Genomic DNA, 47,181 nt, shown 5'->3' on the forward strand with positions numbered 1-47,181 from the left:
GCGCGCGCTCCTCGAACGCGACGCGCGGCCGGGCGACGCCGTCGCGCTCGCGCCCGCCTGGGCCGAGCGGGCGCGCGAGGTCATCCCGCCCGCCCTCCCGGTGCTCGCCCGCACCGGCCGCGGCGAGGACCTCCCGGGCGTCCGGCGCGTGTGGCTCCTGTCGCTGCCCGGGGCGCCCGGCTACGACTGGCAGACCGAGCTCGGCCTCATCTCGCGCGCGGCCCGCTCCACCGCGGCCCAGCGGCTCGGCGCGCTCGAGGTGACCCGACACGAGCTCGCCTCGCCCACCCTGCCGCTCGCGTTCCTGCCGGACCGCCTCGCCCAGGCCGAGGTGTCGCTGGGCAACGCCCCGTGCGCCGCGGAAGGGAACGCGTTCTCCTGCGCGGCGACCCCTGCGTTAAGCGTCGAGCGCACGGTGCGCGAGGTGGACGGCGTCCCCCGCCCCTGCCTCTCGGCCACGATCGACGCGCCGCCCGGCGCCCCGCTCGCGCTGCGGTTCCCCGGGATCCCCATCGGCCACGCCCTCCGCGGGCACGCGGGCGCAGCCGGCGGAGGGAGCCGCGCCCTCGGGGCGCCGCTCCGGGTTGCCGTGCAGGTCGACGGCGAGGAGGTGGGCGCGGCCGAGATCTCGGGGGTGGGGTTCGCGCCCTTCGAGCTGAGCACCGGTCACCTCGCCGGCGGTCTGCACGATGTGACGCTCTTCCTCACCTCGGCGGGCGCCCCGGGCACCCTGTGCCTCGACGCGGAGACGCTCCCGTGATCCCGGCGCGCCGCCTCGCCAGGCCCGGCCCGCGAGCGGGCGCCGTCCTCGCCGCGGTCGCGACCGCCGCAGTGCTCGGCCTGCTCGCGGGGGCCCCGGGGATCTCGCGCGACGAGGCGCGCGTGCTCGGCGCCGCCGAGCGCGTCGCCGGGGCCGCGCCGCTGCCTCGGGCCGAGGCCACGGCGCCGTCGCCTCCGCTCGCGCGCGAGGCGGCCGGGCTCGCCCACGGGCTCTTCTCGCGGCTCGGCGCGTCCCACCTGCGGGCGTTCCGGCTCGGGACGGTGGCCTTCGCGGTCGTGCTCTCCGCGCTCCTCGCCCTCGCCGGTAACGCCCTCGCGGGCGCGGCCGGCGCGGTGCTCGCACCGCTCCTCTTCTGGCTCGCGCCGCGCCACCTCCACGCAGGCCTCGTCGCCACGCCCGACCTCGCGGCGGCGGCCCTCTGGCTCGCGACGGCATGGGCGTACCGGCGCGCGGACCGCGCGGCGGGCAGCGCCGAGCGGCGCGGAGCGGCGGCAGCCTCCGGGATCCTCTTCGGCGCGGCGCTCACCGCGCGCACGGACGCGTGGATCCTCCTCGCCGCGCTCGCGCTGCACGCGGTCGCCGCGCCCCGGGTCACGCCGCGCCCGGGGCCGCCGGTCGCCCTCGACGCGTCCCCTCCGCGGCGAGGCGGTCCACTCGCGCTCGCCGCGATGGTGCTCCTCGGCCCGGCGATCCTCGTCCTGGCCTGGCCCTGGCTGCGGGCGGACCTGCACGGGCGGCTCGCCGCCGCGTTCGCGCCGGGCGGCGCGGTGGACGGCGGCTGGCACCTCGCCGACGCTCCCGCTGCGGGCCTCCACGCGCTCCTCGTCACCGCGCTCACCGTGCCCGCCGCGATCCTCTGGGCCTTTGCGGGCGGGGCCCTCCATGCGACGGCGGAGGCCGTCCGCGGCGGGGCCCCAGACGCGCGCGGGGGCGGGTCTGCCGCGCGGGACGCGCTCCTGCTCTTGCTCTGCGCGGTCGCGCCGTTTGCGGCCGCCGCGGCCGGGCTCGCTCCGGGCGCGCCCGGCGTCCGCCCCTTCCTGCCGGCGATGCCGTTCCTCGCGCTGCTCGGCGCGCGCACGCTCGTCGCGGTCGCTGCAGCGGCGTGGCCGTCGCGCCGCGCGCCGCTCCTCGCGGCGCTCTCGGTGCTCGTCCTGTGGCCGGCGCTCCGCCAGGCGGTCCACGCGTTCCCGTCGGGCGCGTCCGCCTGGAACGAGCTCGCGGGCGGCGCACCCGGCGCCGCGTCACGCGGCCTCCGCCGTCAGGACGGCGGCGAGGCGGCGGCCTCCGTGCTCGAGCCGCTCAACGCCCGGGCCCGGCCCGGCGCGCGCGTCTGGTGGCCGAGCACCGCGCCGGAGGCCGTGGAGGCGTGGGTGCGGGACGGGCGGCTACGGCCGGATCTGCGCCGGGCCGACGGCCCCGAGGACGCAGACGTCGCCGTCGTCGCGCTCGACGGCGCGAGCCGCGACGACGAGTACCGGGCCTGGGCGGCGTTCCGGACGGCGCGTCCGGCCGCCGGCGCCTACCTCGACGAGGTCCCGCTCGCGCTCGTGTACGCGCGCAGCGGCGCGTGGCAGTGACGGCTCGCGCCGCTCACGCGGCGTGATACGTCTCCGCCTCGTCCGGCAGCGGCACGCGGGGGCGGACGACGATGACGGGGCACGGCGCCTCGCGCGCCACGCGCGCGGCGACCGACCCGAGGCGGCGCCCGCCCGGCGCGCTCCGCCCGCGCGCACCCAGCACGAGGAGCCCGCTGCCCCGCCGCGCGAGCCGCAGGACCTCCGTCGCAGGATCGCCCGCCACCACCTCCGTTCGAACCGGCGCGCCGACCCTCCGCTCCGCCTCGGCGCTCCAGACCCCCATGTCGCGGTGCAGGTCCACGGAGGCCATCGCGAACGCCTCCGGCTGCACCTCCCCCTCGGGGACCGGATGAACGTGGATGAGCGTCAGCTCGGCGCCGCTCCAGCGCGCGAGCTCGGCCGCCTCGACGAGCGCGAGCAGCGAGGCCTCGGAGAAGTCGATGGCGCAGCAGATGCGAGCAGCCATCGTCGTCACCTCCCTCCGCCCGGGCCGCCGCGCGCCGGCGTCCGGGCCTACGCGTAGATCTCCGCTTCAGCGGCGATGTCCCGCGCGTCACCGGGGACTCTCGCGCGCGCGACGAGCACGGGACAGGGCGCCTCGCGAAGCACGCGCTCCGCGACGGAGCCGAGGATGAACCGGCGAATCCCGGTGCGGCCGTGCGTGCCGAGCACGAGCAGATCCGGCCCGTGCTCGCGAGCCCAGCGGACGACCTCTCCCGCCGGGTCTCCGACCAGGGCCGCCGCTCCCACCGCCCGCCCGAGGAGCTTCTCCGCGTCCACGCGCCAGCCGGCGAGGGTGCGCTCCATCTCGTCGGCCGACATCCGCGCGATCTCGGCCGGAGAGACGATCACGTCGGCCGGGTTCGCGGGCGGCGGCACGTGCACGTGGACCAGCACGAGCTCCGCGCCGGTGCGGCGCGCCTGCTCCACGGCCTCGTCCAGCGCGAGGCGCGACGGGTCCGAGAAGTCCACCGCGCAGCCGATCTTCTTCCACTCGCTCATCGCCTGCCTCCTCCTCGCCTGCCTGGCGGGGTCGGCCACGACGACCCGATGGGATCGTACGCCTCCCGCGCGGACCCACGCGCGCCGCGTCGGGTCGCCCCGGTGGCAGGGACGGGCTACCCGCGGCGCGCAGCGCCGCACGCTCGCGCCGAAGCTGCGAAGCTGCGCCGCGGCGCACCCGAGCGCGCGCCGAGTCGCGCAGGTCGGAGCAGAGGAGCGGATGGCGGCGCAGGCGCGCTCGCAGCCACCCGCGCCGCCCTCGCGCTCGGTCCACACCGGAGGAGCGCTCGCCAGGCAGGCGGGCGGCGCGCACGCGCGAAGGCGCGCGACCCCCAGCGGGCGGACCCAACGTCCGGCATTGCCGGACTTCCATGGTGGCGGGAGGCTCGCAGACGTCGAGGCTCACGAGGCGGGAGGTCGCGGTGAAGCTCACGCTCAGCGTCATCGAGGCGGACCTCGGATCGGTCGGAGGCCACCTCGCACCGCCGTCGCCGGAGCTCGTCGACCCGGCGGAGCGCCACGTGCGCGAGGCTCGCAGCGAGCTCGTCGAGGACGTCCACGTGGCGCGCTCCGGCGAAGGCTTCGCGTTCCTCTCCCGGGCGGGGGCCTGAATGCCCACCGCCCCCCTGTCCGCGACGTCCCTCCGGCCGCGCGGCCTCGCGCGCGAGATGGCGTTCGAGACCACCGCCGAGCTCGAGGATCTGGAGGGACCGCTCGGGCAGGCCCGCGCGACCGAGGCGCTGCGCCTCGCCGTCTCGGTGGGCGGCGAGGGCTACAACGCCTACGTGATGGGCCCGCCCGGCGCGGGGAAGCGCACGTTCGTGATGCGCATGCTCGGGCGCGCCGCGCTCGACGCGCCCACCCCCTCGGACTGGTGCTACCTGAACGGCTTCGCCGACCCGCGCCGGCCCCGGCGCGTCGAGCTGCCGCCCGGGCGCGGGCGCGAGCTGCGCGCCGATCTGGATCGCCTGGTCGCGGAGCTCCGCGACGCCCTGCCCTCCGCGTTCGAGAGCCGCGACTACCACGCCCGCGTCCAGATCCTCGAGAAGGAGCGGGACGAGGCGCGAGAGGCGCCGATCGACGAGATCCGGCGGCGCGCCGAGGAGCGCGGCATCGCGCTGCTGCACGGGCCGATCGGGTTCGCGTTCGCGCCCGCGAACAAGGGCGAGATAATCGGGCCGGACGCGTTCCAGACCTTGCCCGAGGAGGTGCAGGAGCGCCTGCGGCGCGACATCGGGGAGCTGCAGAACCAGCTCGCCGAGGTGCTCCGGACGATGCCGGACCTCGAGCGCCGGCACCGCGAGCGCGTGAAGGAGGTGAACGACGACGTGACGGTCCGCGCGGCCGGTGCGCTCCTCCACGAGCTCCGGCGCCGCTACGCGGACGTGCCGGCGGTCCTCGAGCACCTCGACGCCGTCCAGGTGGACCTCGTCGAGCGGGTGCACGAGCTGTTCGCGGCCCTCGACGGCGCGGCCGAGCTCCCGGCCGCCCTGCGCAAGCTCCTCGCGGACACGCCCGTGCTCCGGCGGTACGTCGCGAACCTCCTCGTGGAGCACGCCGCGCACGGCGGCGCCCCCGTCGTCCACGAGGACCTCCCATCGCTCTCGAACCTCTCGGGGCACGTGGAGCACCACGTGCACATGGGCACGCTCGTCACCGACTTCACGCTCGTGCGGGCCGGCGCGCTCCACCGCGCGAACGGCGGCTACCTCGTGCTCGACGCCCGCAAGCTCCTCGTGCAGCCGTTCGCGTGGGACGCGCTCAAGCGCGCGATCCGGGCGCGCGAGATCCGGATCGACCCGGCAGAGCGGCTGCTCGGCGTGATGGGCACCTCGACGCTCGAGCCCGAGCCGATCCCGCTGCACGTGAAGATCGTGCTCCTCGGCGATCGCGTGCTCTACCAGCTCCTCTCGCTCCTCGACCCGGAGTTCTCGCAGCTCTTCAAGGTCGAGGTGGACTTCGAGGACGAGCTCCCCCGCACGCCCGAGCTCGACCGCGACTTCGCGCGGCTCGTCGCGACGATCGGCCGGCGCGAGCGGCTGCCGCCGTTCGACCGCGGCGCGGTCGAGCGGGTCCTGCAAGAGGCGACGCGCCGCGCGGGCGACTCGACCCGGATCACCGCCGACGCCGGCGCGATCCACGACCTCGTGACCGAGGCGGCGCACGCCGCAGCCGGCGAGGGTCGCGCCACCGTGACGGCCCGCGACGTGCGCGCCGCGATAGACGCGCAGGAGCGCCGCGCCGGGCGCCTCCGCGATCGCGTGGACGAGGAGATCCGCCGCGGAACGCTCCTCGTCGAGACCGCCGGCGCGCGCGTCGGGCAGGTGAACGGCCTCTCCGTCATGATGACGGGCCGGCGCGCCTTCGGTCGCCCGAGCCGGATCACGGCGCGGATGCGCCTCGGGCGGGGCGAGGTGGTGGACATCGAGCGCGAGGTCGAGCTGGGCGGGCCGATCCACTCGAAGGGCGTGCTCATCCTGGCGGGATTCCTGGGCGGGCGCTATTGCAGCGCGGCGCCGCTCGCGCTCGCGGCCACGCTCGTGTTCGAGCAGTCGTACGGAGGCGTCGAGGGCGACAGCGCCTCCTCGGCGGAGCTGTACGCGCTGCTCTCGGCCATCTCGGGCGTCCCGCTGCGCCAGTCGCTCGCGGTCACCGGCTCCGTGGACCAGATCGGCAACGTCCAGGCGGTCGGGGGCGTCACCGAGAAGGTCGAGGGCTTCTTCGAGGTGTGCCGTGCACGCGGGCTCCGCGGCGACGAGGGCGTCCTCGTGCCCGCCTCGAACGTGCCGCACCTCGTCCTCCGCGACGAGGTCCTCGCCGCCATCCAGGAGGGAAGCTTCCGGGTGTACCCCGTCGCCACGATCGACCAGGGCATCGAGCTCCTCTCGGGCCTGCCGGCCGGCGCCCCGGACGCGAGCGGCGCGTTCCCGCACGATTCGTTCAACGGCCGCGTCGCCGCCCGGCTCGCCGAGCTCGCGGCCGCGGCGCGCGCATTCGCCGCGGGGGGCGATCGAGACGGCCAGGGCGGCCGCCCCCGCTGAGCTCCCGGAGCGGCCACGCGCCGCGCGTTCCGCGACCTGGCGCGGGCCGCCGCGCCCGCGTGTGGCTGCGACGCACCGCCCGATGGCGTGCGCGCGGCCAGACGCCCAGGCTCTTCCGGAGGTCCGGCGAACGCGCGGACCGCGCGCGGCGCGGGGCCTCGGAGGCTCGCCATGTTCGACAAGGTCACCGGGCGCAGACGGTTCGCGACGCTGGTCGGCGCCGTCGCGGGTACGGCGGTCCTCGGCGGAGGCGCGAGCGCCGCCGCGGCGGTGAAGCACGCCACGGCCGACGCGCACCGCAAGCTCGCCACGGTCCCCTGGCCCTACGTCACGCTCGCCCCGGACCGCGTCGCCTCGCGCGCGTTCTCCGCGTACGCGCGGGGCCACTGCATGTTCGGCGCGTTCGACGCGCTCGTGGGCTCGGTGGCGGACGCGCTGGGCGATCCCTACGCGAGCTTCCCGTTCGACGTCATGAAGTACGGCGCCGGCGGGGTGAACGGCTGGGCGACGATCTGCGGCGCGCTGAACGGATCGGCGGCCGCGTTCGAGCTGCTCTCGAAGGAGCCGGGCCCGCTCGTGGACGCCCTGTTCGCCTGGTACGAGCGCGAGCCGCTGCCCGATCTCGTGCTCACGGCCGCTGCGCATCCGAACGTGCAGTCCATCGCGGGCTCGCCGCTCTGCCACACCTCCGTGTCCCGATGGTGCGAGGCCTCAGGGAAGAGGTCGTTCAGCGACGAGCGGAAGGAGCGTTGCGGGATCCTGACCGCGAGCGTCGCGCGCCGCGCGGCGGAGCTGCTCAACGCGCAGGCGGCGAAGCGACCGCTGCCGGTGACCTCCGCCGCCGCGGGCGCGGGCTGCGCCAGGTGTCACGAGAAGGACGGCTCCCTCGAGGACACCCGCTCGAAGATGGACTGCGAGGGGTGTCACTTCCACCTCGGCGGGGAGCACCCGGCGCTCTGACGCTCCCCCGCCTGCGCCCCCCGACCGACGGACGCGACGGGTCCGGGGGAGACGTGCTAGACCTCGTCGCTCCTGGAGAGGGTGCCGTGAGGATCCTGGCCTTCGCGATGGGACACGCGATCCGCGCCGACGACGGCGCCGGGCTCGCCGTTGCGCACGGGCTCGACGCGCTCGTGCCCGGCCTCGAGGTGCTCGAGGTGCCGGAGCTCCGCCCCGAGCACGCGGAGGCCGTCGCGACGGTCGACGGCGTGCTCTTCCTCGACGCGTCCGTGGCCGGCACGCCGGGCGACGTGCGCGCCGCCCGGCTCGTCCCGCGACCCGCCCGGGAGGCGATTCTCCACTCCCTCACGCCGGAGGAGATCCTGGGCCTCGCCCGCGCGCTCTTCGGCCACGCGCCGCCCGGCGCGCTCGTCACCATCGCCGGCCGGGACTTCGCGTTCGGCGAGGCGCTGTCGCCCGAGGTGGAGGCCGCCCTGCCGCTCGCGCGCGAGAAGGCGCGCGAGATGGCCGCCGGGTTCTAGGCGCTCACGTGAGCTGCGCATCCGCTGGCGCCGGGAGCGGCGCGGGCGTCTCGATGGCGCGGCCGTCCGCGGCGCGCCAGCCGTCGTCGCGGCGCTCGAACACGCGCCGCTGGACCGAACGGAAGGCGGCGCCGTCGAAGCTCCGCACCGACAGGACGATCCGCGGGCCGTCCACCTCGAGCCAGTTGTAGGAGTTGGGCTCGTCGCGCAGGCGGACCGAGGTGGCGGTCCCGGCGTGGAACGCGAGGATGGACCGCGCGAGCCGCTCCACGGGGTGCTCGACCTCGCCGTTCGCGAGCCGGTGCAGGTGACCGGTGAGGAGGACCTCGAGGTGGCACTCCGCGAGGGCGCGGAGCGCCCGGCCGCTCCGGCCGGCGACGCGCAGGCGCGGGCGGTCCGCCGTCGGGGCGAACGGGTGATGGGCCACGAGCACGTGCATCCGACCTGCGCCCTCCCCGCAGAAGCGGCGGCGGAGGTCCTCGATCTGCGCGACCGAGATCCGCCCCTCCTTCCACGTGAGCGACCGCGCCGTGGAGACCCCCGCCACGTAGAGCTCGTCGTCGGCGTACACCGGCGAGAGGTCCGGAGTGACGATGCGCGTGTACCGGCCGAGGGGCGAGAGGAAGCGGCGCGCGACGTCGTAGAGCGGCACGTCGTGATTCCCGGGCACCACCACCCGCGGCGCGGGGATCCGGTCGAGGAAGGCGCGCGCGGCCCGGAACTGGCCGGAGCGCGCGCGCTGGGTGAGGTCGCCGCTCACCGCGACGACCGTCGGGCGGAGCTCGGCGAGATCGGCGACGAGCGCCTCTACGACGCGCGCCTCCTCGCGCCCGAAGTGGAAGTCGGAGAGGTGGGCGATCGTCTTCACGGAGCGAGGACAGTGAGCGCGCCGGGCCGGATGCGGTAGCGGATGGGCGGCCGCTGCGAGATCACCTCGCCGTCCACCGAGACGGCGAGCCGCCGGTGGTGCGACTCGATCGCGACGCTCGCGACCTCGAGCGCCTCGACGTCGCGCCCCGGATCGACCCGGCCCACGAGGGCGCGAGCGCCGAGCCGGAGCAGGCCGAGGCGAGTGGGCGCGGTCGCCACGTACACGCCGAGCGTCCCCCGATCGAGCGCGGCGCGCCGCTGCGTCGCGACGAGCGCCGTGTCGTAGCGGTTGTTGCCGACGAAGACGAACGTCGTGCGGCGCGGGCCCGCGCCGCCGTCCCACCGGATGCGCACGGACAGGGGGCGCAGCCTCACGAGCACGCGCAGCGCCGCCCACGCCATCGCCAGCCACTTGCCGATCCACTTCCCGAGGCGGCGCCGCGTGCGCTCGCGCTCGCGGACGGCGTGCGGGTAGATCCCGATCGACGAGTTGTTCACGAAGACCCGCCCGTTCACCTCGGCGACGTCCACGCGCCGCTGCGCGCCCGACGCGATCACCCGCGCGGCCTCCTCGAGGTCCGCCGGGAGCCCGAGATCCTTGGCGAAGTGGTTCAGGGTGCCGAGCGGCAGGACTCCGAGCGGCTTCGGCGTACCGGCGAGCCCGCCCGCCACCGCGCTCACGGTGCCGTCCCCGCCCGCGGCCACCACCGCATCCACCTCTGCGTCGCTGGCGGCGGCACGGGCGGTCGCGCCGATGTCGCCCTCCGCCGCGACGACCCGTGCGTCGACGCCCGCGGCGGCGAGGGCCGCGCGCACCCGGCCGGCCACGTCCTCCGTCCCGGCGCCTCCGGCGCGCGCGTTGAGGATGACGAGGCAGCGACGCGCCGGCGAGCGGGCCGCCGCCAGCCCCGCGGGCGCTCGCACCCCCGCGCCGGGCACCTGTGCTCTGGACGTCACGATCAAAGCTAGCGCGTCACGCGCCGCGAGGCGGGCCGCCACGGGCGCCGACCCGCGCCGTCAGCGCACGGCGCGCCCGAGCGCGAGCAGGAGCTGCGCGCGCGCGCTGGAGACCGACTGCTCGGCCTGGACTCGCTGCGCCGCCGCGGAGGTCGCAGCCACCTGCGCGTCGCCGAGCTCGATGATGCTCCCCGCGCCGGCCTGGTAGCGTCCCTCGGCGAGCCTGAGTCGCTCGCGCGCGTTCACGAGCGCCTCGCCGGCCGCGTCGAGGGCGGCGCGCGCCGCCTGCACCGCCGCGCGCGCCTGCTCGACCTCGACGCGGACCTGCTGGCGGAGCGCGTCGGTCTGCGCCTCGGTCGCGGCCAGGTTCGCCTCGGCCTCGCGCGTCTGCGCCCGGGTGAGGCCCCCCTGGAAGATGGACCACCCGAGCGTCACGGTGGCGTTCCAGCCCCGGTCGAGCTCGTTGACCGCGGGCCCCACGCCGGTCACGGCGGCGCCCGCGGACAGCGTGGGGAGCCAGCCGGCCCGCGCCGCATCGCGCGACAGCACGTCCGAGCGCGCCTGGCTCCCCAGGGCCGCGAGCTCCGGCCGCGCCGCGAGCGCCTCGGCGAGCAGTGGATCGACGGGCCCCTCCTCACCGGGCACGGGCGAAAGCGCGCCGTCGCCGAGGTCGAAGTCGGCGGCGCGATCGACCCCCATCGCCTGGACGAGCTGCGCTCGGGTCACGACGTAGTCGTTCCCGGCGCGGATGAGCGCCACCTGGGCGTTGGCGCGATCCGCGCGGGCCTGGGCGAGGTCGATCGCCGGGCGTGTGCCGACCTCGACGAACGCCTCCACCTGCCGGAGGTGAGCCTCCTGGTTGGCGAGCGAGTCCTGGGAGACCTGGACCAGATCGCGGGCGGCTCGCGCGGCGAACCAGGCGGTCCGGACCTGCGCCACGATCTGCTGCTCCGTCGCGCGCGCCGTCGCCCGCTGCGCCTCGGCGCTCGCCCCCGCGGATCGCCAGCGCTCGAGCTGCTGCACGTCGACGAGCGCCTGGCGAGCGGAGGCGCCGGCGCTCCAGGTCGTCGTGCTCGTCGAGAGGCCCAGCCCGCTCGTCGAGGAGGTGCCGCCGACGGCCGAGCGCGTGCTGCCGCCGCGCCGCCCGACCTGCCCCTCGAGATCGACCTGCGGCAGGAGCGGCGCGCGCGCCTGATCCGTGCGCGCGCCGGCGGCCTCCGTCGTGGCCAGCGCCTGCCGCAGCCGCGGCTGGTGCTCGAGCGCGGCGCGCACCGCTCCGTCGAGCGAGATCACGTCGCGCGGCGCCGCTGCCGCGCCGGGAGCGCCGGATGGCGCCTGGGCGGGGGCCGCCTGCGCCTCGAGGGGCGCCTCCTGAGCGCTCGCAGGAGGAGCCAGGGTGGCCGCGACGAGCGCGAGGAGCGGGGCGAGGGCGGCGGGTCTCATTCGAACCTCAGCGCCTGGATGGGATCGAGCCGCGACGCGCGGAACGCCGGATAGAGCCCGAACCCGACGCCGACGAGCCCGCTGAACGCCACCGCCACGACCACGATGTCGGCGCGGAAGAGCACCGGCCAGCCGAAGCTGACCGCGAGCCGCCACGCCACGACGAGCCCCAGCACGACGCCGATGACGCCGCCGGCGATGGACAGCGTGAGCGCCTCGGCGAGGAACTGCAGGAGGATGTCGCGGGCGCGCGCGCCGACCGCCATCCGCACGCCGATCTCGCGTGTCCGCTCGGTGACCGACACGAGCATGATGTTCATGATCCCGATCCCGCCGACGAGGAGCGACACCGCCGCGATCGCCGCGAGGAGCGTCGTGAGCGTGCGCGCCCCCTCCTGCTGCGCGCTCGCCGCCTCCGCGAGGTTGCGGATGGAGAAGTCGTCGTCCGCCCCGGGCTGCAGGCGGTGACGGTCGCGCAGCAGCGCCCGGATCTGGGACTCCGCGCGCACCGTGTCGGCCTGGCTCGCCGCGCCGATGAACACCACCCCCGAGACGACGTTCTTGAGCCCGCCCTGGATCTTCGCCTGGTAGGTGGAGGACGGCAGGAACACCGCGTCGTCGAGGTCCTGCCCGCCCGGCGACTGCCCCTTCGCCTCGAGCACCCCGACCACCTGGAACGGAACGTTCTTCACGCGGACCTGCTGGCCGACCGGATCGGCCCCCGGCCCGAACAGCCGGTCGGCGACGGTCTTCCCGAGCACGAGCACCTTGGTGCCCGCGTCGACGTCCGAGGCGGTGAAGAGCTGCCCGCGCACGGCCGACCAGTTCCGGATGACGAAGTAGTCCGGGGTCGTGCCGTTCACGGCGGTGGTCCAGTTGAGGTCCTCGGAGATGACGGAGGCGACGGAGCGGAGGATGGGCGCCGCCCCGCGCACCGCCGGGACCTCGGTCTGGATCGCGCGGACGTCGTCCCAGGTGATCGTGGGCAGGCTGCCGAACCCGCCGAACGCGCCGCCGGAGGTCGAGGCGCCCGGGAGGATGATGAGCATGTTCGAGCCCATCGCCTCGAAGGTCTTCTGCACCCGCGCGTTCGCGCCGTCGCCGATGGCGACCATCGCGATGACCGCGGACACGCCGATGACCACGCCGAGCGTGGTCAGGAACGAGCGCATCTTCGAGCGCCGCAGCGCCCGCAGCGCGACCCGGATCGTCTGCAGGAGGTTCACGGCCCCACCCTCCCCTCCACCGCCTCGTGCGGGCCCGGCGGCGGCGGCACCGCCGGGCGCGGAGTGCGCCGCTCGTCGGAGCGGACGCGCCCGTCGCGCATGACGAGCACGCGCGCGGCGTACTCCGCGATGTCGTGCTCGTGCGTGACGAGCACCACGGTGATCCCGCCGCGCCCGAGCTCCTGCAGGAGCGCCATCACCTCCACGCTCGTGCGGGAGTCGAGGTTTCCGGTGGGCTCGTCGGCGAGCAGCACGCGCGGACGGTTGACGAGCGCGCGGGCGATGGCGACGCGCTGCTGCTGCCCGCCCGAGAGCTGGTTCGGCAGGTGGTCCGCGCGGTCGGAGAGCCCCACGCGCGCGAGCGCCTCCTTCGCGCGCGCGTGCCGCTCGGCGGTCGAGATGCCGGCGTAGAGGAGCGGCAGCTCGACGTTCTCGAGCGCGCTCGTGCGCGCGAGCAGGTTGAAGTTCTGGAACACGAAGCCGAGCGTGCGGTTGCGGATGGCGGCGAGCGCGTCGTTCGGGAGACGCGAGACGTCCTGGCCCTCTAGCAGGTAGCGACCGCGCGTCGGACGATCCAGGCAGCCGAGGAGGTTCATGAGCGTCGACTTGCCCGAGCCGGAGGCCCCCATCACCGCCACGAACTCGCCCTCCTCGACGGTGAGCGTCACGCCCTGCAGCGCGTGCACCTCGACGTCCCCCATCACGTAGGTCCGGGCGACGTCCTCGATCCGGATGAGCGAAGGTCCCGCCACGCGCGCTCCTAGAACGGCCCGCGCCGGCCGCCGCCCGGGAACCCGCCGCCCGGCGCGCCCCCGCTGCGCGCCGCCTGCGCTTCCGTCACCACCGCGTCGCCCGGCTGGACCTCGCCCTTCACGAGCTCGGTCAGCGATCCGTCGGAGACGCCGAGCACCACCGGCACCTGCACCGGACGCCCGGCACGCACGACCCAGACGCTCCGATCGCCGGCGCGCCCGCTGCCGCGCCCAGCGCCCGCGCCGCGGGTGCCGTTCGCGCCCTGCCCGGCCGCGCCGGCCGGGGTCGCCGCCCTGGCGTCCCCGCGCGCGGCGCCTCCGCTCGCCCCCTCGGCCTGGCCGAACCCCGGTGGCGCCCGGAAGCGGAGCGCCGCGTTGGGGATGCGGACCACGTCGTCCTTCTCCGCGTAGACGAAGGTCACCGTCGCCGTCATGCCCGGCTTGAGCTTCAGGTCGCCGTTCGGCACGTCCACGACCGCGTCGTAGGTGACGACGTTCTGCACCGTCTGCGGCGCGTTCCGGACCTGCCGCACCGCCCCGGAGAAGGCCTCGCCCGGATAGGCGTCCACGGTGAACGTCGCGGTCATGCCCGCTCGCAGGCGCCCCACGTCGGCCTCGGCGACGTTCGTGTCCACCTGCATCTTCGCGAGGTCCTCGGCGATGACGAAGAGCGTCGGCGCCTGGAGCGAGGCGGCGACGGTCTGGCCGACGTCCACGTTGCGCGAGATGACCACACCGTCGGTGGGCGAGGCGATCTGCGTGTAGGCGAGGTTCACCTCCGCCTGGTGGAGCGCCGCGCGCGTCTGCGCGAGCGTGCCCTGCGCGGCCTGCACGCCAGCGCGGGCGCCGTCGGCGTTGGCGCGGGCGGTGTCGAGGTCCGCCCCCGCGATGAGGTTCTTCGCGGCGAGCGCCTCCGACCGCCGGAGCTGGCGCTCCGCGTCCGCGGCCTGCGCCCGCGCCTTCGCGAGGTTCCCCTCCGCCGCGACGGTGTTCGCGCGCGCCTGCTCGACCGCCGCCTGGAAGAGCTGCGGGTCGATGCGCGCGATGACCTGGCCCTTCTTCACCGGCGTGTTGAAGTCGGCGAACAGCGCCGCGACGCGGCCCGAGACCTGGCTCCCGACCTGGACGGTGACGAGCGCCGAAAGCGTTCCGGTGGCGGTGACCTTGGCCACGATGCGGCCGCGGTCCACCCGCGCCGTCTCGAGCTTGGGCTCGGCGTCCGCGGCCCCCGCTCTCCAGCGCCAGATCCCGCCCGCGGCGACGAGGACCGCGAGCGCGGCGGCGATGAGGATGAGGGTCTTGCGGCTCATTTCTGCTCCCTGGAGCCGGCCCCCGACGCCGCCCCGGAACGTGAACCCGCGACGCCCCGGAACGTTACGCCGCTCGTGCGCGAGGCACGCGGGCGCGGCCTCGGCCGCTTGGGGCCGCGGCGCGGCGACGCCACCCCTGCGGCCGTCCGGACGGCCGCCCGGCCTTCGAGTACAGGTGAGAGACGCTAGTCACCCGCGAGGCTAGTCACCTGCGAGCAGGCGCGGCCACCAGCGGAAGGCGCACCCGTCCGCCGCGGACTGCTGCACCACCGTGCCGTCCCAGCCCTGGTCCACGCTGCCGGTGACGCAACTCGAGCCGTCCTCGTGGAGCGTGACCCGCCCGCACAGGCGCCCGGTGGGCGACACGAGATCGATGCGCTGCGTGCAGTCCGGAGCGCTCCGACCGGCGGGCTCGAGCGCCGCGTAGCCGCGGTTCCCGCGCGTGAACCGGAACGTCCAGCCGGTGCGAGAGGCGAGCCACGCGGGCGGGTCCTCGCGTGCGAAGGAGAGGTGCGCGAGGCGCAGGGTGTACGCGCCGTTCTCGACGAGCACGAGCGAGCCGTCGAGGAGCGGCCGGAAATATCGAGGCTCCTCCCGGCCCGACAGCCAGCGCATGGCCTCGATGCCGTCGTCGGACACGGAGGTGGTCCCGTCGGGCGCGACCCACTGCAAGAAGGCTCCGGCGTTGTACGACCAGGTGAGCGCCTCGCCGCGGTTCGACACGCCGCCGGCGATGAGGTTCATGCGCCCGTCGCCTCCGCGCGACACCCAGTCGCCCGAGGCGGAGACGCGTGTCAGGTTGGTCCAGAAGCTCGGGTTGCTCCAGAACTCCCGCCACTCGACGAAGAGGGCTCCTCCGCCGGCGGGGTCCTGCTGCAGATCCCACCGGGCGGCAGCGACCCATTCGTCGTGGTACGTGACCTCGACCGTCCGGAGCAGGAGTCCCGAGGGTGAGAACGTCAGCACGGCGACGCCCTCGATCCCGCTCTGCTGCCTCGGGATCGTCACCGCCCCCTGCCAGCCTGAAGGCTGGGTGTAGAGCGGCCACGCGCTGAACGCCGAGCGCGGCGTGCCGTCCGCGGTGAACGCCCGCCACGCGCCGTTGCCGGCGCCGTCGCGCGCGCCGAGCGCGACCGCGCCGGTGCCGTCGGAGGTGCCTGTGAAGCAGGCGAAGCCGGCGGGCGGCACGAGCGTCGCGCGAACCGGCTCCGGCGCGGACGCGGGCACGAGGCCCTCGCATTCGGCGGCCGAGTCGAGCCGCTCGAACGTGACGGTGGGGGTTGGCGTCGGCGTCGGCGTCGGCGTCGGCGTGGGGGTGGGGGTGGGCTCCGGCGTGGGCGTCGGAGTCGGCTCCGGGGTCGGCGTCGGAGTCGGGGTGGGCTCCGGGGTCGGCGTCGGCTCGGGGGTCGTCGTGGGGCTCTTGTCGCCCCCGGACCCGCACGCCGCGCACAGCACGAGCAGGACGGCGAAGACGCGCAGCAGCATGTGCCACCTCCTCGCTGCGCAGAAGTCTCGCGCGTTCGCGTGAAGCCGTCACGCGGCGAGCGCTCGCAACGGCTACGTCCTCTCGACGGCGCTGCGCCGGCCGGGTTCACCCTGAGGCGAGTCGAATCTTGCACGCTGCGTGCACCCCTTCGGCGGCCTCCGGCGAGGACCCACGCCGCCGTGACGCCGCAGCTCGTGCGTGCCGCGAGCGCCGGGGAGCGGGCGCACCCCGACCCCCGGAGCGCCCACGCCTGCGCTCGTCCGGGCGCTCGAGCGAGCTCGCCCGCCGGGCGCCAGCCGCGTCGCCGCGCCTCGCCGGGATGGCGTGACTAGCCTCTGGCGAAGGCGCGGCCCTCTCCTCCACCCGCGCCCGCAAAGGAGGCACTCATGGCATCGGCGATGCCGGTGATCTCGAGCTGCGAGGTGTCGAGCTGCTTCTACAACGCAGGCAAGATGTGCCACGCGCCCGCCATCAACGTCGGGAGCGACCACGCCGCCTGCGATGCGTTCATGGCGGACGGAAAGGGGCGCCACAGCGCCCGCAAGGACGTCGGGACCGTGGGCGCCTGCCACATCGAGGAGTGCCGCTTCAACGACGCGATGACGTGCGCCGCGTCGGCGATCGTGGTGCTGGGCCACAGCGGGCACGCGGACTGCGGCACCTACCAGCACCGCTGAGCGGCGCCCTGCCGGGTCCTCCCGGACGCAAGCGCCCGGACGTGCCACCGAGCCGTCGTCCGCTTCCGTGCTAGGATGCCGCCGCCGCTTGACTAAAGCGGCGGCGGTCTTATGAAAAGGACTGTCAGTTCGCAGATTTGGGGGCGAACTGGTTTCGACGGAGGACGGAAGGCGACTGGTGCGCGCCGTGGTTGGTCAGCAGGCCACGTAAAAAGCCGACCAAGCAGAAACGCGAACGAGCCCATGGCTCTCGCGGCCTAACTAAAGGCCGTGCGTTCCCCCGGAAGCGCCGGGTACCGGGTGTGAACGTCAGCTCCGGCTGGATCTGGGTGGGAGGCGAGCCGCCTTACCGAGATCGAGATCAAAGGGCGAGAACGTGAGCGGTTGCAGGCCCGGAGGTTGCCGTTCACGTATTCACTCCGGGATACGCGCGTAGGACCTGTCACTGGAAGTCTTTCGGACCCGGGTTCGATTCCCGGCGCCTCCACTTCAGAACCCCGCGATGCCGCGGGGTTTTTCATTTCCGCTCCACACCTGCTCCACACTGCGGCACCGCGAGCCACGCAACGCGTTCACCTGCGCAGCTCACGTCAGGGGATCGCTCACCCTCGGAATCCATGGAGAACTTGCGCGAGGTGTTCCGCGCGCGAACCTACCCCGGGTAGCCACCTGCTCCGAACGATGGCCTCGTGCATCTCTGGTTCTACGTGGAGAACTGGAACGCCCGAATGAAGTACGCCCGAATGAAGTTCACCGTACGCGAGTGCTCGCTGGAGTGGGCATGACGCGAATCGAGCTACTTGAAGCCCTTCTCGCCGCCAGAACTCCGCTCGCGCCTCTTGCGGAAGGGCTCGCGCGGTTCGGCTGGGACAGCCCTCCCCTGGTCGTGCTCCGGCGGGCGCACGTTGTCTCCGTACTTCAACGATTCCTCTCCGGCGAACTTGGAGGTAGCGACGTTCGTGAGTGGGCCGAACTCATCGAGGTACGTGATGACATCGAGTTCGAGCCGGTGGACCATGAGGTGCTCCGAGACGCCCTTTTCACGCTCGCCACGCCCGACGCTCAAGGTCAACTCGACGCGGGACTGGTGGCGTCCCTCATCGGGCAAATGACGGGCAAACCGTGAGCCTTCGGGTTCCGATGGGCGACCTCTCCGAAATCGGTCTCGACACGAACTGCCTCACGTACCTCCTCAGCGCGCTTGAAGGCGTCGCAGCACCGACCGATGCCCTCGCGGAGCAGAAGCTCGCACTCGTTCGGCTGTACCTCTACACGCCGGGGACGGTCCCCCAACGGCGACCTCGCCATGATGGCGAGCAGGTCGGCATTGAGTTCCTCGCGGGCAGCGCGGGACGCCTTCAACACCTCGGCCGAGAACTCTCTTGCCGCTTCGACGGCAGCCCAGTCCGCCGCTGCCCGCCCCGCTTCGTTCCATCCGGAGGCGACACGCTCCGCGCTTCCCGTTCCGGCTAACGTCCTACCAACGATTTGGTGCATCTGGATGGCGGCGCCGAGGAGCTCCCGGTGGTCATCAAGCAGGCGGCGCTCACGCTCATGCGGCGCTCCATCCGGAACTGCGAGTACAGGAGCACGCCACCGACGACGGCCCCGGAGAACAAACCGGCGATGGCCTGCGTCCCGATGTCATAGACCCACTTCGTCACGCGCCTGCCCTCCCTACACCAAGTTGGCGTCCGAGCCAGAGTCACGCCTCGCGCAACCACCTCGCGCCCGCCGCGTCGATTTCGAGGTACGACTCCCGCGAGATGGTGGTCCACGGGGTCGTCGAGGTGTCGTACTCGACAACCTCCCAGCAGCGACCGCACGTCACCCAGGAAGTGCACGGCGCGAGGTTTGGTGGCTTCCCGTACGGCGTCAGCGCAAACCGCCGCAGTTCGGCGAGCGCGTCTGCGAGCGAATCGTACTCAGCCGGTTGAGGTTCGGCGTGGAGGTCATCCTCGATGCGAAACATAGGCTTTGAGGTTTCTCGCACTCAGGGGTGCTTCTGTGTTTCTCCGTTCCTCCGGAGGCGTGGGCTGAGTTGAACGCGCGCTACGACGTGCAGATTCGCACGCGCTGCAGGTCAGGGTTCAACGGTGAGTGCGCGTTCCGTCAACGTCGATCCCGCAGATGGGAGGAGCGCCTGCGTCACACGAGCGCGGCGGCTTGCGTTTGCTCATCGGCAAACCTTCCCGGCCGGCACCGCCACAGTGGGAGCGCAGCAGGGCTGCTCGGACGCTGCGGTCGTCAGCGCGGCCGCAGCAAGCAGGCCGGCCCGGATGATGAGAGCGGCGGGTATCGTCTCGTGTGTCCGCCCGTCGACGGTTACGGTCCTGCACTCGTTCGGGCCGCAAACGTCACAGCACGGGCTCTGACCGGCCGTCGCCCCCAGCCAGTCCTCGATGGAGCGCCCGCCGATCAAGATGCGGTTCGACTCTAGCGGCTCGCGCTTGAAATCCTGGAGCCCGATTTCGGCCTCGTCGAGGACGATCTCGATTCCGAGCGGCTCGAGTGCCCGACCGAGGACTCCAGCCGCCTTTCGCACTTCGTCGCCCGTGCCTCCGCAGCGCGGGCAGGTCTCCCCTGCCGCGACCAGCCGCTGCCACCGGATCGTCAGGGTCTTCATCGGTCCCGCCCCTCTTCTAGAGTCACCGCGCTGAGGAGCCACCTCACGATCAGGATACCGCGAGCACCGACGCCGACGAACGTGGCGGTGAGCCGCGGCCGGAGTGGGAATACAGGCAGACCACGGCGATCATGAAGGCGGTCCCGAGCACCGCGCTTTCCGAGAACGCTTCGACTCGGCGCCAGCTTGGTCGTCATGGTGACGAGCGCTGCCCCATGGAGCAGCCGTCATGGCATCGCAGCTCGCGAGCGCTGGCGGCGCGGTCATCGGTCTCTGGGATGCTCCGCCAACCGGATCTCGCAGAGATACGCTCGGTGAGGCACGGACCCGCTGATCGGGTCGATCGCCCCGTTCCCGATCAGGAGGTTGTAGTTCGCGCCGTCGGGACTGAACGGCTCGTAGCCGGGCGCTCCCACGTCCCGACACGCCTGCCACCAGCCGTGCTGTCCGCAGACCACGTCCGGCTGCAGAGTATCGTTCAGCCGCGCCCGCGCACGCACGCTCCCGTCGGGCGTCTCGATGCTGACCCAGTCGCCCGCCGCGATTCCCCGTTTCGCCGCGGCACTGGGATGCAGCTCGACCTCGGGGTCCATCGCCTTGCGCCGCAGGCTGGGAAGCGCGCGGTGCTGGCTCTCGCAGAACAGGGTGTGCTTGGTGCACGTGAGGATCAGCGGATAGCGCTCCACGAGATCCGGACGGGACACCGGACCGACCAGCGGCTCCTGGTACTCCGGCAGCGGCGGATAGCCATGCGCGAGCAGGGTCTCCGAGTACAGCTCGATCTTGCGCGTGGGCGTGTCGAAGCTCACCGGGACACCGTCGACCTCGTCGGCGAACTTGCGGTAGCGCGTCTCGAGCGCGACGCGCGCACCCTCGGGGTGGTCGCGCAGCCAGTCGAGCGAGAGTCCCGAGGGCCCGAGCTGGCGGCGGTAGGCCGCGTCGATGTTCCCCTGCCAGAAGTGATCGCCGAGACCGAGACCGACGGCGAGGACGAAGACGATCTCGGTATCGGAACGCGCCTCGCCGGGGGGCGCGGCCACGGGTCGGCGCAGCTGGACCAACGACTGCGCCTCGGGGCTCACCTCGAAGCCGAGCTTGAGCGCCTCGCGCTCGAACCCGCTCGCCACCGGAAGGACGATGTCGGCGAGCTCCGCCGTGGGGTTCATGAACAGGTCCGCGTGGACGTAGAAGTCGAGCGCGGCCAGCGCCTCGCGCCCGCGCAGGACGTCGCCGTGCGACAGCAGGAGGTTGGTGCCGAATCCGACGAGGCCTCGCACCGCATAGGGCTTGCGGTCGAGGATGCCTCGGTACAGCTCGTCGGTCGTCGCGAATCCCCATCGCGCCGGGCCGAGCGGGCGTTCCGCGACGCCGAGCCCCACGGCGGGCCGCTCCGGCTGCGGCAGTCCCTGGCTCCCGACGACGGGCGTGGGGATTGCGGGGAAGAGCACGTTGCCGCCCCGTGCATCGAAGCTGCCCGTCAGCACGGAGAGCTGCGCGATCGCGCGTGCGATCTGGGTCGCGTTCGTCTGCATCTCGACGCCGCTCCACGCGTAGTACGCGAGGGGCCTCGCCTCCCACAGGAGCCGCGCTGCGTGCTCGACCTCACCTCGTTCGACGCCGGTGATCGACTCCACTCGCTCCGGCGAATAGGTGCGGCAGCGCGCGGCCGCGAGATCGAAGGCGGTCCGGCAGTGCACGCCGCCCGTCGGCGTCTCCAGAGCGTACTCGCCGAACAGGGCGAGGTCCGCGGAGTCGACCTCGTACCGTCCACGGGCGGGATCGTAGACGGTGGGGCGGCCGGCAGGCCGATCCCAAGCCACGTAGCGTCCCCGGTCCCCGCCCTCCGAGAGGTCGGCCTCGGTGAGGAGGCGGCCCGTATCCGAGCGAACGAGCAGCGGGCCGTTCGTCCACTCACGGATGAACGGCTCGTCGAACCAGCCGCGCTCGATCATCACCCCGGCGATCCCCAGGGCGAGCGCGCCGTCAGTGCCCGGGCGCACCCGCAGCCACGCGTCGGCCCGCCGAGCCGGTTCGGTGCGTCGTGGGTCGACCACGACGAGGCGTGCCCCGCGCTTCTGTGCCGCGATGGTCGCGGTCGCGTGGCTGAGCCGCGCGTGGTTGGGGTTGTAGCCCCAGAAGAGGATACAGCCGGCGTTCTCGAGGTCGGGCAGGTAACGTCCCGGCACCGGCGCGCCGAACGTGAAGCCCGTCGCGAAGTACCGGCCCCAGCCGCACAGCTCCATCGCGACGACGAGGTTCGGGCTGCCGAAGGTGCGCGTCAGCCGTTCGACCCAGGCCATCGAGTCGTCCGACGCCGAGGTCGAGGGCGAGACCAGGCTGAATGCGACGCTCTCGGGCCCGGACTCCGCGGCGAGCGCGCGGAGCCGCGACGCGGTGAGCTCCAGCGCTTCGTCCCAGCCGATCCGTTGCCAGCCCGGGTCGGGATCGCCCTTCGGACGCGTGCGCCTCAACGGGTATTTCAGGCGGTCGCGGTGATAGACGAGCTCTGGCCCGGCCCGGCCCTTCGCACAGAGCGCCTGGCCAGTGGGATGCGACGGGTCGGGATCGAGGCGGACGAAGCGTCCCCCCTCGACGGTAGCGATCGCGCCGCAGCGCGAGACGCACAGCGCGCAGTACGTGGAGACGCGCTCCGATGTCGTGCTGCCGGCCGCCATCGTCTGTGCCCTTGGCCGTGATGCTGCCACCGGAGAAGCCCCTCGGCGTGCTGGCCGGGGAGCGTGCGCCTCCGCCGCGCACCTGGAGCCCCGATAACATCAGCATGGCTGGTGCGGCGGCCTGGCTGCCTTCCTGGGTCCGCGCTGGTCTCTCGAACGAGCCAGCAAGGATGAGCGCGTGACACCTGACGACGTCCTCGCCCAGCTTCCGAACGGGATGCACGACGCGAGCATCCGCGAGATGCGGGTCCAGTTCGGGCGCCAGCTCGTCACCCTCGACATGGACTTCTGGGTCGGCGACATGGACGCTCATGGTGAATCGCGAACGCCCGCGGGGGCGATGCAGTCCCGGAGGTGGTCGGACTGCCGGCGCGTCAATTGCGGTGACGGCGCTGTTCGCTAAGAACATTCCGGCCGCTTGCTCTTGGAGGAGACGCAGCATGGACCGATTCACCGGCGGTTGCCTGTGCGGCAACGTCCGCATCGTGGCCTCGGGACTCCCTTACCGGGTCGGCCTCTGTCACTGTCTCGACTGCCGCAAGCATCATGGGGCGCTCTTTGGCGCTTCGGCCGTGTTCCCTCAGGATGCAGTGACGATCGATGGCGAGACACGCGACTACGCCGGGCGGTTCTTCTGTCCCCGCTGCGGCTCGTCCGTTTTCGGACGCACCGCAGACGAGATCGAAGTGAACCTGGGATCCCTGGATGCCCCTGACCAGCTGAAGCCGACCTACGAAAGCTGGACCATCCGGCGCGAGTCCTGGTTGCCGCCGTTCCCGCTCACCCGACATTACGACCGCGATCGTGACGCCTCGGGTCGCTTCGAGGAGTAGGTCGACGCGAAGGCAGCCGCGAGGCGCCCAAGGATTGGCGGGGTGAGCCACGAGACCGTGCGGTGAGCCGTCTTCGCTTCCTGACGCGCTAACCCCCGCATGGCGGGTCTTTCCTGGCAGAGAAGCTACCTCACGGAGAGCGGCACGAGTAACCAGGTCGGTACCGGGCGACCCTCCGGGTCGCGACCGGGTTTCCAGGAGCACCGAGAGACGGCCTGCCACACCGCACACGCGAACTCGCGTTCCACGCTCCGGGACATCCACTGAAGCCCGGCCGGCCTTCCATCTGCAAGCACCACGAACCTGAACGTCACCGGACGCTGCGGAAGCTTCGTTTTATCGATGTGGGGCAGGCTACGAGATATTTCCGACCCGACGCAGCTCGGGTTCACGCTGCTGGGCCGCTGGTACCCCGCCGTCGTATCGTGGACGTCGGTCGGGACCTCCGCCGCCGCGACGAGATCACACTCGAGCTGGGCGGAGGCAGCGGGCGAGGCGTGCGCACCGGGGGGAGATCATGAAGTACGACGGCGACGGCTCGTTCCCGTGAGTGCGTCGCGCCATGCGATGATGCGGCGCATGAGCGGCATCGCGTTCGTCGAATTGTTCGCGGTCGCGCTACTTGGGGCGACTGCATGGCTCGCCAAGAGATCCCGAGTGCGGATCTCGACGACGATCTCCGTGATGGGACTCATCGTCACGATCTTCATGACGGTCATCATCGGCGGGGCCGCTCAGAAGAGCCCGGAGCAGATCTCCTTCTTCACCTAGTGCCGCCATTTATCTGGGAGGTGTCGCTCTCTCGCTGGTGTTCACGGTCCTGATCTTCGCCGGTCGCTGGCAGAGCCGAGAGGGAGCGACGCTCGAGCGCGGCACGAAGACCCTGGTTCGCGGAGCGCCGGCGTCTCGCAGGCGTTCGTGAGCGCGGCGCCAGCGCTAGTGGCCAGGCGATGCGGAAGCCCGCTCCCTCACCCGAATGAAGAGATGATGAGCGGTGGATGATGCCCTCGTACGCTCGGCCAGCGGGAGGGTCACGCGGAGCGCAGGCGTGGAGATGTCTCGCGGATGTGGCTCGCTGGATCGAGCACCCGGCGTGATCCGTCAGCGTGCCTTCGAGTCTTCCCGCGGGACGGCACGGATGTCGCCCGTCTCCTCGATCTCGAACGGAACGCTCGCGAGGATCCCGGCGATGCTGCGCTCGAGCTCCGGCGTCGCCTGGACCACGTACACCTTCGCGCAGGGAGCGCCCGAGCAGAGCCCGCGCGCGGTGCCCGTCACGCCCGCGAGCGCGAGGAGCTCATCGGTACGCTTCCGGAGCACGTCGTCGATCGCGTCCGCCGTCATGCTCGCCTCCTTCTGCGGCTCCGAGCCGCGCGCGTCAGGGCGCGGCCATGCGGCGGCCAGCGCCGCCAGCGCCAGCAGCGGCGCGAGACCGCATGGGCGCCTTCGTCGCGACGTGATGCCGGCCCGGGCGCTCACTCCCCCTCGATCGTCACGCCGAACGCTTGCAGCACGGGACCGATCGGGTTGGCGATGGCGTACTTACCGCTCGAGCTGCCCGCGAACAGGAGCCCCACCGGCTTTCTGTCCGGGTCGGTGACGAGCAGCGAGCCCGAGTCGCCCGGCTTGATGAACGGGCCAGCGGACGTGACCGTGACCTGGTTGACGAACCGCGCGACTCCTGCCGAGCCGTAGTCGACGTTCACCGTCACGTTGACCCCGGTGATGGTGCCGCGAGTGAGCGCCGAGGTGCGCCCGAACTTCTGGACCGCGAGGTCGAGGGCAGGTGTCGCCGTCGTCGTCCGTGGCATGCCGTATCCGCCGGGAGGCGTGCTCGTCCCGAGCGAGCGGAGGCCCGTGTCGTAGTTCACCTCGGCGATCGCTGCGTCGATGGTGTTCGAGGCCGAGGTCGAGAACGTGATGCGGCCCGAGGCGGCGAGCCGCCCGAGCTGGTCGGCGGGATCGAAGCTGCACTGCGTATCGTACAGCCCGGGCTGGGCGATGATCTCGCCTGGCGAGCCCGCATTCTCTCGCGCGTACACGTGATTGTTGCTCAGCGCGTAGTGCTTGCCGCCACCCGCCACCCGCGCCCCGATCGTGCCGGCAGAGCACTCGTTCGCGTTTCCGGTCGAGACGCCGATCGGGACCGGATCGCCGAACCGGCTCTTCGGCGAGGCGCCGCCACCCCGCTTCGCCTCGGGCGACAGCATCGCGTGGAACCTGCCGGTCACCTGAACCTCGACCGGCACGTCGTCGATCCGCCCCGGGAGGTGGCCGAGGTTCACGCGGCCGTCGCTGAACACCAGGATGGACGCCCCCCCGTTGCCGGCCAGCCCGACCGCGGTCCCGACGACACCCGCGATGGAGAGCAGGCGCGGGTTGGCCCGCTCCTGCGCGGCGATCGCCTGCTCCAGCCCGGGCGGTGCATTCTCGGCCGCGACGCCGCCCGACGCGCCCGGGGAGTCGGGCCCGACGCCGGCGCGCGCGTGCGTCACGCCTACGCGGCCCGCCTGCAGCCCAGCCACGAGCAACGCTCCGATGAGCAGGAGCCTCACGAGCCGCCTCGAACCGGGCCTCGTCACGTCGGCCATGTCGGACCCCCTGTCCTTGTGAGCGATGCCCCCGTCTACCACGCCCGGATGCGGGAGGAGCGGCGCCAGCGGGTTCGCTCGTCTGGGCCGCCCGGGAGGGAAGCAGTGCGCCTGCTCGCCTCGACCGGCCGCCCGTCTCCGGATGAGATCGAGAGCGAGTGAAGCGGGTTGACGAGGCCAGAAGCAGCCGGCTGGGCTTCACCCTGGTCGCTTCGCCGACCGGACGTTGACGCCCGTCACCTGGAACTTCCGCGTGACCCTTTCCTTGGACGTGCCGAGGAAGGGATCGAACCGCTCGCGGACTTCCGCGGCGATGAACCCGAGCTCGCCGAGGAGCGACAGGAGCTCCGCCTCCGGCAGAGCACCGCCAATTCAACCCGACCAGAGATCGATGTCGCTCCGGATCGACTCCGGAAGCTCCGAGCGGACCACGATGTCGGCATACAGGAACCGGCCCGCTGGACGAAGTACCCTGAACACCTCCGAGAAGGCGCGGCGCTTGTCAGGCGCGAGGTTCAACACGCCGTTCGAGATGACGAAGCCCACCGAGCCGCTCTCGACCGGGAGCTCGAGCGCGTCCCCCTGACGCAGCTCCACGTTCGTCAGCCCCGCAGCCGCCGCCGCGGCCTCCGCCTTCCGGAGCATCGACTGCGTCATGTCGATGCCGATGGCGCGCCCGCCGGGTCCGGCCGCTTTCGCGGCAAGCAGAAGGTCCGTGCCGGCGCCGCAGCCGATGTCGACGACCGTGGATCCCGCGGTGATGGTCTCCATCCGCAGCGGGTTACCCACGCCGGCGAACGACTCGACCGCGAGCGGCGGCAGGGCGGCGAGCGCGGCTCGGTCGTAGCGAAGGAAGTCCACTGCATAGTCGAGCCCGCGGTGGAAGTGGAACTCGCCGTCCGGGGCCGAGGCGACACGAGAGTAGATGGACTGAATCTCCGCCCGGAGCCTGGCAGTATCGAGATCGACAGGGCACGCCACGGCCATGGAAGCCTCACCCGCGGAAACACCGCGCGTGGGGATCTGCCGGCGGCGTTGCTCACGAGCACGCGAAACGCCGAGATACTCATCGGACGGGTGGGAACCTCCCCAAGAGATTCCTTACGCCCCGCCACCGGCGACGCCGGTCCACGAGCGCCAGGCGCTGTACGGGACCGGGCCCGGGAAGCTCCGAGGAGAGCCGCTTGCCAGCTCGCCCTGGTGGCACCGGAACAGGAGTGCGAGCATCGACGGCGCCATGCTCTCTGAACCGCGCGCGCTCGGCATCGAAAGCCTTCACGAAAAGTACGGTGAGCGCATCCGCCGCTACCTTGAACGCCTGGTCGGCTCGGCGGACGCCGAGGATCTCGCGCAGGACGTGTTCGAGAAGGCGCAGCGCGCCGTCGGCACCTTCCGGCGCGACTCGCGTGTCTTGACGTGGCTCTATCGCATCGCAACGAACGCGGCCATCGACCGGCTGAGGACCGCCGGACGGTACGTCGATGTCGAGCGACACGACGACGAGACCGACCCGCTCGACGCGGCGCGCTCCGCGGAGGCGACGCACGAGCGTTCTCTCGATGGCGAGGTGGACCGCACGCGGATGAGGGCGTGCATCCTGGACGTCGTCGAGCAGCTCCCCACCAGCCAGCGTGCTGCGATCCTGCTCGGGGAGCTTCGCGGGTTGAGCGACCGCGAGCTCGCCGAGGCGCTCGGCGTGTCACTGGGAGCCGCAAAGATCCGGCTACATCGAGCGCGCGGGGCTCTGAAGGCCGCCCTGGAGCGCGCCTGTACGTTCGAGCGCGACGAGCAGAACGAGTTCGCCTGCGCCCCCAAGCCCGGGCTCGTTTCGCTCGGCCGCGGAAAGTAGACCACCCGTATCCTTTCCGAGCCCCGTTCGTCCACGGAGGAGACGCACCCTTTCGTCCCTGAGATGGGTCGGGGCCAGGAGAAGCTCCCATGCCGTGGTGTGGATACTGGGGAACGACAGGCACTGATTACTGGTGGGTCCTGCCGCTCATCGGCCTCGTCTTCATGGCCTTCATGTTCTTCGCCTGCTTCCGCGGCTTCGGATGCGCCGAGCGTGCGCACCGACGCTCGATCTTGCGCGTTGCGGCTCGATTCCTGCCGCACTAGTTCGCGAGAGGTCGCGCGTTGCGGCGGGAGGGTCGGCGTGAGTGAGCGCGAGCGGTATCCACCTGGCGTCCCCTGCTGGGTCGACACCCTGCAGCCGGATCCGCGAGGTGCGCTGGATTTCTACGGCGCCCTGTTCGAATGGGAATTCACGGGCCCGGGCCCGGGGGCAGCCGATCCCTCGAGCCAGTACTTCATCGCCCGAGTGAGAGGTCGCGACGTGGCGGGGATCGGCTCGCGCTGGAACGGCCATCCGCGCGCGATGTGGAACACCTATGTCCGCGTGGACAGCGCCGACGGAGCGGTCGCGGCGGCGAAGCGGGCCGGCGGAAGCGTTCTCCAGCCGCCATTCGACGTTCCCCCCGCTGGCCGCGCAGCCGTGCTCGCGGATCCCGCGGGCGCGCCCTTCTGCGTGTGGGAGGCCAGGGCTCGCGAGGGCGCGCAGCTCGTGAACGAGCCGCGCACGTGGTCGATGAGCTCGCTCCACTCCTCGGATCCCGAGAGCGCCACGGCGTTCTATGGCGCGGTGTTCGGCTGGCGTCCCGACGTGTTCGACGCGGGCGGAGTCCAGATCACGCTATGGCGACTTCCGGGATTCGTCGGCGGCGAGCCGGAGCAACCCGTGCCTCGCGACGTCGTCGCGGTGATGGTGCCCGCCGCCGACCGCGGATCGTCGCCGCGCTGGCACGTCGACTTCTGGGTGGCCGGCGCCGACGCGGTGGCGGACCGTGCGGCGGGGCTCGGCGGCACGGTGGTCGTCCCTCCGCACGACTCGCCCGGGTTCAGGAGAGCCTTGATCGCCGACCCACAGGGCGCGACGTTCTGGATCGACGAGCTGACTGCGGGCCCAGCCCGGCGCTGACTCCGCACTTCGGTGGGCCCGCGTGCCGATTCGCCTGCAGCGGGTCAAGCGCGCTGGGATGATGCCGGACCCCACCAGCGCGAGCCGATGTCACTCGCGGTCCACCGCCGTCGGTGACGAATTGCCTGTGGTGGGCCACGACCGATGATGGTGTGAACGAGCCCGGTGACCACCTCGAGTCCTGCCGTCGCGTCGGCTGGCGTGAACGCTCGTCTGCTCGAGCCCGCGGTGCTCGAGGGGATCCGCGTCCGCCGCCTCGACGGCGCGCGGACCTGGAAGTACCTGGACTGAAGACCGCCCCGGCTGAAGCTGCCGTCGTCCCCTGCTGGCGACGAGCACGCGCGTCAGCGCCGCCGATCGCGATAAAGCCGGCGCAGCTCCTTCGACACCGACTTCCAGCGCTCGCGCTCCCCCCGCGCCGCGCCGCCCTCGCGCCGCGCCGCCTGCCTCGCGAGCTCGAGCGCGAGCTTGCGGTGGCTCTCGACGCGCGCGGCGTCGAGGCGCCCGCCGGCGATCGCCTCCCGGACGGCGCACCCGGGCTCGGCCGCGTGGGAGCAGTCCCGGAACCGGCAGCGCGCCGCGATCGCGGCGAGGTCCTCGAACGTCGCGTCGAGCCCGCCCGCGTCCCAGAGCCGGAGCTCGCGGATCCCCGGACCGTCCACGAGCGCACCGCCGCCGGGCAGCAGGAAGAGCTCGCGTGCCGAGGTCGTGTGGACGCCGCGGTCGTCGGCGGCACGCACCGGCGCGGTGCGCTGCGCCTCGCGGCCGAGGAGCGCGTTCGTGAGGGTGGACTTGCCTGCTCCGGAGGGGCCCACGAGGACGCCGGTGCGGTCGGGGCGGAGCCGCGCCGCGAGCGCGGCGACACCCTCGCCCGTGAGGCCGGACGCGACCTCGACGTCCACGGCGGGCGCGGCGGCGCGGGCCTCGGCGAGCGCGGAGGCGAGGTCCTCCGCCCGGTCCGGCTTCGTGAGGACGATCACGGGCTCCGCGCCGCCCGAGTACACCGCCGCGAGGGTCCGCTCGAGGCGGCGCGGGTTCGAACCCTCGTCGAGCCCCTGCACGACGAACACGACGTCCACGTTGGCGGCGAGCACCTGCTCCGCAGTGGCGCCGCCCGCGACGTTGCGGGAAAGCCAGGTGCGACGCTCGAGGACGCGCGTGACGGTACGATCGGGCGCGGGGGTCGCGACGACGAAGTCGCCCACCACCGGGAGGACGCCTTCGGCGCGCAGCCGACCCGGCACGACGACCGGGTGGGCGCCGTCCGGGAACCGGACGAGGAGGCCGCGGCCGCGATCCGCGACCGCGCGGCCGACGAGGGAGGACTGGAGCTCCTCCACCGTGAGCTGGGAGGAGAAGAAGGGACCGAAGCCGATGAGCTCGGGATGGACCAAGGCGTGCCTCGAAAGCGCGAGTGACGGACGGGATCCACGCCGCGCGATGGCGGTGGCGGGATCCGACAGGACGCGTCACCTGCCGTTCGGCGGGCGACGCGGACTCGGGCTAGCGGGCACGATCCACGCGTCCGGAATAAACCGGAGCCGGGTGCGCAGGCAAGCGGCGCGTTGGCGCGCGCTTGTCGCAGGACCAGACCATCGATCGGACGGGCGAGCTCCAGACCGTCTCGAGGGCTCTTGCGAGTGGCGCCCTGAGTCGCGCCCGAGCCCGCAGGACAGCCGCAGCGCCCGGGCGCCGTCCCCCACCCTCCCCGCGCCGCCCCACCACCATTGGGTGGTCGGACGGATAGCCGGTGGGCGGTGGGCGGGCTGCCTTCATCGCAGCGCCCTGCCCAACTCCATGTTATGAAAGCCGTTGGCAGCCCACCCGCGGCCATGGCGCTGGCTTCGATTCCCGCGCCTCCACTCGAGCTGACAGCGGGTTTCGGACGACACCCCGACGGCCTGGGTGGCGTCCGGGTTCTGTACGCCGCGCGTCGAGAGCTTCATCTTCTGGGCTCGTCCGGACGGTACTTCGGACGACCCGCGCAGATGCGCTGCGGAACGGGCAGTTCACAGCGAAGCACTCACGAACAAGGAGAGAGATGAGCGAGAAGGAAGCCGGTATCGAGGTGCAGGGCAGGGTGGAGGAGTCGAGCGGCAGCATGTATCGCGTGAAGCTCGATCAGGGCCCGATCGTGCTGGCCTACCCCTCCGGCAAGATGAAGCGGTTCCGCATCCGCATCATCACGGGCGACCGGGTGAAGGTGGAGCTCTCGCCGTACGACCTGACCCGCGGCCGCATCACCTACCGCGACAAGTAGCCCACGAGCCGCCCGGTTCGTGGCGGGCTCGGCGGTGGCTGCTCGGGATCGAATGAGCCGGCGCGAGCCGGCTCATTCTCCTCGGCCGTGGGTCGCTCCAGAGAGCACCCGCTCGCTTCCCTGCGCAGGGTCCCGCAGTCCAGCTCAGCCGTTCGTGCGGGCGAGTCCGCTTTAGCTGAAGCGACCCAGCCACTCGCGCTCCCAGGCATCCTTGGCGCGGTGGGACTCGGCGGACGGCGCTTCGAGCGAGACCACGGGGACCGGCTCGGCGAAGAAATCACCCTTCCCGTGGGCCGTCGCGCCGTCGCCCGTCTCGACCCAGCACTCTCCGATCCCGACGTAGGGCTCGGAGGGCTGTCCGCCCAGGATCTCCGCAGCGATGGAACGCGCCACGATCCGCGCCTCGCCCTCTGCGAACGTCGCGGCCTTCGGGAGCGGCTTTCCCATCTTCAGCGGGATCCCGGTCACGTCGCCGATGGCCCACACCCGCTCGAACCGGGTGCGCAGGGTGCCCCGATCGACCGGAACCCACCCGCCCTGCGCGGCGAGCCCCGCGTCGCTCACGACACGGGGCGCCCGGTGCGGCGCGACGAACGCGAGAAGATCGTACGCGGCCTCCGCACCGTTCGCGAACCGAAGCCGCCTCGCGGGCGCGTCTGCCGCGACGATCTGGTGGTCCGGGTGGTACCCGATCCCCTTTGCAGCCAGCAGGTCGCGGACCGCGGCCGAGACTTTCGGCCCCGCGACGCCCATCGGCGCCGGCTCCGCGGCGTACAGATCGAAAGCCACCTTCTCGCGGACGCCGCGCCTGCGAAGGCTCGATTCGATGAGCTGTGCCGCTTCGTACGGCGCGGCGGGGCACTTGTACGCCGGCGCTGCGGTGAGGACGACGAGCCGTCCTCCCGCGAAAGACGCGAGCGCGTCCCGGAGCGCCACCGCGCCCTCGAGCGTGTAGAAGGAATGACCGGACTCCACCAGCCCCGCGACGGCGGAGGGATCGAGGTCCGCCCCGACGGCCACGACGAGGTGATCCGCCTCGAGGCGGCGTCCCCCGACCTCCACGCTCCGGCGCGACGGGTCTATCCGCTCGATGTCGCCGGTGACGACCTCGACTCCGTGCCGCGCGAGCGCAGTCATGGGTCGCGAGATCTCCTCCGGACGACGCTCGCCGACGATGACGCGCAGCAGCGAGGCCCCCAGCACGAAGCGGTCCGCACGCTCGACCACGGTGATCCGGTGCTCCGCCGGGAGCTGCGCCCGCAGCTCCATCGCGACGACGCTCCCCCCTACCCCGCCTCCCAAGATCACGACGCTCGCGCCCATGTCCGCCTCCAGTTCGCGGCGCCGCTGAAGGCGGCTTCCGCGTGCACCTCGCACCTCGACGGCGCTGCGATTCGCCGTCCCATGCATGCCGTCGTCATGCCGCTCCCGGCTCGGGCGGCGGCGCATTGGGCACGAGCACGATCTTGCCCGCCACGCCCCCGCTCCCGAGCAGCTCCTGCGCCTGTCTCGCTTCCTCGAGCGGGAATCGCTGCGCGATGAGCGGCCTGATCTTTTGCTGTCGGAGGAGGTCGAGCAGGGCGATCAGGTCCTGCCGAAACCAGGCAGGCTTGAGCCGCTTGAGCGTCTGGATGCTGTACGGGACCACGCGTCTCCGGCCCGGGAGAAGCCAGCCGGCGGCGATGTACGCCGCGAAGATGGCGGTTCCGCGAAAGCGTTGACGCCGGCCTGGACGACTCGAGGTCAATCCCTCCCCACGGATCGAGCTCACGAGGCCGTAACCCACCACCCTCCCGCCACGACGAAGCGCCTTGCGCGACTGCCAGAGGTGCTCGCCTCCGAGAGGATCGAAGACGACGTCCACGCCCTCACCGGTGAGGCGTCGAATCTCTTTCACGAAGTCCTGACGCTGGTAGTCGATGGGGATACCGCCCAGGTCGGAGACGACCGGCGCCCCGCGCGAAGAGGCGGTCCCGTACAGCTCCAGCCCGCCCACGCCCCCGAGCTGCAACAACGCCGTCCCGACCCCGCCTGCCGCGCCGTGAATCAGCGCGCGCTGGCCCGGTCCGACCTTCGCGGAACGATGCATCATCTGGTAGGCCGTGACGTAGTTCAGCACGAGGCAGACCGCCTCGGCGGGGTCCAGCCCGGGTGGCACCGGAACCAGCTCACGCTGGGGCAGGCAGACGAATCCCGCGTACGCTCCGTGGATCGGCATGGCGGCGACGCGCTGGCCTGGTACGACGCCGCCGACCCCGCCGCCGAGCCGATCCACCACGCCAACCAGATCCCACCCCGGCGTGAAGGGCACCGGGGGCGTCTCGGGGTGAATGCCCTCGCGCGCCATGATGTCGGGCAAGGAGACGCCTGCGGCCAGCACCCTCACCCGCACCTCGCCCTCCTTCGGCTCGGGGACCTCCTCCTCGACCACTCGAAGTGCATCGGGCCCGCCGTAGCGAGTGACGATGATGCGCGTGTGTCTCATGGTGACGACGGCGTCGCGAGGGACTCGGGCTCGTGGTGAGCACCCGTGCGCGAGGCCCCGCGGCAGCTTCGATCGCGATCCGGGGCCTGCTCGAGTCGATCGCTGGGCCCTCCTCCGAGGCGATCGGTACGACCGGGACGGTCAGCTGCGCTTCGAGCGCGCCTTCTTGGTGGCGCCGGCCTTTCGCCGCTGCTTGTTCACGGTGCGCGCGGCGATCTGCTTCGCGCGGCGAGAACCCGCGCCGCGCTTCACGGCCGACTGCTTGATGTGCTCGTACTGCCGCTTCCGTTTGGGACTCTTCACGCCTCTCGGGGGCATTGGGCCCTCCTCTCGCGGGAGACGTAGCGACCCGTGCGCTTCCGTGCCATGTCCACCCGGGAAGGGGCCAAGCTCGGTTCGCGACGTCCGCGCTCGGGATGCTGCCAAGCGAGCAGCGAGATCGTCTTCCTGAGCGGCTCTCGACCTCGCAGCTCGAAGCCGCGCGCGTGTCGCTGAGGCGCGGTGACCGGTCAGCGATCGTCACCGACGAGCGCCGCCGCCCCGACCACGCGGCCAGCGACGAGGCGCACCCGCCATACGCCGCCGTTCGGGATGAAGCGCGGCGGCGCGACCGGCGCGGGCCCCGGCTGGCTGCTGAGGGCGGCGACGAGGAATGCCCGCATCACGCCGCCGTGGGTCACGAGCACGGCCGGCGACTCGAGCCGCTCGGCGGCCCGCCCGATCGCAGGGACGACGCGCGCGAGCAGCGCGTCCATGGACTCGCCGGCGGGCGGCGGCGCGCGCGGGTCGGACACGTGGCGCGCCCACTCCTCCGGGAACCGCCTCTCGCACTCGCACCGGGTGAGGCCCTCCCAGTGGCCGTAGGCGCGCTCGCGCAGGTCCGCGTCCACGAACGCGACCTCCAGCCCGAGCGCCTCGCCCACGATCTCCGCGGTGCCGCGGGCGCGGCAGAGGTCGCTCGTCGCGATCGCGCGGACCCCCTCCGCGCGCAGCCGCGCCGCGAGCGCGAGCGCCTGCGCTCGTCCGGTCGCGTTGAGCGGCACGTCCGTCTGACCCTGCCACCGCCCGGCGGCGTTCCAGTCGGTCTCGCCGTGGCGCACGAGGAGCAGGTGTCGTTCGGTCGGCGGCATCGGACGAACGTCTACGCTGCCCGGGCGGAAACGGCAGTGCGCATCACTTGGACGTGAGCTCCGCCGCGAGCGTTGTCTCTTCACGGCTCAGCTCGGACGGTCCCTCCGTCAGCACGGTCCAGTAGCTCACCCCGGTGGGCCCGTCGAGCTTGCCGTCACGCACCGCGCGCGCGATGCGCGACCGCACCTCGTGCTCGTCCGCGGGCTCGGCGACGAAGACGACTCGCAAGCCAATCCTCCGACCGGAGCGGCTGCCGACGTTCGACTGGTGGGGCCAGCGGCACGCGCCCTCGTGCTCCCAATGGCCGCACAGGTTCACGGTCACCGCTGCGCCCGGGGCCTGAGGGTCGCCATCGCGTTCGAGCTCGATCGATGCCTCGTGCACGAACCCTTTCCGCATGGGCGGACATTAAGCGCGGAGACGCTCCTGCGCATGGGGCGTCGAGCGGATCGGCGCCGGGTTGCGAAACGCCACCGGTTGTGCCAGGGTGCGCGCGCGCGACGCCGTCGAGGTGGGTGAACGGCGTACAGGTCCACACCCGTCGGCCCGCTGGCGCGAAATTCCGGCCACGCCCGACGGGTTCGACACGAGCGGCGCCCATGCTGGCCAGCCGGTTCGCCGGCGAGCGGCGCCGCGCACCGAATCGCCCATATCGCTCAATCCGCCCCGCAGGTGGAGGTAAGACGTGTACACGGATTTCTCGAAGCTCCGGAACATCGGGATCTCGGCCCATATCGACAGCGGCAAGACCACGCTGACGGAGCGCATCCTCTTCTACACGAACCGGATCCACGCCATTCACGAGGTGAAGGGCAAGGACGGCGTCGGCGCCAAGATGGATTCGATGGAGCTCGAGCGCGAGCGCGGCATCACCATCGCCTCCGCCGCGACGCACTGCGAGTGGAAGGGGCTCCACTTCAACATCATCGACACCCCCGGGCACGTCGACTTCACCATCGAGGTCGAGCGGTCGCTGCGCGTGCTGGACGGCGCGATCCTGGTGCTCTGCTCCGTCGCGGGCGTTCAGAGCCAGTCGCTCACCGTCGACCGCCAGATGCGGCGCTACAGGGTGCCGCGCCTCGCGTTCGTCAACAAGTGCGACCGCTCCGGCGCGAACCCGCTCCGCGTGAAGGATCAGCTCCGCGAGAAGCTCCAGCACAACCCCGTGCTGATGCAGCTCCCGATCGGCCTCGAGGACAAGTTCGAGGGCGTGGTCGACCTCGTGACCATGAAGGCGGTCCGCTTCAGCGGCAAGGACGGCGAGGTCATCACCGAGTCGGAGATCCCCGCGGAGCTGCAGGAGCAGGCGGCGAAGGCGCGCGAGGAGATGCTCGACGCCGCGTCGATGTTCTCCGACGAGCTGACCGAGGCGATCCTCGAGGATCGGGTCACCGAGGAGCTCGTCAAGGCGGCGATCCGCAAGGGCACGATCGAGCTGAAGCTCACGCCCGTGTTCATGGGCTCGGCGTACAAGAACAAGGCCGTCCAGAAGCTGCTCGACGGCGTGGTCGACTACCTCCCCGATCCCACCGAGGTGGTCAACGAGGCCCACGACCTCGCCGCCGACGAGCAGAAGGTCGTGCTCTCGATCGACAACGACAAGCCCACCGTGGCGCTCGCGTTCAAGCTCGAGGACGGCCGGTACGGTCAGCTCACGTACCTGCGCATCTACCAGGGCCGGCTCTCGCGCGACATGTTCATCACGAACATGCGCACGAAGAAGGATCACCGGGTCGGACGGCTCGTGCGCATGCACTCCGACGAGATGGAGGACATCGACGCCGCCGGCTCCGGCGACATCGTCGCGATGTTCGGCATCGAGTGCAACTCCGGCGACACGTTCACCGATGGCAAGGTCAAGCTCAACATGACCTCGATGCACGTGCCGGATCCGGTGATCTCCCTCTCCATCAAGCCGGCCGACTCGAAGAGCGAGACCAACATGGGGAAGGCGCTCCGGCGCTTCACCCGCGAGGACCCGACGTTCCGCGCCGGCATCGACGAGGAGAGCGGCGAGACGATCATCCGCGGGATGGGCGAGCTTCACCTCGAGGTCTACATCGAGCGCATGAAGCGTGAGTACAACGCGCTCGTCGAGGTGTCCCCGCCCCAGGTCGCCTACCGCGAGACCGTGAGCCAGCGCGCCGAGTTCGCCTACACGCACAAGAAGCAGACCGGCGGGTCGGGGCAGTTCGGCCGGGTGTGCGGCTACATCGAGCCCTGCGAGCAGCCGTACGAGTTCGTCGACGACGTGGTGGGCGGCGCGATCCCCCGCGAGTTCATCTCCGCGGTCGAGAAGGGCTTCCGCTCGATGCTCGGCAAGGGGCGGCTGCTCGGCTTCCCCGTGGTGAACGTGCGCGTCGTCATCAACGACGGCGCGAGCCACGCGGTCGACTCGTCCGACATCGCCTTCCAGGAGGCCGCGCGCGGCGCCTGGCGCGAGGGCTTCGATCGCGCGAAGCCGCGCCTGCTCGAGCCCATCATGCGGGTCGGCGTCGAGACGCCCTCCGAGTTCTCCGGCGGCGTCCTCGGCACGCTCATGCAGCGGCGCGCGATGATCGTCGGCTCGCAGGAGGACGGCGGGCTGGTCCGCATCGAGGCCGAGGTGCCCCTCGCCGAGATGTTCGGGTACTCCACGACCCTCCGGTCCTCGACGCAGGGCAAGGCGGAGTTCAGCATGGAGTTCTCCCGGTACCTGCCGGTCCCGACGGCGATGGCCGAGGAGCTCATGTCCAAGGCGGCCGGCAAGAAGGCCGCGGAGGGCGGCAAGAAGTAGATCCCGTCCGGCGCCCATGATCCGGCAGGAAGCGATCCTCCAGAGCCCGCTGCGGATACTCGACCGCTCCATCCGCGGCGGGCTCGGGAAGGGTCACCTGGGCGTGATCGTGGCGCCTGCGGGCGTCGGGAAGTCTGCTTGCCTCGTGCAGCTCGGGCTGGACGCCCTGCTGCGCGAGAAGCCGGTCCTCCACGTCGCGGTCGGCCAATCCGTGGAGCACGTCTCCGCGCGCTACGACGCGCTCTTCGACGAGCTCGCCGAGGGTGTCGGGCTGGCCGACCGCGGGGGCGTGCGCGAGGCCATCGCCCACCGGCGGCTCATCTGGTCGTCGGTGGAGCGCGCCTTCGGCGTGCGGGGGCTCGAGGAGGCGCTGGCCGCGTTCCAGGCGCACCTCCAGCACGGTCCCCGCGCCATCCTCGTCGACGGCTTCGCCTGGGAACAGCCCGCGTGCGCCGCCACGGTCGGCGGGTTCAAGGCGAGCGCGGCCCGCGTCGGCGCCGAGATCTGGATGACGGCGCGAGCCCGCGAGCTCGCCGGCGCCCGGCGCATCGCCCCGCTGTCGGACGAGTGCGCCGCGCTCGTCGACGTCGCCATCTCCCTCGAGCCGCACGGACGGCATGCCCGGCTGACGCTGGCGAAGGACTTCGAGCGGTTCCCCGGGATCGAGGTCCCCCTCGTGCTCGAGGGCGGCCGGCTGCGGCCGCCGAGAGACGACGAGGCTTCGGCGCCGGACGAGCTCTCCCCGGAGTCGTTCACGCTGCTGGCGAGCGGCTCCGCGGGCGCCGAGGAGGAGTTCGGCGCCTGCGCCGAACGATGGGGCGTCCGGGAGGTGAACTTCACGTTCGGCGGCCGTCACGACCTCGCGCGGACGCGCGGGCTCGTCGAGCTGAGCGAGGACGAGCTCAAGGTGGGCGAGGTCAGCGCCGCCTACCTGAAGGCGCACCTGCACCGTGCGCTCCCCGAGCCGGGGGAGCAGCGGCGCGTGCTCCAGGCGATCTGGCACCAGGTGAGCACGGCCGGCGAGGTGTTCGCCGTCGGCGCCGTCGCCGCCGACGAGCCGGCGCACGGCGCGACGGGCTGGGCCGTGGAGCTTGCGCGGCACTGGGGAAAGCCGGTCCACCTCTTCGACCAGGAGCAGAAGCGCTGGTTCCGGTGGAACGAGCGGGACTGGGTCGCCGAGGAGCCTCCCGCCATCAGGCGCGAGAGGTTCGCGGGCACCGGCACGCGAGACCTCTCCGACGACGGTCGCGCGGCGATCCGTGCGCTGTTCGAGCGGAGCTACGGGGCTCCGCGGTTCTAGCCAGCCTCCCTCCGACGCCGCGCGCTCGGGCGTCACCCCGCGATCAGGGCGATCGCTCCCAGGACCGCGACGATGCCCGCCGACTGCGGCCGGGTGATGCGTTCCCGAAGGAGCCCGGCCGCGAGCGCCACCGTGCTCGCCGGGTACATCGACGCCAGGACGGCCGCGACGTCGAGGCGGCCGGCCTGCGTCGCCAGGACGAAGAAGGCGTTGCCGCCGGCGTCGAGCACCCCCGAGAGGAGAACGAGCGGCACGGCGTGCCTCGGAGGCGCCCACGGACGCCGGCGGGCCCCGGCGACGACCACCGCGAGGGCGAACGACGTCCCGCGCGCCGCCGCGAGCGGCCAGAACGTTCCCCCCTGCGCACCGCGGTCCATCAGCACCAGGTACGCGCCGAAGCCGCAGCCGGCGACGAGGGCGAGCCCGAGTCCCTCCGTCCCGCCGCCGGGCGGCCCCGCGCGCGCGATGAGCCAGATGCCAGCGAGCGCGAGCACGAAGCCGGCGAGCTTCGAGCCCGACGGCATCCCTTCGGCGAGCGCGCCCCACACCACCGGGATGCTCGCCGAGAGGACCGCCGAGACGGGCGCCACCACCGCCATGCGCCCCACCGCGAGCGCGCGGTAGAGCGCGGCGAGGCCGACCGCTCCCGCAGCACCCGCTGCGACGCTCCAGGCGAGGGTGGCGGGCGCGGGGACGCTCTCGTGAAGGAGCAGCGCCGCCGCGAAGATGAGCGTCACGCCAGCGGCCTGGCCGAGCACGAGGACGCCGACGACCGGCGCTCGCTTCGAGGCGATCCCCCCGGTGAAGTCCCCCGCTCCCCATGATGCGGCGGAGGCGAGGCCGAGCACGACGGCAGCCAGGCTGGATGACATGGCGCCTGCAGCCTAGTCGAGGGACCGCCCGGTGGCGCGCTCTTCGTACGGAGAGCTCGCGCGGCCTACGCGTTCCTCGAAGCGCTATGGCTCCGCCGCCGCGAGCCGCGCGACCCTCCCGCCCGTCATCCGCACGAGCTCGGCGGGCGTCAGCTCGAACACGGCGTGGGGGTGGCCGGCCGCCGCCCAGATGCGCTCGTACGCGAGCAGCGCCTCGTCCACCACGGCCAGGAGCGGTTGCGCATGTCCGATGGGGGGCACGCCGCCGATGGCGAACCCGGTGCGCTCGCGAACGAAGTCGGCCGAGGCGCGTGCGATGCGCTCGCCGATCACCGCCGACACCGCCTGCTCGTCGACGCGGTGGCTCCCGCTCGCCGCGACCAGCACCGCGCGTCCGCTCGGCTTCGCCTCGAAGAGCAGGGACTTCACGATCTGCCCCACGTCGCAACCGACCGCAGCCGCCGCTTCTGCTGCGGTCCGAGCGGAGTCGGGCAGCTCGATCACGGTGTTCGCGAAGCCGGCGCCCCGCAGCGCGTCCTGGACCCTCTGAGCACTCGGCTTCAGTGGCATCGTGTATCCATATCAGGAGGCGACCGGCGCCTGCTGGTCGCACCGCCGCCCTCGCGCCGACGTCACGGCCAACCGACCTCGCGGGATCCTTTCACCCGATCCGGCGCCCCCGCCTGGCATTTGCGCTCGAGCATTTCCGCCGCAACCGCCACGACCTAGGTCGTACGGAGGTGTGCTCATGGAAACGACGCAGGAAGTCGGGACGCAGCCCTACAAGGCGGATCCATCGCTCGAAGCTGCGTGTCGGAAGTTCAACGAGGCGTTCAACCGGTTCGACGTGGAGGCGGTGGCGGCGTTCTGGACCGAGGACGGCACGCTCATCACCCCCACCGGAGAGGTCGGGAACGGTCGCTCCGGCGTCGCGGCCGCGTACCGTCACGATTGCGAGACGATCCTCGCAGGCACGACTTCGCGGTTCGCGATCTCCTCCGTGCGGCGCATGGGGGACGACCTCGCGTTCATGGACCTCGATCACGAGCTCCAGAACTTCAGGATGCCGGATGGCTCGACCAGGACGATGAAGCTGCACGTCGTGATGCTCGCCAGGAAGAGCGGCAATGCCTGGCATTGGCTCGACGCGCGCCCGTACGCGTATCTCCCTCCGCCGCGTTCCGTGCACTGAACCTCGAACGGCGATGCGTCTCCGGACGGGCGCCGGGGACGCATCGCCGCGTTCTCCGCACCGGGGTTCGCTCGCCCCTTCGCGCGGGAGGGGCCATCGACTGCACGCGCTGCGAATGGGCGTCCACGAGCTCGGGTGCGAAAGGTCCGCGAGCGTCGATGGGACGTCCGGGCGCCCGAATGCTCCTGCCTCGGCCGAGCTCCGTCGCCGCGGTCGAACCCGAGCCCGCGGCTCCGCGCGCCCGGCCCACGGCACCGGGAGGAGCCGCTCCCGGGTGCGTCAGCCCCGCTCTCCCGTGGCGCTCATTCATTGTGAGCCCAAAGTTCCGGTGATGAAGCGTCCGCTGACCGTCGCGCTGGCCGCATGGGCCTTCATCGCCTGGCCCGCCGCTCCCTCCGCCGACGACCTCGTCGTCCACCCACGCCTCGACGTCTCGGTGACCTTCCTCGCGGGGGCCCTCGCCGCGGGCCTCGCCCTCCCCCGGCTCTCGCCGAGCCAGTGCCGATTCTGCGCCGTGAATGGCCTCGACGAGGCAGCACGCGACGCGCTCCGGCTCACCGGCGCGCGCGCGGAGCTTCGCGCCCGGCACCTCTCGGACGTGATCGACTCCGGCGTTCTGTCGGCGGGTGCGCTCACGCTCTCCGCGCTCGGCGCGGCGCAGGACGGGACGCGCCGGACGTTCTTCGAGGACCTGCTCGTCGTCGGGGAGTCCGTCGCGATCGCGTCGGATCTCGTCAACGCCGCGAAGGACGGCTTCGCACGGCCTCGCCCCGCCGGCGGCTCCACGTTCATGCCGGGATCGCGCGACCGCAGCTTCTACTCCGGCCACACCTCGTTCGCGTTCTCGCTCGCGACGTCGACCGCGACGGTCGCGACCATCCGGGGCCGATCGTGGGCGCCATGGGCCTGGGGAGTCGGGCTGACGCTGGCGTCCGGCGTGGGATACCTCAGGATGGCCGGCGACGCGCACTGGCTCACCGACGTCGCCGCGGGCGCGGCCGTCGGAAGCGCGGTCGGGTTCGCGATCCCCTGGTTCTTTCATCGCAGATCGGGTCCGCGCCGGCGCCGCGGCGTGGATCTCGTGCCAGCACCGGGCGGCATCGCGCTCTTGTTCTGAGGCGTGCCCCGGCTCCGGTCAACGCTCGACACCGCCGGCTCGGCCGAACGCGAGACCCGCACCGGCCGCGTCCTGGCGCCCCGCGCAGAACGCGCTGCCGGCAGCGCTCGTCACCCCATCTTCGCGCCGCGTTCCCCGAGCAGCGCGCGCAGCACCGACCGGTGGCAGCGCGCTTCGTCCTCGCAGTAGCACCCTACCGAGAAGCTCGCCGTGCGCGAGAGCGCAGCGAGCAGGTCGAGCGTGCGGCTCGCGGCGGGCTCGGCCATCTCGGCGCGAAACCTCCTCGCGAACAGCGCCCACTCCCGCTCGGTCCGCGCCGCCTTGCCGAGCTTCATCGTCTCGGTGCTCGGCGCGAGGTTCGGGTACCAGACGTCGTACCAGTCGTCCGGGGCGAAGCGGGCCGCGGGCACGCCGCGCGGCGGGCGGCGCACCGTACCGATCCGGAGGCCCTCTCCGGCGGCGCGTGGACTGCCGAGGCGAACGATGAGCACCGTCATGGCCCTCATCTCTACCTCGAATGCGACCTCGCGCCGGGCCCGACCGCCCGCGCCGGGATCAGACCGGTGGCGTGGGCGAATGCAGCTCCTCGCCCAGCACCTCGTGGGCCGAGAACGTGCGCAGCGCCTCGCGCAGGAAGGCGAGGTGTCGCTCCTCCTCCTGCAGGCGCTTCCTGAACTCCTCCTCGGCGGCGCCGTCGCCTGCCTCGCCGGCGAGCACGAGGAGGAGGTCCCACCCGGCCGTGTCCACGTGCTCCGCCGCGAGGAGCGCGTGGAACAGGTGCGGGAGCTGCGGATCCTTCATGACAACCTTCTCGATGCCGGCCGCTTCACGCGCCGTCACGTTTGCCATCTCCGTCATCCGCTTGTCGTCGCCGCCGAGCCGCCGGATGCTGCTCTTCAACCACTCCTCGTGCTCCTTCTCCTGGGCGCGGATCTTCTCCACCAGTGGCAGCATCTCGGCGACGACGCGCTCCTCTCGCTCGCGCTCGCGGTCGGGGTGCGCGATCCCGCCCTGCTCCCGGTCGAGGTCCTCGTGCACGCCGCGGTCCACGTCGCCGGCGCGATAGCCGCTCAGACCGTAGGTGGTGTAGTCGCCGTCGCCGTGACGCCCGCTCCGCGCGCCGCTCGACTCGCGCATCCGCTCCAGGACCTTGTCGTAGAGCTTCACTCCGGCGCGCTCGAAACTCAGGCGCTCCATCAGCAGGTCGATGACCTTTTCCCTGTTCTTCTGCGCGAGCCGGTCCATGACGCCTCCTGGTAGGCGAGGCGTGGTGTCTAGGGGTGGCGCAGACTCATCACCGGCGGGGCGTGACACAAGTGGGCTGAATGGCAACTCCACGCCGAGTCCGGAGTCGGGCTGGGCAGACGTGCAGATCGGCCGCCGGGCTCCCGGCTTCAGCGCGTGCGTCGGCGCTGGCGCTCGAGGCGCAGGCCGTGCGCCGCTCCGCTGCTGCCATCCCCCCGGCCGCGCGTACGGCGCTGCCGAGGCTACTGCCGGACCTTCAGCACGACCCGGAAGCGCGCGCGGTTCGACATCATCCGCTCGAACGCCTCGTTCACCGCCGTGAGCGGGAACGTCTCGTTCCGCGAGGCCACCGCGTTGAGCGCGCTGAAGGCCAGGGTCTCCTCTGAGTCCTTGGCCGTACCGCTCGGCCAGCCCTGCACCCGCCGCCGGGCGCCGATGAGCTGGAACGGCGAGACCTGGATCGGATCGGCGCTCGCGCCGACCACCAGCAGCGTACCGTCGCGTCCCAGGCCGTCGAAGAGGCTCGACATGAGCTGAGAGTTCGGCGCCGTGGCGAGGATCACGCGCGCGCCGCCCAGCTTCTTGAGCGCGGCCGCCGCGTCCCCGACCTCCTGATCGACGTACTCGTGCGCGCCGAGCTCGAGCGCGAGCGCGCGCTTGTCTGCGCCGCGCGAGAGCGCGACCGTCCGGAACCCGAGCTTGCGGGCGTACTGCAGGCCGAGGTGCCCCAGCCCCCCGATGCCCTGCACCGCCACGAGGTCGCCCGCCCGGGCGCCGCTGTTTCGCAGCGAGTTGAACGTGGTGACGCCCGCACAGAGCAGCGGAGCGGCGGCGACCGAGTCGAGCGCGTCGGGGATGGCGGCGAGCGCCTCCTGCGGGGCGACCATCTGCTCGGCGTACCCGCCGTCGTAGCTGAAGCCGCAGACGAGCCCACGCTCGCACTGGATGAAGTCGCCCGAGCGGCACGCCTCGCACGCCCCGCAGTGCCCTCCGTGCCAGCCCACTCCGACACGCTGCCCCGGGCGCCAGACGACCACGCCTGCTCCGACGGCGTCGACGCGGCCGACCACCTCGTGACCGGGGACGCGCGGGTATACGAGGCCGGGATAGGAGCCCTCCGCCACGAACGCGTCGGAGTGGCAGATGCCGCACGCCTCGACCGCGATGCGGACCTGTCCCGCCGCTGGCTCGGGCACGGGGCGCTCCACGAGCGTGAAGCCCGATCCGGGCCTGGTGATCTCGACTGCTCGCATCGTCCTCGCCACGGCCCACCTCCGCTCTCCGGGTGCGTCCGACCGCGCACGCCTGCGCGAGGCGGGCGGGCCGCGCACAACATGACCACCGCCCGGCGGCACCGCCAAGCGAACCGGAACCGTGACTCGACGGCGCGTCGGCGACGGCGCGCAGGCGGGGTAGACTCTTCCGCCATGCCTGTCCACGTCCCTGCCCCGACTCAGCCGACGAACAAGTGTCCGAAGTGCGGCGCCGAAGGCGTCGTCGAGCAGTCCATCGGCAACATGGCGACGTACGTCTGCCCGAAGTGCGGAGCGCGGTGGGTGGCGGCGCGGTGATCGAGCCCCTGGCGAGCCGGCGGCGGTGAGAGTTCCGGCCGGGCGGCCGCCCCAGCGCGGAGCCCGGTTGGTGGGGTCGTGCACCGCAGCAGCCATCCAGCTCGACGGGTCTCCGCCTCAGTGGATACGCAGCGCGAGCTTTCCCAGGTGGTGCTTCTCGACGTCCCGTTGAGCCTGGGCGGCCTCCTCGAGCTCGTAGAGCTTCCCGAGCTCGACGTGGAACGGCGCGTCCCCGATCAGCCGGTTGAGCCGGTCGAACGCCTCTGCGCTGGGAGTGCCGTCGTACGCGAGCAGCTCGACGCCCTTCGGGACCTCCGGGATGGGCTCCACGCCGTTGGGATGGGCGACCCGTCCCCCCTTCTTGATCGTCGCGAGCGCCGCGTTCACGTCGTCCCCGCCCGCCAGCACGAGAGCTGCGTCCAGCCCCTCGGGCGCGAACGCGCGAGCCGCCTTCGCCACGTCCTTTCTTCGCCCGTCGATCGCGACGTCCGGGCCGAGCTTCTCGACCAGCTTCAAACCATCCGCTCGCGAGGCGACGGCGAGCACGCGCGCCCCCATCCGCTTGGCCAGCTGCACGGCGATGTGGCCCACCCCGCCGCTCGCGCCGATGATCATGAGCGACTGTCCGCTGCGCAGCCGCAGCTCGTCGTCGAGCCCGCGCAGCGCGGTGATCCCGTCCGCGCCCAGCGCGCCGGCCTCCCTCGCGTCCAGGCCGCTCGGGATCGGGGCCGCCCGCCCCTCCTCGAGCTTGGCGTACTCGGCGTAGAAGCCGCCCTCCATCTGATAGCCATAGGCTCGCTGTCCCACGCGTACGCGGCTGACCTTCGGGCCCACTGCCACCACGACTCCGGCTCCGTCGTTCCCCATCACGTAGGGGAAACGTGTCGAGCCGTCGTCGAAACCGCCTTGCCGGACCCACGGGTCCCAGACGCCGACTCCGGCCACGTCGACCCGGAGGAGGATCTCGTGCTCGCCGGGCTGCGGGACGGGCAACGTCTCGGTGTGCAGGACCTCGGGTCCGCCGAAGTGATCGACGGCGGCGGCCTTCATCTGGCTGGGCAGTGTGGATGGCATGGCGCCTCTAGCGTGAGCACCGGGACGTCGAACGTCGAGCCCGGGCTGGCCGTGACGCGGAGGCTTCGTCGCTCGTCCGACGGGCGACGGCGAGAGGCGAGGCGGGCGAGAGCTCATCGCGCCGCCGGCCGGGAGCGGCGCCCGTCCGCAAACCGAGGCCGGGCCGGTCGAGCGACCTTCGGGCGAGACCGCCGCCACCGGCTCGACGCCTGCTTCGATGGGCTCGCCGCCGCCCACTTCGCGCGGACGACCTGCTGCTCGTGAAGGGGAGCCCTAGCCTCCCGCCGGCGCGGGCAGCCGGCCGAGGGCGACGAGGCACGCGATCGCGTGGAACGTGCTCGGGGGAGTCGTGCCGAGGCCGGGCTGCGGCCCGAACCCGCCGTTCTCGGCCACGTACAGGCTCGCCACGAACCGCTCCACCTCGGCACGGTCCACGACGTCCAGGCGACCGACCTCGGCGAGGGCACCCAGCACCTGGGCTTCCTCCTCGATCTCGGGGAGCGAGGTGAACTTCCCGTCGCGGACCTTCCCCGAGTACCGGGAGCCCGAGAGGTGGCGCGCCACGCCCGCGGCCGTCTCGGGATCGAGCGCGCCGACGAGCTTCAGGGAGCGCACCGCCATGAAGGTCGCGGCCGGCGAGGCGATCATGCCCGGGCGCAGCGCGAAGCCTCCCTCCGCCGCCCGGTGCGACGAGAGGAACGTGGCCGTGCGGCGCGGGTCCACGCGATCGAGGGCGCCGAGTATCTCGAGAGCGGCGAGGGCGTGGTACGTCGCGCCGAGCGACACGTCCGCCTCGGCAGCGCGTCCACGGAAGCCGCCGTCCTTCCCCGCCAGCGACGTGAGGAACGCCACCGCGCGCGGCCGGTCGATCGCGTCGAGCGCGCCGAGGAGCCCCAGCGTGCGCGTCGCGTACAGCGTCGGCACGACGTGCGACGGTCCGGTCCCGGGTGCCGCCGTGAACCCGCCGTCGGGCGCCTGGCACCTGCGGAGGTACTCGATCACCTGGGCGCGAAGCTCCGGTGACACCGAGCCGCCGAGGGCACGCGTCGTGTACAGGTTGTAGAAGGCGAACGAGGGCGACTCCGGGAACGCGTCCCAGCGGTCGCGCCGCGCCCAGCCCGCGAGGTAGTCGAGGGTCTTCGAGGTGTCGAGCGCTGCAGCCGTGAGGGGCGGTCCCGAGGCGCGCAGACGCGGCGGACCGAGCCTCACCACCGCGGCCAGCGCGCCGATCCACACCACAATCACCGACACCATCACCATCCGTCGCGTCATGGAGAACGTTTCCGTGCTTGGAGTGGAGTTTCGAGGACGCGACCGCGGGGTGAGCGTACCCACCCCGCGGCCGGCCTGTTTCGCTAGTTGTGCGGCGGGACCTGCCAGGTGCTCGACTGGTCACCATGGCAGACCGTGCAGTTGCCGATCGCCCGCGCGTCGTTCTGCAGGGCGATGTTCTGCACGTTGTCCTTGGCGAGCGTGGACGGGCTGAGCCCGTGCGGCGAGCCGTGGCACGACGAGCAGAGCACCTTGGAGCCGTGGTGACCGGCCGAGTTGAGGTACTTGCCGAAGATGCCGGTGTTCAGCCAGCCGCTCTGGCCGGGCGACTTCTCCCCGTAGGAGGAGCCGTGGCACTGCGCGCAGGTGGGCAGGGTCTGCGCCGACCACGGGTTCGCCATCTGGTTCTGGGCGATCCGCTGGTTCAGATCCCCATGGCAGTCGGTGCACCAGATCTGCTGGCCGCTCGCGTTGGTCTTCGTGGTGTGCGTGTCCCGGTAGCAGTTCACGTTGTTGCCGGGGTGGCAGTCGTAGCAGTTCTTCGCGATGTTCGCGTCGTACGACGTGAGCACCGCGGAGCTCTG

48 protein-coding genes and 1 other RNA gene are annotated in these 47,181 nt (G+C 72.5%); 20 read left to right on the forward strand and 29 right to left on the reverse strand.

Annotation, left to right across the window (positions count from 1 at the left end; genetic code table 11):
• Positions 1 to 760: hypothetical protein (locus tag MNZ39_RS11195; RefSeq protein ID WP_242338414.1), on the forward strand; the 760-nt coding region annotated here is incomplete at its 5' end.
• Positions 757 to 2,358, forward strand: coding sequence for a glycosyltransferase family 39 protein (locus tag MNZ39_RS11200; protein WP_242338416.1), 1,602 nt, complete (start codon positions 757 to 759; stop codon positions 2,356 to 2,358). The genes MNZ39_RS11195 and MNZ39_RS11200, both read left to right, overlap by 4 nt.
• Positions 2,359 to 2,371: 13 nt before the next feature.
• Here the strand turns inward: MNZ39_RS11200 and MNZ39_RS11205 are convergent, their stop codons facing one another.
• Together MNZ39_RS11205 and MNZ39_RS11210 are read right to left on the reverse strand one after the other, a co-directional pair.
• On the reverse strand, positions 2,372 to 2,824 hold the full coding sequence (locus MNZ39_RS11205; RefSeq protein ID WP_242338418.1) for a universal stress protein: 453 nt from the start codon (positions 2,822 to 2,824) through the stop codon (positions 2,372 to 2,374).
• Positions 2,825 to 2,871: 47 nt separating this feature from the next.
• The gene (locus tag MNZ39_RS11210; RefSeq protein ID WP_242338420.1) at positions 2,872 to 3,360 is read right to left on the reverse strand and encodes a universal stress protein; all 489 of its coding nucleotides are present in this window, start codon (positions 3,358 to 3,360) and stop codon (positions 2,872 to 2,874) included.
• Positions 3,361 to 3,782: 422 nt separating this feature from the next.
• On the opposite strand from MNZ39_RS11210, the gene MNZ39_RS11215 reads away from it, so the two are divergent.
• The 4 genes from MNZ39_RS11215 (at position 3,783) to MNZ39_RS11230 (ending at position 7,882) form a co-directional block, all read left to right on the forward strand.
• Positions 3,783 to 3,971 (forward strand): fructose 1,6-bisphosphatase, encoded by a 189-nt coding sequence (locus MNZ39_RS11215; protein WP_242338422.1) that lies wholly within the window; start codon positions 3,783 to 3,785, stop codon positions 3,969 to 3,971.
• Positions 3,972 to 6,401, forward strand: coding sequence for a Lon protease family protein (locus tag MNZ39_RS11220; protein ID WP_242338423.1), 2,430 nt, complete (start codon positions 3,972 to 3,974; stop codon positions 6,399 to 6,401).
• A 171-nt stretch (positions 6,402 to 6,572) separates the two neighbouring features.
• Complete coding sequence (locus MNZ39_RS11225; protein ID WP_242338425.1) at positions 6,573 to 7,361, forward strand: C-GCAxxG-C-C family protein; 789 nt, start codon at positions 6,573 to 6,575, stop codon at positions 7,359 to 7,361.
• Positions 7,362 to 7,447: 86 nt separating this feature from the next.
• Complete coding sequence (locus MNZ39_RS11230; RefSeq protein ID WP_242338427.1) at positions 7,448 to 7,882, forward strand: hydrogenase maturation protease; 435 nt, start codon at positions 7,448 to 7,450, stop codon at positions 7,880 to 7,882.
• A gap of 4 nt (positions 7,883 to 7,886) precedes the next feature.
• Here the strand turns inward: MNZ39_RS11230 and MNZ39_RS11235 are convergent, their stop codons facing one another.
• The 7 genes from MNZ39_RS11235 to MNZ39_RS11265 all read right to left on the reverse strand — a co-directional run bounded on the left by MNZ39_RS11235 (position 7,887) and on the right by MNZ39_RS11265 (position 15,925).
• Positions 7,887 to 8,750: a metallophosphoesterase gene (locus MNZ39_RS11235; RefSeq protein WP_242338429.1), complete on the reverse strand. Its 864-nt coding sequence runs from the start codon at positions 8,748 to 8,750 to the stop codon at positions 7,887 to 7,889.
• Positions 8,747 to 9,709, reverse strand: coding sequence for a diacylglycerol kinase family protein (locus MNZ39_RS11240; RefSeq protein WP_242338431.1), 963 nt, complete (start codon positions 9,707 to 9,709; stop codon positions 8,747 to 8,749). Before MNZ39_RS11240 ends, MNZ39_RS11235 begins: the two co-directional genes overlap by 4 nt.
• A gap of 60 nt (positions 9,710 to 9,769) precedes the next feature.
• The gene (locus MNZ39_RS11245) at positions 9,770 to 11,152 is read right to left on the reverse strand and encodes a TolC family protein (protein WP_242338433.1); all 1,383 of its coding nucleotides are present in this window, start codon (positions 11,150 to 11,152) and stop codon (positions 9,770 to 9,772) included.
• On the reverse strand, positions 11,149 to 12,378 hold the full coding sequence (locus MNZ39_RS11250) for an ABC transporter permease (RefSeq protein WP_242338435.1): 1,230 nt from the start codon (positions 12,376 to 12,378) through the stop codon (positions 11,149 to 11,151). The genes MNZ39_RS11245 and MNZ39_RS11250 overlap by 4 nt, the downstream gene beginning before the upstream one ends.
• A complete protein-coding gene (locus tag MNZ39_RS11255; protein WP_308197192.1) occupies positions 12,375 to 13,130 on the reverse strand; it encodes an ABC transporter ATP-binding protein in 756 nt (251 codons plus the stop codon). Before MNZ39_RS11255 ends, MNZ39_RS11250 begins: the two co-directional genes overlap by 4 nt.
• 8 nt (positions 13,131 to 13,138) lie before the next feature.
• Complete coding sequence (locus MNZ39_RS11260; RefSeq protein WP_242338437.1) at positions 13,139 to 14,440, reverse strand: efflux RND transporter periplasmic adaptor subunit; 1,302 nt, start codon at positions 14,438 to 14,440, stop codon at positions 13,139 to 13,141.
• 201 nt (positions 14,441 to 14,641) lie between these two features.
• The gene (locus MNZ39_RS11265; protein WP_242338439.1) at positions 14,642 to 15,925 is read right to left on the reverse strand and encodes a hypothetical protein; all 1,284 of its coding nucleotides are present in this window, start codon (positions 15,923 to 15,925) and stop codon (positions 14,642 to 14,644) included.
• A 387-nt stretch (positions 15,926 to 16,312) separates the two neighbouring features.
• On the opposite strand from MNZ39_RS11265, the gene MNZ39_RS11270 reads away from it, so the two are divergent.
• The 4 genes from MNZ39_RS11270 to MNZ39_RS11285 all read left to right on the forward strand — a co-directional run bounded on the left by MNZ39_RS11270 (position 16,313) and on the right by MNZ39_RS11285 (position 18,253).
• Positions 16,313 to 16,603 (forward strand): DUF1540 domain-containing protein, encoded by a 291-nt coding sequence (locus MNZ39_RS11270; protein WP_242338441.1) that lies wholly within the window; start codon positions 16,313 to 16,315, stop codon positions 16,601 to 16,603.
• 139 nt (positions 16,604 to 16,742) lie between these two features.
• Positions 16,743 to 17,093: a transfer-messenger RNA gene (gene ssrA / locus MNZ39_RS11275) on the forward strand.
• Positions 17,094 to 17,384: 291 nt separating this feature from the next.
• A complete protein-coding gene (locus MNZ39_RS11280; RefSeq protein ID WP_242338443.1) occupies positions 17,385 to 17,729 on the forward strand; it encodes a hypothetical protein in 345 nt (114 codons plus the stop codon).
• A gap of 365 nt (positions 17,730 to 18,094) precedes the next feature.
• Positions 18,095 to 18,253 (forward strand): hypothetical protein, encoded by a 159-nt coding sequence (locus tag MNZ39_RS11285; RefSeq protein ID WP_242338445.1) that lies wholly within the window; start codon positions 18,095 to 18,097, stop codon positions 18,251 to 18,253.
• A 55-nt stretch (positions 18,254 to 18,308) separates the two neighbouring features.
• Here the strand turns inward: MNZ39_RS11285 and MNZ39_RS11290 are convergent, their stop codons facing one another.
• The 3 genes from MNZ39_RS11290 to MNZ39_RS11300 all read right to left on the reverse strand — a co-directional run bounded on the left by MNZ39_RS11290 (position 18,309) and on the right by MNZ39_RS11300 (position 21,904).
• Positions 18,309 to 18,575 carry a hypothetical protein gene (locus MNZ39_RS11290; protein WP_242338447.1) on the reverse strand — a complete coding sequence of 89 codons (267 nt, stop codon included), beginning with the start codon at positions 18,573 to 18,575 and terminating at the stop codon, positions 18,309 to 18,311.
• 204 nt (positions 18,576 to 18,779) lie between these two features.
• Positions 18,780 to 19,229, reverse strand: a complete 450-nt coding sequence (locus MNZ39_RS11295) for a DUF2703 domain-containing protein (protein WP_242338448.1) — start codon at positions 19,227 to 19,229, stop codon at positions 18,780 to 18,782.
• Positions 19,230 to 19,492: 263 nt separating this feature from the next.
• Positions 19,493 to 21,904, reverse strand: a complete 2,412-nt coding sequence (locus MNZ39_RS11300; protein WP_242338450.1) for a molybdopterin-dependent oxidoreductase — start codon at positions 21,902 to 21,904, stop codon at positions 19,493 to 19,495.
• Between the two features lie 178 nt (positions 21,905 to 22,082).
• On the opposite strand from MNZ39_RS11300, the gene MNZ39_RS11305 reads away from it, so the two are divergent.
• Together MNZ39_RS11305 and MNZ39_RS11310 are read left to right on the forward strand one after the other, a co-directional pair.
• Entirely contained in the window at positions 22,083 to 22,307 is a 225-nt protein-coding gene (locus tag MNZ39_RS11305; RefSeq protein ID WP_242338451.1) for a hypothetical protein, read from the forward strand.
• Positions 22,308 to 22,344: 37 nt separating this feature from the next.
• On the forward strand, positions 22,345 to 22,737 hold the full coding sequence (locus MNZ39_RS11310) for a GFA family protein (RefSeq protein ID WP_242338453.1): 393 nt from the start codon (positions 22,345 to 22,347) through the stop codon (positions 22,735 to 22,737).
• Between the two features lie 1,101 nt (positions 22,738 to 23,838).
• Here the strand turns inward: MNZ39_RS11310 and MNZ39_RS11315 are convergent.
• From MNZ39_RS11315 to MNZ39_RS11325, 3 genes are all read right to left on the reverse strand, one after another.
• Positions 23,839 to 24,081, reverse strand: a complete 243-nt coding sequence (locus MNZ39_RS11315; protein ID WP_242338455.1) for a hypothetical protein — start codon at positions 24,079 to 24,081, stop codon at positions 23,839 to 23,841.
• 131 nt (positions 24,082 to 24,212) lie between these two features.
• Positions 24,213 to 25,292: a S1 family peptidase gene (locus tag MNZ39_RS11320; protein WP_242338457.1), complete on the reverse strand. Its 1,080-nt coding sequence runs from the start codon at positions 25,290 to 25,292 to the stop codon at positions 24,213 to 24,215.
• A gap of 408 nt (positions 25,293 to 25,700) precedes the next feature.
• The gene (locus MNZ39_RS11325) at positions 25,701 to 26,315 is read right to left on the reverse strand and encodes a methyltransferase domain-containing protein (protein ID WP_242338459.1); all 615 of its coding nucleotides are present in this window, start codon (positions 26,313 to 26,315) and stop codon (positions 25,701 to 25,703) included.
• Here MNZ39_RS11325 and MNZ39_RS11330 point away from each other — a divergent pair.
• Together MNZ39_RS11330 and MNZ39_RS11335 are read left to right on the forward strand one after the other, a co-directional pair.
• Entirely contained in the window at positions 26,314 to 27,177 is an 864-nt protein-coding gene (locus tag MNZ39_RS11330) for an RNA polymerase sigma factor (protein ID WP_242338461.1), read from the forward strand. The genes MNZ39_RS11325 and MNZ39_RS11330 overlap by 2 nt on opposite strands.
• A 213-nt stretch (positions 27,178 to 27,390) precedes the next feature.
• The gene (locus MNZ39_RS11335) at positions 27,391 to 28,302 is read left to right on the forward strand and encodes a VOC family protein (protein WP_242338463.1); all 912 of its coding nucleotides are present in this window, start codon (positions 27,391 to 27,393) and stop codon (positions 28,300 to 28,302) included.
• A 344-nt stretch (positions 28,303 to 28,646) separates the two neighbouring features.
• On the opposite strand, the gene rsgA is transcribed toward MNZ39_RS11335, so the two are convergent.
• The gene (gene rsgA / locus MNZ39_RS11340; protein ID WP_242338465.1) at positions 28,647 to 29,696 is read right to left on the reverse strand and encodes a ribosome small subunit-dependent GTPase A; all 1,050 of its coding nucleotides are present in this window, start codon (positions 29,694 to 29,696) and stop codon (positions 28,647 to 28,649) included.
• Positions 29,697 to 30,343: 647 nt separating this feature from the next.
• Between rsgA and infA the strand changes: the two genes are divergently transcribed.
• On the forward strand, positions 30,344 to 30,562 hold the full coding sequence (infA, locus tag MNZ39_RS11345) for a translation initiation factor IF-1 (RefSeq protein ID WP_012097610.1): 219 nt from the start codon (positions 30,344 to 30,346) through the stop codon (positions 30,560 to 30,562).
• A 171-nt stretch (positions 30,563 to 30,733) separates the two neighbouring features.
• On the opposite strand, the gene MNZ39_RS11350 is transcribed toward infA, so the two are convergent.
• The 5 genes from MNZ39_RS11350 to MNZ39_RS11370 form a co-directional block, all read right to left on the reverse strand.
• On the reverse strand, positions 30,734 to 31,885 hold the full coding sequence (locus tag MNZ39_RS11350; protein WP_242338467.1) for an NAD(P)/FAD-dependent oxidoreductase: 1,152 nt from the start codon (positions 31,883 to 31,885) through the stop codon (positions 30,734 to 30,736).
• Between the two features lie 94 nt (positions 31,886 to 31,979).
• Positions 31,980 to 32,993 (reverse strand): zinc-binding dehydrogenase, encoded by a 1,014-nt coding sequence (locus MNZ39_RS11355; protein ID WP_242338469.1) that lies wholly within the window; start codon positions 32,991 to 32,993, stop codon positions 31,980 to 31,982.
• Between the two features lie 195 nt (positions 32,994 to 33,188).
• A complete protein-coding gene (locus MNZ39_RS11360) occupies positions 33,189 to 33,365 on the reverse strand; it encodes a hypothetical protein (RefSeq protein ID WP_242338471.1) in 177 nt (58 codons plus the stop codon).
• 191 nt (positions 33,366 to 33,556) lie between these two features.
• Positions 33,557 to 34,177, reverse strand: coding sequence for a histidine phosphatase family protein (locus MNZ39_RS11365; RefSeq protein WP_242338472.1), 621 nt, complete (start codon positions 34,175 to 34,177; stop codon positions 33,557 to 33,559).
• 43 nt (positions 34,178 to 34,220) lie between these two features.
• Complete coding sequence (locus tag MNZ39_RS11370; RefSeq protein WP_242338474.1) at positions 34,221 to 34,577, reverse strand: hypothetical protein; 357 nt, start codon at positions 34,575 to 34,577, stop codon at positions 34,221 to 34,223.
• A gap of 286 nt (positions 34,578 to 34,863) precedes the next feature.
• Here MNZ39_RS11370 and fusA point away from each other — a divergent pair, with 286 nt between their 5' ends.
• Together fusA and MNZ39_RS11380 are read left to right on the forward strand one after the other, a co-directional pair.
• Positions 34,864 to 36,954, forward strand: a complete 2,091-nt coding sequence (gene fusA, locus MNZ39_RS11375) for an elongation factor G (protein ID WP_242338476.1) — start codon at positions 34,864 to 34,866, stop codon at positions 36,952 to 36,954.
• A 16-nt stretch (positions 36,955 to 36,970) separates the two neighbouring features.
• Positions 36,971 to 38,254 carry a hypothetical protein gene (locus MNZ39_RS11380; RefSeq protein ID WP_242338478.1) on the forward strand — a complete coding sequence of 428 codons (1,284 nt, stop codon included), beginning with the start codon at positions 36,971 to 36,973 and terminating at the stop codon, positions 38,252 to 38,254.
• 32 nt (positions 38,255 to 38,286) lie between these two features.
• On the opposite strand, the gene MNZ39_RS11385 is transcribed toward MNZ39_RS11380, so the two are convergent.
• Complete coding sequence (locus tag MNZ39_RS11385; RefSeq protein ID WP_242338480.1) at positions 38,287 to 39,126, reverse strand: DMT family transporter; 840 nt, start codon at positions 39,124 to 39,126, stop codon at positions 38,287 to 38,289.
• 84 nt (positions 39,127 to 39,210) lie between these two features.
• Complete coding sequence (locus MNZ39_RS11390; protein ID WP_242338482.1) at positions 39,211 to 39,696, reverse strand: YbaK/EbsC family protein; 486 nt, start codon at positions 39,694 to 39,696, stop codon at positions 39,211 to 39,213.
• Positions 39,697 to 39,874: 178 nt separating this feature from the next.
• Between MNZ39_RS11390 and MNZ39_RS11395 the strand changes: the two genes are divergently transcribed.
• Positions 39,875 to 40,318: an SgcJ/EcaC family oxidoreductase gene (locus MNZ39_RS11395; RefSeq protein WP_242338484.1), complete on the forward strand. Its 444-nt coding sequence runs from the start codon at positions 39,875 to 39,877 to the stop codon at positions 40,316 to 40,318.
• Positions 40,319 to 40,649: 331 nt separating this feature from the next.
• Entirely contained in the window at positions 40,650 to 41,435 is a 786-nt protein-coding gene (locus MNZ39_RS11400) for a phosphatase PAP2 family protein (protein ID WP_242338486.1), read from the forward strand.
• Positions 41,436 to 41,545: 110 nt separating this feature from the next.
• On the opposite strand, the gene MNZ39_RS11405 is transcribed toward MNZ39_RS11400, so the two are convergent.
• The 3 genes from MNZ39_RS11405 to MNZ39_RS11415 form a co-directional block, all read right to left on the reverse strand.
• Complete coding sequence (locus MNZ39_RS11405) at positions 41,546 to 41,932, reverse strand: DUF488 domain-containing protein (protein ID WP_242338488.1); 387 nt, start codon at positions 41,930 to 41,932, stop codon at positions 41,546 to 41,548.
• Positions 41,933 to 41,990: 58 nt separating this feature from the next.
• Positions 41,991 to 42,680 (reverse strand): DUF892 family protein, encoded by a 690-nt coding sequence (locus MNZ39_RS11410; RefSeq protein ID WP_242338490.1) that lies wholly within the window; start codon positions 42,678 to 42,680, stop codon positions 41,991 to 41,993.
• Positions 42,681 to 42,922: 242 nt separating this feature from the next.
• Positions 42,923 to 43,945 carry an alcohol dehydrogenase gene (locus MNZ39_RS11415; RefSeq protein WP_242338492.1) on the reverse strand — a complete coding sequence of 341 codons (1,023 nt, stop codon included), beginning with the start codon at positions 43,943 to 43,945 and terminating at the stop codon, positions 42,923 to 42,925.
• 162 nt (positions 43,946 to 44,107) lie between these two features.
• Between MNZ39_RS11415 and MNZ39_RS11420 the strand changes: the two genes are divergently transcribed.
• A complete protein-coding gene (locus MNZ39_RS11420) occupies positions 44,108 to 44,251 on the forward strand; it encodes a zf-TFIIB domain-containing protein (RefSeq protein WP_242338494.1) in 144 nt (47 codons plus the stop codon).
• A 117-nt stretch (positions 44,252 to 44,368) separates the two neighbouring features.
• On the opposite strand, the gene MNZ39_RS11425 is transcribed toward MNZ39_RS11420, so the two are convergent.
• The 3 genes from MNZ39_RS11425 to MNZ39_RS11435 all read right to left on the reverse strand — a co-directional run.
• Positions 44,369 to 45,325: an NADP-dependent oxidoreductase gene (locus MNZ39_RS11425; protein WP_242338496.1), complete on the reverse strand. Its 957-nt coding sequence runs from the start codon at positions 45,323 to 45,325 to the stop codon at positions 44,369 to 44,371.
• Positions 45,326 to 45,598: 273 nt separating this feature from the next.
• A complete protein-coding gene (locus MNZ39_RS11430) occupies positions 45,599 to 46,597 on the reverse strand; it encodes a prenyltransferase/squalene oxidase repeat-containing protein (RefSeq protein WP_242338498.1) in 999 nt (332 codons plus the stop codon).
• An 83-nt stretch (positions 46,598 to 46,680) separates the two neighbouring features.
• Positions 46,681 to 47,181 (reverse strand): hypothetical protein (locus tag MNZ39_RS11435; RefSeq protein WP_242338500.1); only part of this gene is annotated, 501 nt, incomplete at its 5' end.

The organism is Anaeromyxobacter sp. SG66 (genome assembly GCF_022690805.1).
Lineage (GTDB): Bacteria > Myxococcota > Myxococcia > Myxococcales > Anaeromyxobacteraceae > Anaeromyxobacter > Anaeromyxobacter soli.

What these genes read in the sequence shown, in the direction of transcription:
- MNZ39_RS11205 (WP_242338418.1), bottom strand. Translation starts at nt 2,824, where the DNA reads ATGGCTGCTCGCATCTGCTGCGCCATCGACTTCTCCGAGGCCTCGCTG.
- MNZ39_RS11210 (WP_242338420.1), bottom strand. Translation starts at nt 3,360, where the DNA reads ATGAGCGAGTGGAAGAAGATCGGCTGCGCGGTGGACTTCTCGGACCCG.
- MNZ39_RS11220 (WP_242338423.1), top strand. Translation starts at nt 3,972, where the DNA reads ATGCCCACCGCCCCCCTGTCCGCGACGTCCCTCCGGCCGCGCGGCCTC.
- MNZ39_RS11225 (WP_242338425.1), top strand. Translation starts at nt 6,573, where the DNA reads ATGTTCGACAAGGTCACCGGGCGCAGACGGTTCGCGACGCTGGTCGGC.
- MNZ39_RS11245 (WP_242338433.1), bottom strand. Translation starts at nt 11,152, where the DNA reads ATGAGACCCGCCGCCCTCGCCCCGCTCCTCGCGCTCGTCGCGGCCACC.
- MNZ39_RS11260 (WP_242338437.1), bottom strand. Translation starts at nt 14,440, where the DNA reads ATGAGCCGCAAGACCCTCATCCTCATCGCCGCCGCGCTCGCGGTCCTC.
- MNZ39_RS11265 (WP_242338439.1), bottom strand. Translation starts at nt 15,925, where the DNA reads ATGCTGCTGCGCGTCTTCGCCGTCCTGCTCGTGCTGTGCGCGGCGTGC.
- MNZ39_RS11270 (WP_242338441.1), top strand. Translation starts at nt 16,313, where the DNA reads ATGGCATCGGCGATGCCGGTGATCTCGAGCTGCGAGGTGTCGAGCTGC.
- MNZ39_RS11280 (WP_242338443.1), top strand. Translation starts at nt 17,385, where the DNA reads ATGACGCGAATCGAGCTACTTGAAGCCCTTCTCGCCGCCAGAACTCCG.
- MNZ39_RS11290 (WP_242338447.1), bottom strand. Translation starts at nt 18,575, where the DNA reads ATGTTTCGCATCGAGGATGACCTCCACGCCGAACCTCAACCGGCTGAG.
- MNZ39_RS11295 (WP_242338448.1), bottom strand. Translation starts at nt 19,229, where the DNA reads ATGAAGACCCTGACGATCCGGTGGCAGCGGCTGGTCGCGGCAGGGGAG.
- MNZ39_RS11300 (WP_242338450.1), bottom strand. Translation starts at nt 21,904, where the DNA reads ATGGCGGCCGGCAGCACGACATCGGAGCGCGTCTCCACGTACTGCGCG.
- MNZ39_RS11310 (WP_242338453.1), top strand. Translation starts at nt 22,345, where the DNA reads ATGGACCGATTCACCGGCGGTTGCCTGTGCGGCAACGTCCGCATCGTG.
- MNZ39_RS11315 (WP_242338455.1), bottom strand. Translation starts at nt 24,081, where the DNA reads ATGACGGCGGACGCGATCGACGACGTGCTCCGGAAGCGTACCGATGAG.
- MNZ39_RS11330 (WP_242338461.1), top strand. Translation starts at nt 26,314, where the DNA reads ATGGAAGCCTCACCCGCGGAAACACCGCGCGTGGGGATCTGCCGGCGG.
- MNZ39_RS11325 (WP_242338459.1), bottom strand. Translation starts at nt 26,315, where the DNA reads ATGGCCGTGGCGTGCCCTGTCGATCTCGATACTGCCAGGCTCCGGGCG.
- infA (WP_012097610.1), top strand. Translation starts at nt 30,344, where the DNA reads ATGAGCGAGAAGGAAGCCGGTATCGAGGTGCAGGGCAGGGTGGAGGAG.
- MNZ39_RS11350 (WP_242338467.1), bottom strand. Translation starts at nt 31,885, where the DNA reads ATGGGCGCGAGCGTCGTGATCTTGGGAGGCGGGGTAGGGGGGAGCGTC.
- MNZ39_RS11360 (WP_242338471.1), bottom strand. Translation starts at nt 33,365, where the DNA reads ATGCCCCCGAGAGGCGTGAAGAGTCCCAAACGGAAGCGGCAGTACGAG.
- MNZ39_RS11365 (WP_242338472.1), bottom strand. Translation starts at nt 34,177, where the DNA reads ATGCCGCCGACCGAACGACACCTGCTCCTCGTGCGCCACGGCGAGACC.
- MNZ39_RS11370 (WP_242338474.1), bottom strand. Translation starts at nt 34,577, where the DNA reads ATGCGGAAAGGGTTCGTGCACGAGGCATCGATCGAGCTCGAACGCGAT.
- MNZ39_RS11380 (WP_242338478.1), top strand. Translation starts at nt 36,971, where the DNA reads ATGATCCGGCAGGAAGCGATCCTCCAGAGCCCGCTGCGGATACTCGAC.
- MNZ39_RS11385 (WP_242338480.1), bottom strand. Translation starts at nt 39,126, where the DNA reads ATGTCATCCAGCCTGGCTGCCGTCGTGCTCGGCCTCGCCTCCGCCGCA.
- MNZ39_RS11390 (WP_242338482.1), bottom strand. Translation starts at nt 39,696, where the DNA reads ATGCCACTGAAGCCGAGTGCTCAGAGGGTCCAGGACGCGCTGCGGGGC.
- MNZ39_RS11395 (WP_242338484.1), top strand. Translation starts at nt 39,875, where the DNA reads ATGGAAACGACGCAGGAAGTCGGGACGCAGCCCTACAAGGCGGATCCA.
- MNZ39_RS11400 (WP_242338486.1), top strand. Translation starts at nt 40,650, where the DNA reads ATGAAGCGTCCGCTGACCGTCGCGCTGGCCGCATGGGCCTTCATCGCC.
- MNZ39_RS11405 (WP_242338488.1), bottom strand. Translation starts at nt 41,932, where the DNA reads ATGACGGTGCTCATCGTTCGCCTCGGCAGTCCACGCGCCGCCGGAGAG.
- MNZ39_RS11410 (WP_242338490.1), bottom strand. Translation starts at nt 42,680, where the DNA reads ATGGACCGGCTCGCGCAGAAGAACAGGGAAAAGGTCATCGACCTGCTG.
- MNZ39_RS11420 (WP_242338494.1), top strand. Translation starts at nt 44,108, where the DNA reads ATGCCTGTCCACGTCCCTGCCCCGACTCAGCCGACGAACAAGTGTCCG.
- MNZ39_RS11425 (WP_242338496.1), bottom strand. Translation starts at nt 45,325, where the DNA reads ATGCCATCCACACTGCCCAGCCAGATGAAGGCCGCCGCCGTCGATCAC.
- MNZ39_RS11430 (WP_242338498.1), bottom strand. Translation starts at nt 46,597, where the DNA reads ATGACGCGACGGATGGTGATGGTGTCGGTGATTGTGGTGTGGATCGGC.